The organism is Anabaena catenula FACHB-362 (assembly GCF_014698735.1).
In the GTDB taxonomy this organism is placed as follows: domain Bacteria; phylum Cyanobacteriota; class Cyanobacteriia; order Cyanobacteriales; family Nostocaceae; genus Anabaena; species Anabaena variabilis_A.
The window spans coordinates 1-57671 of record NZ_JACJTQ010000007.1; the positions used below are offsets into that span (position 1 = coordinate 1).

General features: G+C 39.1%; 51 protein-coding genes and 1 tRNA gene (1 of these 52 running past the window's edge). 27 read left to right on the forward strand and 25 right to left on the reverse strand.

Annotated elements, in window-relative coordinates:
• Window positions 1-63: 63 nt before the first annotated feature.
• A complete protein-coding gene (locus H6G68_RS07010; RefSeq protein ID WP_190905986.1) occupies window positions 64-1056 on the reverse strand; it encodes a glycosyltransferase family 4 protein in 993 nt (330 codons plus the stop codon).
• A gap of 131 nt (window positions 1057-1187) precedes the next feature.
• Between H6G68_RS07010 and H6G68_RS07015 the strand changes: the two genes are divergently transcribed.
• Together H6G68_RS07015 and H6G68_RS07020 are read left to right on the forward strand one after the other, a co-directional pair.
• On the forward strand, window positions 1188-2267 hold the full coding sequence (locus H6G68_RS07015) for a glycosyltransferase family 1 protein (RefSeq protein ID WP_190905987.1): 1080 nt from the start codon (window positions 1188-1190) through the stop codon (window positions 2265-2267).
• 32 nt (window positions 2268-2299) lie between these two features.
• Window positions 2300-2968, forward strand: coding sequence for an ATP-dependent Zn protease (locus tag H6G68_RS07020; protein ID WP_190905988.1), 669 nt, complete (start codon window positions 2300-2302; stop codon window positions 2966-2968).
• 47 nt (window positions 2969-3015) lie between these two features.
• On the opposite strand, the gene H6G68_RS07025 is transcribed toward H6G68_RS07020, so the two are convergent.
• Entirely contained in the window at window positions 3016-3231 is a 216-nt protein-coding gene (locus tag H6G68_RS07025) for a heavy-metal-associated domain-containing protein (protein WP_190905989.1), read from the reverse strand.
• A 427-nt stretch (window positions 3232-3658) separates the two neighbouring features.
• On the opposite strand from H6G68_RS07025, the gene H6G68_RS07030 reads away from it, so the two are divergent.
• The 5 genes from H6G68_RS07030 to H6G68_RS07050 all read left to right on the forward strand — a co-directional run bounded on the left by H6G68_RS07030 (window position 3659) and on the right by H6G68_RS07050 (window position 10149).
• The gene (locus H6G68_RS07030) at window positions 3659-4012 is read left to right on the forward strand and encodes a hypothetical protein (RefSeq protein WP_190905990.1); all 354 of its coding nucleotides are present in this window, start codon (window positions 3659-3661) and stop codon (window positions 4010-4012) included.
• The gene (locus tag H6G68_RS07035) at window positions 4009-5676 is read left to right on the forward strand and encodes a DUF7226 domain-containing protein (protein WP_190905991.1); all 1668 of its coding nucleotides are present in this window, start codon (window positions 4009-4011) and stop codon (window positions 5674-5676) included. The genes H6G68_RS07030 and H6G68_RS07035 overlap by 4 nt, the downstream gene beginning before the upstream one ends.
• A gap of 161 nt (window positions 5677-5837) precedes the next feature.
• Window positions 5838-8480, forward strand: coding sequence for an alanine--tRNA ligase (alaS, locus tag H6G68_RS07040; RefSeq protein WP_190905992.1), 2643 nt, complete (start codon window positions 5838-5840; stop codon window positions 8478-8480).
• 197 nt (window positions 8481-8677) lie between these two features.
• Window positions 8678-9160, forward strand: a complete 483-nt coding sequence (locus tag H6G68_RS07045) for a tellurite resistance TerB family protein (protein WP_016951900.1) — start codon at window positions 8678-8680, stop codon at window positions 9158-9160.
• 728 nt (window positions 9161-9888) lie between these two features.
• On the forward strand, window positions 9889-10149 hold the full coding sequence (locus tag H6G68_RS07050) for a hypothetical protein (protein WP_190905993.1): 261 nt from the start codon (window positions 9889-9891) through the stop codon (window positions 10147-10149).
• Between the two features lie 119 nt (window positions 10150-10268).
• On the opposite strand, the gene H6G68_RS07055 is transcribed toward H6G68_RS07050, so the two are convergent.
• The 3 genes from H6G68_RS07055 to H6G68_RS07065 form a co-directional block, all read right to left on the reverse strand.
• Window positions 10269-10445 (reverse strand): serine dehydratase, encoded by a 177-nt coding sequence (locus tag H6G68_RS07055; protein ID WP_190905994.1) that lies wholly within the window; start codon window positions 10443-10445, stop codon window positions 10269-10271.
• 712 nt (window positions 10446-11157) lie between these two features.
• Window positions 11158-12516 (reverse strand): cytochrome P450, encoded by a 1359-nt coding sequence (locus tag H6G68_RS07060; protein ID WP_190905995.1) that lies wholly within the window; start codon window positions 12514-12516, stop codon window positions 11158-11160.
• Window positions 12517-12581: 65 nt separating this feature from the next.
• Entirely contained in the window at window positions 12582-13517 is a 936-nt protein-coding gene (locus H6G68_RS07065; protein WP_190905996.1) for a 1-aminocyclopropane-1-carboxylate deaminase/D-cysteine desulfhydrase, read from the reverse strand.
• A gap of 69 nt (window positions 13518-13586) precedes the next feature.
• Between H6G68_RS07065 and H6G68_RS07070 the strand changes: the two genes are divergently transcribed.
• The gene (locus tag H6G68_RS07070) at window positions 13587-14153 is read left to right on the forward strand and encodes a pyridoxamine 5'-phosphate oxidase family protein (RefSeq protein WP_190905997.1); all 567 of its coding nucleotides are present in this window, start codon (window positions 13587-13589) and stop codon (window positions 14151-14153) included.
• A 225-nt stretch (window positions 14154-14378) separates the two neighbouring features.
• On the opposite strand, the gene H6G68_RS07075 is transcribed toward H6G68_RS07070, so the two are convergent.
• Complete coding sequence (locus tag H6G68_RS07075) at window positions 14379-15032, reverse strand: glutathione S-transferase family protein (RefSeq protein WP_190906099.1); 654 nt, start codon at window positions 15030-15032, stop codon at window positions 14379-14381.
• A 126-nt stretch (window positions 15033-15158) separates the two neighbouring features.
• On the opposite strand from H6G68_RS07075, the gene H6G68_RS07080 reads away from it, so the two are divergent.
• From H6G68_RS07080 to rnhA, 4 genes are all read left to right on the forward strand, one after another.
• Complete coding sequence (locus tag H6G68_RS07080; RefSeq protein ID WP_190905998.1) at window positions 15159-15587, forward strand: GNAT family N-acetyltransferase; 429 nt, start codon at window positions 15159-15161, stop codon at window positions 15585-15587.
• 1 nt (window position 15588) lies between these two features.
• Complete coding sequence (locus H6G68_RS07085; protein ID WP_190905999.1) at window positions 15589-16053, forward strand: cupin domain-containing protein; 465 nt, start codon at window positions 15589-15591, stop codon at window positions 16051-16053.
• A 21-nt stretch (window positions 16054-16074) separates the two neighbouring features.
• Window positions 16075-16548, forward strand: a complete 474-nt coding sequence (locus H6G68_RS07090; RefSeq protein WP_242045168.1) for a protein tyrosine phosphatase family protein — start codon at window positions 16075-16077, stop codon at window positions 16546-16548.
• 168 nt (window positions 16549-16716) lie between these two features.
• Complete coding sequence (gene rnhA, locus H6G68_RS07095) at window positions 16717-17625, forward strand: ribonuclease HI (RefSeq protein WP_190906000.1); 909 nt, start codon at window positions 16717-16719, stop codon at window positions 17623-17625.
• A gap of 10 nt (window positions 17626-17635) precedes the next feature.
• Here rnhA and H6G68_RS07100 read toward each other — a convergent pair whose 3' ends face one another.
• The 3 genes from H6G68_RS07100 to cruF all read right to left on the reverse strand — a co-directional run bounded on the left by H6G68_RS07100 (window position 17636) and on the right by cruF (window position 22484).
• Window positions 17636-19471, reverse strand: a complete 1836-nt coding sequence (locus tag H6G68_RS07100) for a two-component system response regulator (protein WP_190906001.1) — start codon at window positions 19469-19471, stop codon at window positions 17636-17638.
• 732 nt (window positions 19472-20203) lie between these two features.
• A complete protein-coding gene (gene cruG, locus H6G68_RS07105) occupies window positions 20204-21388 on the reverse strand; it encodes a 2'-O-glycosyltransferase CruG (protein WP_190906002.1) in 1185 nt (394 codons plus the stop codon).
• A gap of 193 nt (window positions 21389-21581) precedes the next feature.
• Window positions 21582-22484, reverse strand: a complete 903-nt coding sequence (gene cruF / locus H6G68_RS07110) for a gamma-carotene 1'-hydroxylase CruF (protein ID WP_190906003.1) — start codon at window positions 22482-22484, stop codon at window positions 21582-21584.
• Between the two features lie 446 nt (window positions 22485-22930).
• On the opposite strand from cruF, the gene H6G68_RS07115 reads away from it, so the two are divergent.
• Window positions 22931-23356, forward strand: coding sequence for a hypothetical protein (locus H6G68_RS07115; protein ID WP_190906004.1), 426 nt, complete (start codon window positions 22931-22933; stop codon window positions 23354-23356).
• Window positions 23357-23504: 148 nt separating this feature from the next.
• On the opposite strand, the gene rpmA is transcribed toward H6G68_RS07115, so the two are convergent.
• The 5 genes from rpmA to pdhA form a co-directional block, all read right to left on the reverse strand.
• Complete coding sequence (rpmA, locus tag H6G68_RS07120; RefSeq protein ID WP_127054995.1) at window positions 23505-23783, reverse strand: 50S ribosomal protein L27; 279 nt, start codon at window positions 23781-23783, stop codon at window positions 23505-23507.
• A gap of 31 nt (window positions 23784-23814) precedes the next feature.
• Window positions 23815-24222, reverse strand: coding sequence for a 50S ribosomal protein L21 (rplU, locus tag H6G68_RS07125; RefSeq protein WP_127054994.1), 408 nt, complete (start codon window positions 24220-24222; stop codon window positions 23815-23817).
• Between the two features lie 779 nt (window positions 24223-25001).
• Window positions 25002-25073 (reverse strand) — tRNA-Lys (locus H6G68_RS07130).
• 62 nt (window positions 25074-25135) lie between these two features.
• A complete protein-coding gene (locus H6G68_RS07135) occupies window positions 25136-26005 on the reverse strand; it encodes an aldose epimerase family protein (protein WP_190906005.1) in 870 nt (289 codons plus the stop codon).
• A 116-nt stretch (window positions 26006-26121) separates the two neighbouring features.
• Window positions 26122-27159: a pyruvate dehydrogenase (acetyl-transferring) E1 component subunit alpha gene (gene pdhA, locus H6G68_RS07140; RefSeq protein ID WP_190906101.1), complete on the reverse strand. Its 1038-nt coding sequence runs from the start codon at window positions 27157-27159 to the stop codon at window positions 26122-26124.
• A gap of 802 nt (window positions 27160-27961) precedes the next feature.
• Between pdhA and H6G68_RS07145 the strand changes: the two genes are divergently transcribed.
• The 4 genes from H6G68_RS07145 to H6G68_RS07160 all read left to right on the forward strand — a co-directional run bounded on the left by H6G68_RS07145 (window position 27962) and on the right by H6G68_RS07160 (window position 33387).
• Window positions 27962-30259, forward strand: a complete 2298-nt coding sequence (locus tag H6G68_RS07145; protein WP_190906006.1) for an IMS domain-containing protein — start codon at window positions 27962-27964, stop codon at window positions 30257-30259.
• Window positions 30260-30385: 126 nt separating this feature from the next.
• On the forward strand, window positions 30386-32143 hold the full coding sequence (gene argS / locus H6G68_RS07150) for an arginine--tRNA ligase (protein ID WP_190906007.1): 1758 nt from the start codon (window positions 30386-30388) through the stop codon (window positions 32141-32143).
• A 143-nt stretch (window positions 32144-32286) separates the two neighbouring features.
• Window positions 32287-32676, forward strand: coding sequence for a hypothetical protein (locus H6G68_RS07155; protein WP_190906008.1), 390 nt, complete (start codon window positions 32287-32289; stop codon window positions 32674-32676).
• A 63-nt stretch (window positions 32677-32739) separates the two neighbouring features.
• The gene (locus H6G68_RS07160) at window positions 32740-33387 is read left to right on the forward strand and encodes a Vat family streptogramin A O-acetyltransferase (protein ID WP_190906009.1); all 648 of its coding nucleotides are present in this window, start codon (window positions 32740-32742) and stop codon (window positions 33385-33387) included.
• 278 nt (window positions 33388-33665) lie between these two features.
• Here the strand turns inward: H6G68_RS07160 and ptsP are convergent, their stop codons facing one another.
• The 5 genes from ptsP to H6G68_RS07185 all read right to left on the reverse strand — a co-directional run bounded on the left by ptsP (window position 33666) and on the right by H6G68_RS07185 (window position 40197).
• Entirely contained in the window at window positions 33666-36203 is a 2538-nt protein-coding gene (gene ptsP, locus H6G68_RS07165; RefSeq protein WP_190906010.1) for a phosphoenolpyruvate--protein phosphotransferase, read from the reverse strand.
• A 180-nt stretch (window positions 36204-36383) separates the two neighbouring features.
• Window positions 36384-37022: a dihydroxyacetone kinase subunit DhaL gene (gene dhaL, locus H6G68_RS07170; protein WP_190906011.1), complete on the reverse strand. Its 639-nt coding sequence runs from the start codon at window positions 37020-37022 to the stop codon at window positions 36384-36386.
• 1 nt (window position 37023) lies between these two features.
• Entirely contained in the window at window positions 37024-38097 is a 1074-nt protein-coding gene (dhaK, locus tag H6G68_RS07175) for a dihydroxyacetone kinase subunit DhaK (RefSeq protein ID WP_190906012.1), read from the reverse strand.
• A 264-nt stretch (window positions 38098-38361) separates the two neighbouring features.
• Window positions 38362-38904, reverse strand: coding sequence for a peptide deformylase (def, locus tag H6G68_RS07180; RefSeq protein ID WP_190906013.1), 543 nt, complete (start codon window positions 38902-38904; stop codon window positions 38362-38364).
• Between the two features lie 48 nt (window positions 38905-38952).
• Window positions 38953-40197 (reverse strand): HhoA/HhoB/HtrA family serine endopeptidase, encoded by a 1245-nt coding sequence (locus H6G68_RS07185; protein ID WP_190906014.1) that lies wholly within the window; start codon window positions 40195-40197, stop codon window positions 38953-38955.
• 415 nt (window positions 40198-40612) lie between these two features.
• Here H6G68_RS07185 and H6G68_RS07190 point away from each other — a divergent pair, with 415 nt between their 5' ends.
• From H6G68_RS07190 to dnaN, 4 genes are all read left to right on the forward strand, one after another.
• Window positions 40613-41803, forward strand: a complete 1191-nt coding sequence (locus H6G68_RS07190) for a ComEA family DNA-binding protein (protein WP_190906015.1) — start codon at window positions 40613-40615, stop codon at window positions 41801-41803.
• Window positions 41804-41931: 128 nt separating this feature from the next.
• The gene (locus H6G68_RS07195; RefSeq protein WP_190906016.1) at window positions 41932-42213 is read left to right on the forward strand and encodes a hypothetical protein; all 282 of its coding nucleotides are present in this window, start codon (window positions 41932-41934) and stop codon (window positions 42211-42213) included.
• A complete protein-coding gene (locus tag H6G68_RS07200; protein ID WP_071191206.1) occupies window positions 42210-42626 on the forward strand; it encodes a type II toxin-antitoxin system VapC family toxin in 417 nt (138 codons plus the stop codon). The genes H6G68_RS07195 and H6G68_RS07200 overlap by 4 nt, the downstream gene beginning before the upstream one ends.
• Window positions 42627-42716: 90 nt before the next feature.
• Window positions 42717-43865: a DNA polymerase III subunit beta gene (gene dnaN / locus H6G68_RS07205; RefSeq protein ID WP_071191207.1), complete on the forward strand. Its 1149-nt coding sequence runs from the start codon at window positions 42717-42719 to the stop codon at window positions 43863-43865.
• Window positions 43866-44117: 252 nt separating this feature from the next.
• On the opposite strand, the gene H6G68_RS07210 is transcribed toward dnaN, so the two are convergent.
• The 4 genes from H6G68_RS07210 to H6G68_RS07225 form a co-directional block, all read right to left on the reverse strand.
• Complete coding sequence (locus tag H6G68_RS07210) at window positions 44118-46841, reverse strand: GAF domain-containing protein (RefSeq protein WP_190906017.1); 2724 nt, start codon at window positions 46839-46841, stop codon at window positions 44118-44120.
• A gap of 281 nt (window positions 46842-47122) precedes the next feature.
• On the reverse strand, window positions 47123-48310 hold the full coding sequence (locus H6G68_RS07215; RefSeq protein WP_127054975.1) for a TRC40/GET3/ArsA family transport-energizing ATPase: 1188 nt from the start codon (window positions 48308-48310) through the stop codon (window positions 47123-47125).
• A 43-nt stretch (window positions 48311-48353) separates the two neighbouring features.
• On the reverse strand, window positions 48354-48743 hold the full coding sequence (locus H6G68_RS07220; protein ID WP_190906018.1) for a C6orf136 family protein: 390 nt from the start codon (window positions 48741-48743) through the stop codon (window positions 48354-48356).
• Window positions 48744-48805: 62 nt separating this feature from the next.
• Window positions 48806-49705, reverse strand: coding sequence for an ABC transporter ATP-binding protein (locus H6G68_RS07225; protein ID WP_190906019.1), 900 nt, complete (start codon window positions 49703-49705; stop codon window positions 48806-48808).
• Window positions 49706-49964: 259 nt separating this feature from the next.
• Here H6G68_RS07225 and H6G68_RS07230 point away from each other — a divergent pair, with 259 nt between their 5' ends.
• The 4 genes from H6G68_RS07230 (at window position 49965) to H6G68_RS07240 (ending at window position 53055) form a co-directional block, all read left to right on the forward strand.
• Complete coding sequence (locus H6G68_RS07230; RefSeq protein ID WP_190906020.1) at window positions 49965-51992, forward strand: FAD-dependent oxidoreductase; 2028 nt, start codon at window positions 49965-49967, stop codon at window positions 51990-51992.
• A 93-nt stretch (window positions 51993-52085) separates the two neighbouring features.
• Window positions 52086-52211 carry a hypothetical protein gene (locus H6G68_RS27570; RefSeq protein WP_277925414.1) on the forward strand — a complete coding sequence of 42 codons (126 nt, stop codon included), beginning with the start codon at window positions 52086-52088 and terminating at the stop codon, window positions 52209-52211.
• 221 nt (window positions 52212-52432) lie between these two features.
• Window positions 52433-52756: an ATP-dependent Clp protease adapter ClpS gene (gene clpS, locus H6G68_RS07235; RefSeq protein ID WP_026104235.1), complete on the forward strand. Its 324-nt coding sequence runs from the start codon at window positions 52433-52435 to the stop codon at window positions 52754-52756.
• A 2-nt stretch (window positions 52757-52758) separates the two neighbouring features.
• Window positions 52759-53055 (forward strand): DUF2103 domain-containing protein, encoded by a 297-nt coding sequence (locus H6G68_RS07240; protein ID WP_190906022.1) that lies wholly within the window; start codon window positions 52759-52761, stop codon window positions 53053-53055.
• Window positions 53056-53108: 53 nt separating this feature from the next.
• Here H6G68_RS07240 and H6G68_RS07245 read toward each other — a convergent pair whose 3' ends face one another.
• Together H6G68_RS07245 and H6G68_RS07250 are read right to left on the reverse strand one after the other, a co-directional pair.
• A complete protein-coding gene (locus tag H6G68_RS07245) occupies window positions 53109-53432 on the reverse strand; it encodes a hypothetical protein (protein WP_071191218.1) in 324 nt (107 codons plus the stop codon).
• Window positions 53433-53768: 336 nt separating this feature from the next.
• Complete coding sequence (locus tag H6G68_RS07250; RefSeq protein ID WP_190906023.1) at window positions 53769-54254, reverse strand: molybdenum cofactor biosynthesis protein MoaE; 486 nt, start codon at window positions 54252-54254, stop codon at window positions 53769-53771.
• Window positions 54255-54812: 558 nt separating this feature from the next.
• Here H6G68_RS07250 and H6G68_RS07255 point away from each other — a divergent pair.
• Window positions 54813-57320, forward strand: a complete 2508-nt coding sequence (locus H6G68_RS07255) for a PAS domain S-box protein (protein ID WP_190906024.1) — start codon at window positions 54813-54815, stop codon at window positions 57318-57320.
• 68 nt (window positions 57321-57388) lie between these two features.
• Window positions 57389-57671 carry the 5' portion of an ATP-binding protein gene (locus tag H6G68_RS07260; RefSeq protein WP_190906025.1) on the forward strand. It continues 1424 nt past the right edge of the window, so 283 of the gene's 1707 nt are visible here — the first part of the coding sequence; its start codon is at window positions 57389-57391; its stop codon lies off the right edge, out of view.

Consider the following 57671-nt stretch of genomic DNA (forward strand, 5'->3'; position numbering starts at 1 on the left):
GTGAGGATTGCTCTGAATATATTCAAATATACTGCCCATAACGTCTTACCAAAAAATACACTTTTATATTCTTATACCATAATTTAATTCTTTTTCGGAGATGTCTATTACATAAGGAATTTCGCCACTGTCGCTACCAATCACAGGAACACCGCAAGCAAAGGCTTCAATTAGCATCCTTCCAAACTGTTCTTTCCAGTTAGGCATAGTTTGGCTGGGAGCGACAAGCATATCCATAGCATTGAGGTATTGGGGAACTTGGTTATGTTTAACATCTGTGCAAATCCGCACCTGTGAAGGATAACGCTTTGCCCAAGTTCGTAATGATGATTCCAGGACACCAGTACCAACGAATAAAGCCCGCCAAGGAGTTTCTAATCTATCCAAAACCTTCATGAGCAAATCTAATCCTTTTGCCGCAGTAAATCTTCCTAAATAGCCGATAACAGGCGTTTCTTGTGCTTCCCAGCCTAGAAAACGATGAATTTGGTATTTGGCATCAATAGAGGGGTAGAAATGGTTAATATCGACACCCAGGGGAATTAGTCGCATCGGCAGTGAATAACCCAGGCGAGGCTTTAAAGCTTCTGCAACCGTCTGTCCGCTACATATCCAGCCGGCTGCATGGTTCATGGCATAGTTTTCGAGCCAATTGAAGGGTAGTGGATATCGCTTAAAGTGGCTTTGAGCGGTTCTGTAAACTAATGGAGTACCTTCAGGTAGCCACCAAGCAACTTGTGCGCCTGCAAATATATATGGCTCCTCCCAACAATGCACTAAATCCCATCCTTGCTGCATAATTTCCCGCAGTCGCCAACCATAGGTCATGATGTGAATGCGTTGGCTATTATACACGGGGACTGGTTCGAGATGACAAATTTCACTAGGGTCGGTTTCTAGGTGCATAGGTCGCAAATCGCCGTGCATAAATGACGGAGCAACGGCTGTTATTTCCCATTGGTCCTGTCCCAAACGGGCTATTTCATTGACTAATCGGCGGTTCAGGTTGACCACATAGGAGTGACCAATAGAGAGAATTTTGCGAGTATTTGGCATAGGTTAGCGAAGGGATTAATGGTATTGTTTATTCAATATCATCATCAGTACTTAAACCGAAAGTATGATATTTTGAGTTTTGTTGCCTAAAAAAAATTTAATATTGTGGTAAAAATTAGTATAGCTGGAGTATGGTAATTACTGTAATTGTTCCCCGTCTACCCCCGGCGGTAGATGGAGTGGGAGACTATGGACTGAATTTAGCCAAACAAATGCGTCAAGATTTTGGAGTAGTAACAAAATTTATCATTGGAGATGCAAATTGGTCTGGTGAAGCGGTTGTAGAAGGATTTGCCGTTAAGCAGGTGGCTGATTGCTCCTATCCTGCTTTGTTAGAATTATTACCTCATCAACAGAACTCAGCACAAACTGTGCTGTTGCATTATGTGGGCTATGGTTACGCCAGGAGAGGCTGTCCAGTTTGGTTGGTGGAAGGTTTAGAAAAGTGGCGAAAACAGGGTAATAATCGCCGTTTGGTGACGATGTTTCACGAACTCTATGCTTTTGGTGCAATTTGGACTAGTCAGTTTTGGACATCACCACTGCAAAGAAATTTAGCAGCGCGTTTGGTTTGTTTGAGCGATCGCACTCTGACTAGTAAGCAAGGTTATGCTGATATAATCAGTAAATTCAGTCAGGGTAAGCATTTTGATATTCCGACTTTACCTGTTTTTTCTAATGTGGGTGAACCTGAATATCTCACATCTTTATCATCACGTTCCCGACGTTTGGTAGTCTTTGGTGGTATGGGACAACGTTCTCGTGTTTATCAACAATCATTATTAGCATTACAACGGACTTGTCAAGAGTTGGAAATTGAGGAAATATTAGATATTGGCCCGGCGCTAAAATTTGAAATTGAGCCAGTGAATAATATTCCGGTTACTTGCTTGGGAGTTAAGTCTGCTCAAGAAATCAGCAGTTTATTATCAACTTCCTTGGTAGGTTTTTTTAATTACTCAATTGAATACTTGACAAAATCAGGAATTTTTGCTGCTTACTGCGCTCACAAATTGTTGCCGATAGGTATATGGTATGAAGGTAAAGATGTAGATGGTCTGGAAGCAGGTAAACATTACTGGCTGGCGGATAAGTATCAAAATAGTATGAACTTATCAGTAGGACAGATAGTTGCAGATAATGCTTATGCTTGGTATCAAAACCACAGGCTATCAGCCCAAGCTCAGACTTTTGTAAAGTATCTAAAATGAAGGAAGATTAATCTGTATTCATAAACCTGAAAATGAGCCAAACTGCGATCAATCTAATTGCTATTTCTGTCTTTCTCATGACTCTCTCAACTCTGTTGGGACCATTAGTACATCTGTCACCAACAATACCCGCTTTAGTGACTGTGGCGTTTTTGGGTATTGCTACTTTGGATAACTTCAGTTTACAAGGGAAGGGAGGGACGATAGTTTTAGATTGGTTAGCGCGATTTTCTCCAGGATATCGAGAACGGATTATACATCATGAAGCTGGTCATTTTCTCGTTGCTCACCTGTTGGGAATTCCTGTCACCGGCTACACTCTCAGTGCGTGGGAAGCTTGGAAAATAGGACAACCAGGACAAGGTGGGGTGATTTTGGAAGATAGCGAAATTGCCAAACAATTGGAAAAAGGGAAAATTACAGTCTCGATGTGCGATCGCTATTGTAATATTTGGATGGCGGGAATTGCGGCGGAAACTCTGGTTTTTAACTCGGCTGAGGGTGGTGGTGATGATAAAGCTAAGTTAAATCAATTTTTAACAGCTTTGGGTTTTGAGGAGAAGGTTTTTGAACAAAAACAACGGTTTTATTTGCTGCAAGCTAAAAATCTAATTCAGGAACATTGGGAAGGTTATCAAGCTTTGGTGGAAGCAATGAGACAAGGGGTTTCGGTTGAAGATTGTCAAAAAGCTATCCGCTAGTCAGGTAGTCTGCCATTTAGCTAACTTTTTAAAAGTTATAAAAACTTTCAATAACCTTCAATGTGATATCCAGCCGCAACGATTACCTGTTTGATTGAGTCCTCAGAAGCGATAGATTCAGAAGCTGTGGGTTCAACAGTAACAGTCTTAGCCTGAACATCAACATCAACTTTGGCATCAGGCATCATAGTGTGGATAGACTCAGTAATAGTTTTTGCACATTTTTCACCAGCAAGATTCGATACTTTTATTTTCAGCGCCATACATACATGACCTTATTTTTAATAAAATCCTTCACTGATTCAGTATCATTGATTTAAGCAAGTTTAATCATCCTACTAGAGTCATAAGAATTCCATGAAACATATCAGCTATTGGAGATAGGTAGTTTTTGTACACAAAGACTGTCCTAAACACTGAAGCAGTTGCTTTTGAGATACTTTCCCGAATATTTTTGCCAAACTGAGATGCTTTCATTGGCAAGGAATTGAAACAAAATGCAAAAATAGAATGATGCTGCAAGGAGGTTCGGTAGCTCTCAGAATAATGGCTTATAACTCCAATAATAGCCTAGGATTTTCCCATAAAATACTTAATAGCCATCTGATCCCCAAATCATAGATAAAATTTTCCTATGTATATTTGTGGTAAGATTTGGGACAGTCAATTAGCTAGATTTCAGGCTTTAATATGTCCAGTTCCCAAGCACCCTACCGTGGAGCAGTACAAGCTCAAGGAGATGATATTACAAAGAAAGGAGGCTACACGCGTGCTTGGGCAGAAGACAAACCTGTTACTGATGAAGAGGGATTATCATTTCTTGCTAAGATTGAAGGAGAATGTACTAACTCTGAAAAAGCAGAACGAAAACAGGCTTTTGCTAAAGCTAAACGTTTCGTTAAGAATGCTAGTCAACAAGGTGGTGTGGGACCAGAATCCCAACCTCACTCATTTCAAGATCCTAAGCGTACAGTTAGCAATGCTCGTGTTGACATTGAAATTCGGAGCGGTATCACTTTTATTCCTAAAAAATCAGCAGAATGACAACTACTCTCACTAAAGTACAACAATTTTTAGACTCCGGCGATAGCGACGGAGCGAGAGAAGAAGTTGCAAAAATATCTGTTAATCTAAAAAAAGTAGATGAGACTGTTCGAGATTTTGCAACCTTGCTTGCACTAGGATCACAGCAAGTTGTAGAAATAGGTTTGGGAATGTTGGGACGTGAACTTCTTAAAAAAGCTCCAGAAGAAGTCAACAATAATGTAATTTGGTTATTTCTCGCATCAATATTATCTCGACATAACATAACTTCTGATAGTCCATTAAGGATTAGTATTATTGGGCTTATATCTTGTATTAAAGATTGGGAATTACCTATTTTTGCCTTATTAAGTCCTTCACTAGACTCTTTTTTAAAGGTGAGTCTTGTTGAAGAAAATCCTCTTATTTCTGAACAGACGCTAGATTTTATTTCCACTTGGGGAGAAAATTATGCAAAAGCTCCTCGTACAAGAAAGCAACTTAAAGAGTTTAAATCTTTGACTCAATTAGTGCTAGATAGAGTAGATGATTTAGATATACAAGAGGAATGGAAGGAAGGACTAGAGACGTTTTTTCAAATAGCAGGAAAAAAGCAAGACCATAAATACTCAGATCAACGTATTTGGTCAGATGCCAGTAATTTACTCAAAAAAATCTATAATCCTGCAATCTTAAATTCGGATACAGGTGCAAGTTATTATAAAGTACAAGACAATATATGGCGATTAATTACCTCATGTCTTGCTGCGATGGGAACAATCCTTGGTGAAGATGGTTTATCAGTTGCAGTTCGGATTGATGGACCAGAAGAGAATCCACCTTGGTCAGTTGTCGCTAGTGTAATTGATCAGCTAGAGAAATTAGTTCAAGAAATTGCAGATGCAATTTTTCATAAAATAACTAAACTTCCCACTTTTGCTCCACCACAGGCAATTCCAGGCTCGTGGACAACTGTACTTCACATTGATCTAAATTCCAATCAATCAAATTTACTTGCAACTGCAATCAAATCTCTTCTCTCAAAAGAAGATCAAGAAAATGAAAGTAACCCATTTGTAGTTAATAGTTGGCAAGATTGTGTAGCAAAACTAAAAGAGAACGAACTTCGAGTCAATTTGGCTGTTTCTACCAATAGTACAGAACTACACTTTGTTAAATCTATTTCTACAGAAGATATTCCTAAAATTGAAGAGTCTCTTCAGCATAATATTAGAGTTCTATCTCATGACGTTCCCCAAGCTGATAATCTTGAAAGAGTTTTAGATCTTGCATCTCTATTAATTCAATATCCATTATCTCCATCAATAGTCAGACAAAAGTTTTTAGAAATAAATGGAATTACCGAAAGACAGTTTCTGTACTATCGGAGAGCGGTAGAAATTCTTGGTCTTGTAGATGACCGTGAGCGACCAACCACAACTTGTTATATGCTTAATCGTTTCCAAAATGAAGCAAAAATAAAATTTCTGGCTTACCAATTTATATCATCAAACGTTGGATCAGCATGGTTTAATTGGCAAAATGTAAATAACCTTTCAGATATTCAACCCGAAAGTGCGACTCAATTCTTGTTAGAAGTATGTCCATCACTTTCAGAAGAAACAGCTAAACGACGCGCTAAGACACTAAAATCTTGGTTGAATATATTTCTTCAGCACTGGTAACAGGAGGCGGAGAATTATAAGAAACATCTATTTTGTAAAATTTATTCAATCTTTGTTAGTTTAATAAACCATATTTCATATTTCCTGGCATAAGTTATAAATAGTAATGATGCTTTTTGCCGATTTTCCCACATTAATTAAATTTGATTTCTTAAAAACTCATGTCTTCAACTCCCCAGTATCTTAGCGGTAACGATATTCGCGCTTTATTTCTCGACTTCTACACCCAACGGGGACACCAACCGCTTCCGAGTGCTTCCCTGGTTCCAGAAGATCCTACTGTACTGCTGACTATTGCGGGGATGTTACCATTTAAACCGATATTCCTGGGACAGCGGACACCGGAATTTAAACGCGCTACCACTTCTCAGAAATGTATCCGTACCAATGATATCGAAAATGTGGGACGGACGAAACGCCACCATACATTTTTTGAGATGTTGGGTAATTTTAGCTTTGGTGATTATTTTAAAGCACAAGCGATCGCTTGGGGTTGGGAATTATCCACTCAAGTTTTTGGGATTTCTCCTCAAAATCTGGTTGTTAGCGTATTTGAGGAAGATGACGAAGCATTTGCAATTTGGCGCGATAATATTGGTGTAACCGAAAAACGCATCAAGCGCATGGGTGCAGATGATAACTTTTGGGTATCTGGCCCTACAGGCCCTTGTGGCCCTTGTTCAGAAATTTATTATGACTTCCACCCAGAATTAGGAGATGATCATATTGATTTAGAAGATGATTCCCGATTTATCGAGTTTTATAACTTGGTATTTATGCAATATAATCGGGATGCTGCCGGTAATTTAACCCCGTTGCAAAATCAGAATATTGACACGGGAATGGGTTTGGAAAGAATGGCACAAATCCTGCAAAAGAAGCCGAATAATTATGAAACAGATTTGATTTTCCCGATTATTGAAACAGCGGCGAAAATTGCCAAAATTGATTATCATCAAAGTGATGAAAATACCAAGATTTCATTAAAGGTAATTGGTGATCATGTCCGTTCTGTTGTTCACATGATAGCCGATGAAATTCGCGCTTCTAATGTTGGTAGAGGTTACGTTTTACGTCGTCTCATTCGTCGTGTCGTTAGACATGGCAGATTAATTGGTATTTCTGGGGAATTTATCAACCAAGTTGCAGAAACAGCAATTTCTCTTTCTGAATCAGTTTACCCAAATTTGCGAAAAAGGGAAGCTGCTATTAAAGCAGAATTGCAACGGGAAGAAGTGAATTTCCTCAAAACTTTAGATAGAGGAGAAAAGCTGTTAACTGAAATTATCGAAACCGTAAAACAGCAAGGACAAAAATCTATTACTGGTGAAAGTGCTTTTACTCTCTATGACACCTACGGTTTCCCATTGGAATTAACCCAAGAAGTCGCAGAGGAAAATAATCTGACTGTTGATGTTGAAGGTTTCAATGCAGAAATGCAAAAACAAGTAGAACGCGCAAAAGCTGCACATGAAACCATTGATTTAACTGTTCAAGGTTCTTTGGATAAACTTGCAGAACATATTCACTCTACAGAATTTATCGGTTATACCGCAACAGCAACAACAGCAAAAATCGAAGTTTTGTTAGTTTCTGGTGTTTCTGAGGAAGCAGCAGAAGCAGGAACAGAAGTACAAATTGTTTTAGACAAAACTCCTTTTTACGCTGAATCGGGTGGACAAATCGGCGATAAAGGATATATTTCTGGTGATGGGATTTTAATCAGAATAGAAGACGTGAAAAAGGAATCCGATTTCTTTATTCATTTCGGACGCATTGAAAGAGGTACAATTAGAATTGGTGACAATGTAACCGCACAAATTGACACCGCTTGTCGTCGTCGCGCTCAAGCTAATCATACAGCAACTCATTTATTACAAGCTGCATTAAAGAAAGTTGTTGATGAAGGAATTTCTCAAGCGGGTTCTTTGGTTTCTTTTGATAGATTGCGGTTTGATTTTAACTGTCCCCGTGCTTTAACTGCGGATGAAGTTCAGCAAATTGAAGAATTAGTAAATAGTTGGATTTCTGAAGCGCATTCTGCAAAAATCGAAGTATTACCCTTAGCAGAAGCAAAAGCTAAAGGTGCAGTTGCGATGTTTGGGGAAAAGTACGGTGATGATGTGCGCGTGATTGATTTCCCTGGTGTGTCAATGGAACTGTGCGGGGGAACTCACGTTAGTAATACTGCGGAAATTGGCGTTTTCAAGATTATTTCAGAAGCGGGAGTTGCTTCTGGGGTAAGAAGAATAGAAGCGGTTTCTGGTGCGGCGATATTGGATTATTTGAATGTGCGTGATAAAGTGGTCAAAGATTTGAGCGATCGCTTTAAAGTCAAACCGGAAGAAATACCCGACAGAATCACAACTCTACAAACTGAACTTCGCAACAACGAAAAAGAAATTCAAAGCCTAAAATCACAAATAGCAATAGTTAAATCTGACAGTTTATTACAAACTGCGGAAATTATCGGAGAACACAAAATCATTATCGCCCAAATGGATGATGTTGACGCAGAATCATTAAAAGCTGCTGCGGAAAGATTGCTGCAAAAAATCGGTAACGGTGCGGTGGTTTTAGGTTCAGTTCCCGAAGCCGGGAAAGTGAGTATTGTTGCAGCTTTCAGTTCTGAAGTGAATAAGAAAGGTGTACAAGCTGGAAAATTTGTGGGAACTATAGCGAAAATATGTGGAGGTGGAGGTGGTGGAAAACCCAACTTAGCCCAAGCTGGGGGAAGAGATCCAAGTAAACTACCAGAAGCTTTAGAAACTGCGAAAAATGATTTATTAGCAGGGTTGAAATAGGAGTTTGTGGGGTAGGTATCTTGCCTACCCAAATTTTTGCATTGATTAATATATTTTTAATATTAGGCTTTTTGCTAGTAAATATTTGCAGTTTAAGATATTTTCTGTTAACAGTCTAAACTGTCCTTGTGTTTTTTCCTTAGTAATGATAACATCCCAGAGTGAAATCATGTTTTAATAGACAAGAAGGAAAATTTATGTCTGACATCAAAAAACTTGGTCAATCTTGGATATTTAATTGGTTTTTTGGCTTTAGTGAGATCCCTACAGATGAAGATTGTTGCATTTATATGAAATCAGTTTTATGTTGCGCGAAGGGAGATGGAGTTCTCTCAAGGGAAGAAAAAGATTGGGCTATTGGATTCTGTGCATCCTGGGGAGTAGCAGACTGGGTAATTGAAGAGCTAAAAGCATACGAAGCCGATGAAGACATAGAAGAGGTAATTGCTCGCTCTCCTCAAGTATCTATCGCACAAAGAGATTTACTTCTCACAGCAATTAGAGCTTCTGCTGCTGATGGAGAAATTCATGAACAGGAAAAGAAAAAAATTCTACAAATGGCTTCTATTATAGGGGTAAAAGGAGAGATAGTAGAGCAGTTAGAGCAACTGCACAAAGAAGAATTAGCATTACGGCAAAAGCGTATTAACCTCCTATATCCGGAGAAAAGCCCTTATTAATAACCTACAGGTAAGTAACTATATTCAACTCCAACGCTAAACAATTCAAAATTTACTTATCTGCTTCTTAAAAATTTAAGAAAATTTAGAAGTAATAACTTTGAATTAAAGCAAAGTGTATGGGGTGGCAATTTTGGGTGTTGTATAAATATGGCATCTGTCAATTCAAAGGTAGCGTCTTTAGCTCTACATAGATGTTTGTAGGCGGCTTGACGGAATTCTTCTAATCTGGCACGTTTCTCTGGCACGTTTCATATTGGCGAGTCAGAGTTAGCCCGGATTTCTCTCAGTTTCTGTCAAAAGGGAGACTGTATTCAATCAGACTCCTTTTTTTTCTTGAATATAACCAATTTAGTCTAAACTCCAGTCAATTATTCTTTCATAAATCTACCGCCAATTCATGCAAATTTTTATTAATTAACAAATTTTTAAAATATATCCCCAGCTTTTTTAATAAGTCAGGGATATAAAAATACATATTGAAAAGTAAGTAAAAATCAAGATTTCTGCTCAGGAGGACGATTTTGCAAAATATCAAGAATGCGCCGATTTTCAGTTTGTAAACCCCGCACATCCATAGCTTAAATCTAGCATCTATTTCCTGCCAAATATTATTAGCAGATATTTATGATAAAGTAGATTTTAACGCAGAAGAATAATCAAAAATTAAACTCATCTTTCTCTCTGCGCCTCTGCGTGAGATAATCATAATCAAAGGAGTCAAAAAAATGGGACGCATCAACCCTTACACCCTACAAATGCAAATTACCCAAATGTTTGCCCAAGGACAATCATTTTTTGCTTTAACAAAAGTCCAAGATTGGTTAAGAGAACATAATCAAAACCCCCTAGAGTATGAGATAGTTTTTCATCAAAAACCCGCACCTCCAGGTTCTAAAGAAGTGATGGTAATAGAAATAGAACTCAAACGCAAAGATGGACAACCTGTAGATTCTTGGTTACAAGAACAAGCCAACCTTCATGCTTAAGATTACCAAAAATAAATATATACTAACTTTAGTATAGTGAAAAAATAGCAATTCATTGCCCCTTTGCCAACAAAGAAGGAAAGAAAATTTCTTTCCTTGTCGCTGTTGCAGAAGCTTTGCTAATTTGCTGCTAGGTGATTAGCCACTTCTTCTAATGTTTTAACCAAGTGTTCTAAAGTATAGATATGTTGAACTTGTTGGCTAGAATTATTGGTATTGGTAGAAACTTGAGTTGATTCTTTAGTCAAATTACGATTGCTTTGCATTTCTTTTAATCCCTGAGTAGCTAACATCATTTATTCCTGGTTACTAATATATAGCTTATCCTGATAAAAATACTTAAGTACTGAGATTTTTCATGTACTCTTTAAAATGTAAACAAAGTTCTTCATTCTTGCTTGACATCAGGTTGATATTAATTCATTAGTACTAAAGTTTCTAGAATTTATGATTGAGAGTCTAAAAAAATAAAAGATATATACCTAGACAATAGCGTATATATACTTATAATAGTTAGTTTTGGATAAATAAAAGTACTACTAATATTAGGTTTGCTTAATTACTTATAGCCATTTTCAATTCAGTAAAGTATGGGTATTAAGACATACTTAGTATCGTGTCCGGTTGACTACTTATCATTAGGGAACCGCGTGGGGACGCGTCAGCCCTAATTAGGGCTTGCTGAATAAATGTAAAACCTAGATAAATCAAGGGATTCAGGGGTAAAAAAGGTTAAGTTGGTGCAAGGAATAGACATTTTACCCATCAAAAACTTATCACTTTTCCGCCAAAGCAACTATTCAAAAGCTGCTTCTAATTCTTCCTCCTGACTCCTGACTCCTGACTCCTGACTCCTAACCCCTAACGGAAAGACTTTTTCAGCAAACCCTAATTACAAGTCTTTAAGCGAACACGACATAAAGCACCTGAAAAAGGAGGAGATTTTCAGTAACTGCCACTAGTATATGCACTTAGTTAACTTTGGCTATTGTTAACTTACATAAGCCATTACCGCTGATTTAGTAACATCTTTACCCCATATTTAGGACGCAGTGTAAAAGCTGTCCAAGGTACAATTTCTTGATTTGGGACTAGTGTTAATTTAAATTGCTGGGCGATAGTTGCTAACAATAATACAGCTTCCATTTTCGCAAAAGATTGACCAATACAAACCCTAGGACCACCACTAAAGGGAAAATACGCAAAAGTTGGTATTTTTTTGACAAAATCATTTGCCCATCTATCAGGATTGAAAACTTCTGGTTGTTCAAAATACCTTGAATCACGGTGCATTACCCATGGACTGATAACAACTCCATCACCAGTACGTATAGGATACCCAGCAATTTCACAGTCTTGCAAAGCTTGGCGACTCATAGCCCAAACAGGTGGGTATAATCGCATTACTTCCATAATTACCCTTTCTGTGTAAATTAACTTGGGTAAATCAGCAAACGTTGGTGTTCTTCCAGCTAAAACAGTCTGTAATTCTGTTAATAACTTTTGCTCAACTTCGGGATGTTGAGATAATAAATACCAAGTCCAAGACAATGCTAAAGCAGTAGTTTCATGACCTGCAATTAATAAGGTTATCAATTCATCTCGGATTTGTTTATCACTCATGCGAGTTCCATCTTCATCTTGAATATGTAACAGCATGGATAGCAAATCATGGGCAGTTTCACCACTTTCTCTTTTTTCTTGAATGATGCGATAAATCAATTGATCAAACTGTTGTACTGCCTTTTTAAATCGCAAGTTTAGAGGAATAGGAAGCCACTCAGGAGTTAAATATAACAACATATTACTGTTGCGGGCTTCAAAATATTCTATGCTGATCTGCATAGCCTTTTCTACCTGTGTTACATCCTCTAACAATTCAGTTCCAAATAAAGTTTTGGCAACAATTTCTAAAGTGAGGTGCATCATGTCTTCATGAACATCTCGAATTTCGTCCTCATGCCAATTTTTTAACAACCGCTTGGTGTAATCAACCATGACTTCACCATAGGCAAAAATCTGTTCTCGGTGGAAAGCTGGTTGCATTAATCGTCTTTGACGTTGCCAAAATTCTCCGTCACTTACTAATAGTCCATTCCCCCAAATTTTCCGCAAAATGTGAAAAGTTTGATGTTTGGTAAATAGACTATTCTTTTTAACCAGCAATTCTTCAATATAATCGGGGTGATTAAGTTGATAAAATGACAATGTCGGACCTTTCCAATGGACAATATCACCATATTCTTGAGCCGAACGACTCATAAACCCAATGGGGTCTGCTGCATATTCTGGTAAGATACCCAATAAAGGATGAGTTTTTGGTCCTGGTGGATAATTTGCTTTCTTCTTTGGAGATACTGTAACCATGAATATTTCTCCCTACTAATTTTAAAAAAATCGATATTTATAGTTATCAGACAGGATATTTCTAATTACGGAAAATTAGTGAGATCTAAATATTTTCTTAATCCGAAATTACCCTGTAACCCGCCGGTATGTACTAAAAGCAAAGATTCCGATTCAAAAAAACCTTGTTTGATTAAATCTATGATTCCATAAAACATTTTTCCCGTGTATATATAATCTAGCGGTATGTTGTGTTCTTGCTGGAAATTATGACAAAATAGCTTTAATTCATCTTTTACTTTAGCATAACCACTAAAATGGTAATTACACACCAGTTCCCAAGGTGCAGGAGAATTTACTGGTGCAGGTAATCCAGAATTAATATAATTTGTTAATAGGTTATTGATATCTTCTTTGAGAAACTCACCACCTTTTAATACAGGAAAACCAATCACTTTTTGTTGTTGATTTAATGATAGTGTCATACCTGCCAGTGTTGTTCCTGTACCGCAAGCTAAACAGATAGTGTTAAATTCTTTAACCGTTTGTAATATCTCTATACAACCATGTACACCATTCAAGTTACAACCACCTTCAGGAATAATAAATACTTCCCCAAACCTTCGTTGTAAATTCTCCTGAAATTCCGCTGTATTCTTTTGTTTGTAGGTTTGACGATCAATATATACTAATTGCATTCCCTGTGCTAATGCAAATTGTAAAGTATGATTTAGAGGTCTATTTTCTTGTCCACGAATTACCCCAATAGTGCGGAAACCAAATATTTTACCTGCGGCTGCGGTAGCATAAATATGGTTAGAATAAGCACCACCAAAGGTAAGGATGGTTGAGATATTTTTCTCTTTAGCTTCCGCCAAGTTATACTTCAACTTAAACCATTTATTACCGTTAACTTCGGGATGCATGAGATCAAGACGTAAAATAGATAACTTAACACCTACATTAGCCGCTATTTCACTATTAATTTTTTGAATAGGTGGAGGCAAAAAAATTGACGACATATCAAGTTAAAGTTAAAATTTAATGGAATTGAATAAAATCAAAAAATTGCCAAAACTATCATATCGGTTATGTCTAAAGTTTTTAACTGTATTACAGAAGAACTGCAAAACTTTATTGCAGCCCAACACCTGTTTTTTGTAGGTTCTGCACCTTTGAGTTCTACTGGTCATGTTAACCTTTCTCCCAAAGGTTTAGAAAGCTTTCGCATCCTTTCACCTAACCGAGTTGGTTATTTGGATGTAACAGGTAGTGGTAATGAAACATCCGCTCATTTGCAGGAAAATGGACGCATAACCTTTATGTTTTGCGCTTTTCAAGAACCTGCTTCTATTCTCCGTCTTTATGGTCATGGAAAAACAATTTTACCAGATTCTTCTGACTGGAATACTCTCTATGCTTTGTTTCCTCCTATACCCGGAAATCGACAAATTATTGTTGCAGATATTGAACGTGTACAAACTTCCTGTGGTTTTGGTGTGCCGCTGTATGAATATCAAGGACAAAGGTCAACTTTAGTCAATTGGGCTAGTAAAAAAGGGGAAGAGGGAATTAGAGAATATCAACAGCAGAAAAATATTATGAGTATCGATGGTTTATCAACGCCATTGAGTAAAATGCAGAAGTTGGTTGATTAATCAAATATGATTTTGCTTCAAAAACTGCATTTTAAAACTGTGCAAATGGTAAATCAGTCGGAAACATCTCATAAAATTATAGGAATAATATTTGATTTTTGAAATATACACCATTGCAGCGGTGGGCAATGCCCACCCTACGAGACTTAAAATTTTATGGCTACGCCACGCAAGCTATCAGATATCATTTATGATTCCTATAGATTTTAGTGAATTGTGAAATAGCTAAAACTCGAACTTGGAGATTACTTCTGTCTCACTTTTGGCTGCTGTGATCCATTCTTGTATTGCAGGTAATGATAAAATAGCTTCTACATAATCCCTGGAAACTGGATCTATCTGTACATCATAGGTGACAAATCTCAATGCAATAGGAGCAAACATGGCATCAGCAATAGTAAAATTACCAAACAAAAAATCACCACCCACGCTAAATTTTTGCCGACATTCTTGCCAAATATCGGTGATGCGATCAATGTCTTGTTGAACACCTGAAACTAAACCTTTACCAGGGTATTTAGTACGGCAGTTCATCGACATATTTTGACGCAAAGTTTGAAAACCAGAGTGCATTTCTGCACTGATAGAACGAGCTAATGTTCTGGTGGATTTATCCTCTGGCCAGCAGTGTAAATGGGGAAATGTTTCCGCTAGATATTCACAAATAGCTAAAGAATCCCATACCGTTTCATTATCGTGTAACAACACTGGTACTTTTCCAGATGGAGAATATTGCTGAAGTTGTGATAATGAGTCTGGAGTATAGAGAGGAATACGAATTTCTTGAAATGGCAAATTAAAGTGCTTCATCACCAGCCAAGGACGAAGTGACCAAGATGAATAATTTTTATTACCAATTACTAAAGTTAGTTGCGTCATATCACTAGATTCCATAGAATGATTTGATTGATATAAATTGTATATTATATTGATACAAGTTGCACATTTAACAATTTGATTAATATTAAAATTCTTGCTGTAAATTAAATTCATTCAGAATAAGCCATGAATTATAAAGTCGTTAACCAGTTAACTGAAACCCAAGTTTATGAACTTGTAGAATTATACAAAAATGAATTCTGGAGCAAAAATCGTAAATACCAGGGTGTTGTCAAGATGCTAAAGGCATCAGATATAATAATTGCTTTGGTAGGTGATAACGAAGAATTAATTGGTTTTTGTCGCGTCCTAACAGATTTTGTTTATCGAGGAACTCTTTATGACGTAATTATTAAACCTAACTATAGAGAAATGGGTTTTGGTGCTAAATTGTTAGATGAAGTTATTAATCATCCTCAGTTGCAAGAAGTGGAAAATATGGCTCTTTACTGTTTAGCAGAAATGATTCCCTTTTATGAGCGTTGGGGTTTTACATATGATGTAAATGGCATTAAATTAATGCACCGTCATTATCAGTTATCGGAGGAATACTAAAATGATTATTAATCCAGATAATGTACCTCGTCGAACAACTTCTGTTTATCCAGTTGTATTTAAATCTCGAATTGCAGGACGAGTCAAACAAGCTTTAGGAAACGCGGCGGGACTGAAAAATTTTGGTGTTAACTTAGTCACTCTGACTCCAGGAAGCTGTTCAGCATTGAGACATTGGCATACTCAGCAAGATGAGTTTATTTATATTATTCAAGGGGAAATAACTTTAATTACTAATGCAGGTGAGCAAATTCTCACACCGGGAATGATGGCAGGTTTCCCAGCAGGAGAAGCAAATGGACATCAACTTTTGAATAAATCTCAAGCAATGGCAATTTATTTGGAAGTTGGAGATAGAAGCCCTGGAGAAGAAGTGTACTATCCAGATGATGATTTAATTGCTAAATCCAGTGATGATGGGGGATGGATTTTCACACATAAAAATGGTGATTTGTATGAAATTTAAACCTAAACCTAAACCTAAGTCATGAAAATTTGCATTATGTCTATCAATGGTATTAAAGATATATACAACTTTCTGCAAATATCCAATTTAATTGCTACTTCTGGACAACCGACAATAGAACAATTTACAGCAATTAAACAAGCCGGATATCAATTAATTATCAATTTAGCACTGCCAACATCACCTAATGCTTTACCTGATGAAGAAGAAATTGTGGAAGATCAAGGTATGAAATATATAAACATTCCTGTAGTTTGGGAAAATCCCACTATTGAGAATGTGACAGAGTTTTTTAGCATTATGGAAGCGAATGCTAATCAAAAAATATTTGTCCACTGTATTGCTAATAAAAGAGTTTCTGCTTTTATGTATCTTTATCATCGGTTATGTAAAGGTAGTAGCGATGCAGAAGCAAAAATAGCTTTACATCAAGTTTGGCTTCCAAATCAAATTTGGCATGATTTCATAAAACAAGTTATGGAAAATTATAAATAATCAATTTGTGTGGATAGATCAATAAGAAGTAATTTTGGCAGCCGTTATAAAAATTTTAAACAAAGTTGAAAAAGCTGATTATTAACTATAATAACCTGAATATTATTGACCAAAACTTGTCACTAATTACTTTTTTGTTCGTGTCCTTTGCAGTTTAATACTTCTAGTATGTTTACCCAACCTATAATTCAAAGCATATATACAGATGGTGCTTGCACCGGCAATCCTGGTCCTGGCGGTTGGGCTGTTGTTGTCTACTTCAATGATGGCTCAATTCACGAAATGGGCGATGCCTCACGTCATACCACCAATAATAAAATGGAAATGCAAGCAGCGATCGCAGCCCTGCAATTCCTGAAAACATCTGGACAAACCGAACCTATTACTCTCTACACCGATAGCGAATATCTGATCAACTCCGTTACCAAATGGATGCAAGGCTGGAAAAAGAAAGGCTGGAAAAAGTCAGATGGGAACCCAGTCCAAAACCAAGACCTTTTAGAAACTCTTGATGAACTCAACAGCCGACTCGTAAAATGGCAACACGTGCGCGGACATTCTGGTAACATAGGTAACGAACGTTGTGATGTGATTGCTCGCTCCTTTGCCAGCGGCAAAATCCCATCTCTTCAACAATTATCGTCTGGAAATGCTTACCAAACCTTACCCAATACAAATGCAATAAATGTAGCAAAAGTATCTGATTCTCCACTAAACTCTACAAAAATTAACGAAAACATCCCGGAAAGCAGTACTTTTCCATTAGAGATAACCACTATGGAACCATCTACAGCGTCCGCTGCGACGACAAACGACGACAAACCACCTGAGATGAGGGTTTTACAACTCCGTAACTTGGTTGAAACTCTGCGGGTTGCTGACGAAATTGCTGAAAAAGGCTACTTAATTACTAGTTCAGAACTAGCAGACCTTATGGATGTCCACGCTAGTGCTGTCACCAGTCGGGGAGACCAGTGGCGTTGGCGAAACTGGATAGTTTCACGGGTACGAAGAGAAGGTAATCAAATTCTCTGGGAATTAGAACGAGGTGATCAAGTAGGAACTGAAACTGACTGAAAATAAATCATTACCATTGCGGTGCAGACGCAAGCAGATCCAAAACTGATTTGGCTGCTAACGGTTGAGAAAACAAATAACCCTGACCGAAATCACAGCCTAAATTTCGCAGTTTCTCTAGCTGAAATGGGGTTTCTATCCCTTCAGCTACTGCTTTCATCTCACTTGTGTGAGCAAGATTAATCATAGTAGAAATTAAACCTATATTCTTGGGCTTTTTCTCTAAGTCATGTACAAAAGATTGATCAATCTTGAGAATATTTACTGGAAATCTATGCAAATAGCTTAGAGAAGAATATCCCGTCCCAAAATCATCAATAGATAAGTCAATTTTACATTTTCGCAGTTGTTGCATAATTGCTGCTGTTGCTTTAATGTTTTCCATAATGGCACTTTCAGTAATTTCCAGTTTTAAGTTTTGCGGATTTAATTTAATTTCTCGCCAAGCCCGATCAATTATTTCTAGTAAGTTGGGATGAGAAAATAATTTGACTGAAAGATTAACGCTAATTGAAATATCTTCACTAATGATTTTTTGTTCCTGCCAATTACGTAGCTGACGGCAAGCTGTTTGTAATACCCACGTATCTATAGCTGCAATTAAACCTGTTTCTTCCGCCACGGGAATAAATTCCCCCGGAGAAACCAGACCCTGAGTCGGATGCTGCCAGCGTACAAGTGCTTCAAATCCGCTAATTTTTCCGGTGGATAGAGAAACTATTGGCTGATAATAAATAATAAATTCTTGTCGTTCAATTGCCCTTTTTAAATCATTTTCTAACTGTAAAATTTTCAGAGCTTGTTGATACATATCATGAGTAAAGACACAATATCTAGACTTGCCTTGTGATTTAGCTTTATACATTGCAGTGTCAGCATCTCGCAGCAATTCTTGAGGTTTATTATAGTCACTATTACTTAAAACAATTCCAATACTAGCACTAATAAAAACTTCGCCTCTCGATAATTGAAAAGGTGCTGAAAGCTCTTGTAAAATTTTATCTGCTACTAGTTTTACATAGCTAATATCTGCAACATTATCTAATAAAATAGCAAATTCATCACCACCTAACCTAGCTAAAATATCTTTATTTCTCATCAGGGTTTGTAGTCTATTAGCAATTGCAATTAATAATTCATCTCCTATTAAATGTCCCAGAGAATCATTAATAACTTTAAAGCGATCACAGTCTAAAAATAAAATTGCAAATTGATAATCAAATTTCACCTTACTTAGTTTCAGTGCTATCTCTAACTGTTCCATTAACAAAGTTCGATTAGATAAATTAGTGAGCGGATCATGTAAAGCTCTATACAGTAGTTTATTTTCTAATTGCTGTCGCTCCCATAATTCTCGCTTGAGGTCTTGATTAGCTATTTGTAACTGTAAAGTTCGCTCTTGAACTTTTTGTTCCAATTCAATATTTAAATTCAAAATTTTTTGTTCTGCTGCTCTTAATGCCAATTGATTTTTCACCCTAATTACAACTTCTTCAGCTTGAAATGGCTTAGTAATATAGTCAACACCACCAACTTGAAAAGCTTTGACTTTATCTAAAACATCATCGATAGCGCTTAAAAAAATAACTGGAATCTTACTAGTTTTTTCATCAGATTTTAGTAGCAGACAAACTGTATATCCATCCATATCCGGCATCATAATATCCAGTAAAACTAAATCTGGCAAACGATTTTTACACGCAGTTATAGCCATTTTTCCATCCAATGCTTTGCGAACAGAATAGCCATTTTTCGTGAGGATAGTATCTAATAAACGTAAATTATTTAGGGTATCGTCAACTATCAGAATATCTTTTTGATAGGATTGAATTGGGGAGGTATTCATTGTTCGTTATCTTGTGTCAATTGCATGAGTTTTTTGAACTGAAAATTGACCGTAAATTCTCTACTAAGTTGGTAAGTTTTAATCAAAAATTGATCTGCTGCTATAAATCAGAAGCCTACCAAGATAAGTTTGTAACTGCCTGCAATCGTTGAAAATAATGCACTAGCTAAGGAAATGCAAATTTTCCAGCATTTTGTTGGTGCAAAAATCAAACATTCCTAATAATTAGGAGTGATTATTCTGCAACCAGGAGATTATGGCTAACTACTAACCGAAGTTGTTAGTGAGTAAACTCTTAATAGGGAACTCTTAATAGGGAACTTTTAATAGGGAACTTTTAATAGGGAACTTTTAATAACCCAAGTTGCTAGTATGGCGTTCTGGGAATTAATTAAAAATTAAAAATTAAAAAAGCACATTAAAAAAGCTTTTCAGGAATTTTTAATGGTTTGTTGACTTACGCCGTTGTGTACTAGTTATCTAGTTTAGGGTGGTAATGGGTAATTGGTAATTAGTAATATTCCTGATTAAACTCCGTTTTTTTTCTATCACCCTCCGGGTGATGCCGGAGGCACACTTTTGGTGTTAGCGTATAGCTCCTTTGTATCACCAAAGCGTAGCGTCTCCTAAGGAGATAAGAGGCACACCATCGTACCCTACAGCAAGGCGAAGCGACTACATGGGGAAAACCCCCTGTTCTGCGCCCTGGTTCACCTGTCAACTTTTACCTAACTAGCAACTTGGAGTATCATACTTTCTTCCGCGCCACTCTCGCGGAGTACGAAACGCAGATAAGAAGATTCGTAGCACAGCCAAGGGATCAGCCAAGGGGGAAAGCCAGAATAACCAGCCACCTTTAGCACTGTTGCGATCATAGGATGGAGCGATCGCTAATAATAAAGCAAAGCGAATTATCAATAAAAATATATTTAGTCCCCATAACAGGTGTAGGGGGAGCAGGGGCGGCAGTGGGAGCAAGGGGAGAAAAGCAAGTAAGATCAATATGGGCAAACCTTGAACGGCTGACAACAGCCATAAATCTCCCCAAATTTGAGCGCGGGAAGAAGCATCCTTCAAATCCAGACTGCGCCCCCACTCTTTCCAAGTTTCCATTGCGCCCTCATACATCCGCACCTTCAGTACTTTTGCGCCATCCAAAAAGCCCACCTTAAAGCCTTGAGTCGCAATATGCCGCGCCAAAGTCACATCATCACAAAAAGAACCCTTAGCACTGCTATAACCACTCACAGCCCCTAAAACCGAGCGCCGACATAAAAAACACTGACCATTAGCCATCACCCGTTCTGGTTGTTCTGTGTAAATGCCAGTGGGATCAAATCTATATAGCAGCGTCATCAACAAAGCTGGTTGTAGCCAGCACTCCCCTGGATACTTGAGAATAAATTGAGGCGAAAGAGAAACCAAATCATAACCTTCAGCTTGGGCTGTTTTCACCAAACTCGCTACCAAGCCAGGATGGGGCTGGATATCCGCATCCATTCCCAAAAACCACTCACTCCCCTCAGAACTAAATAAAAAGCCGTTATGTAACGCCCAAGGACGACCAACCCATCCAGAGGGTAAAGGATCATCCGTCATCAGACGAAAACGGGGATCTTTTTGCTGTGCAGCTTTTACCAAGTCGGGAGTGCCATCTTGGGACTTACTATCAACCACAATAATTTCTCGGACTTCGTAGCTTTGCCGACTTAAACCAGCCAACAGAGGACTAATTCGCAGTGCTTCATTGAGTGTGGGAACAACAACACTTACACTACCCAAAATATCCAGCGTTGGTTGTTCAGGTTCAATCGGGGGATGTCGTCTTGGCCCTTTCAGCAGACGTGAAAGTAGAATCGCTGTTGCTGGAACTTGGATAAGTAGTAATAGGAGGGAAATAGCGCTTTGTATAATCAAAATTTTTAGTAGTTGCTCTGCATAACTATAAATTACTGAATTTTCCCACAGTTTATGTAAACTAGTACCGCCGTGAATTAAAAATTAAAATAATTCGTAATTCCTAATTCTTAATTCCCATTTAAATTTTAAATTTTAAATTTTGAATCTTTCAATCCAAAATTCAAAATTTAAAATCTCAAATTCGGTCAGCTTACTTGAAAGCGACTTTAACGCTGGCAACGGAAACTTCCTTGGTGGTTGGTTCAACAGCAGCAGATGCACTTGGACCTCTTAACCAAAGTGCCACAGCAGGAGCAACACCCAGTGCCAAGCCTAGCAATACAGGAATGGAGAAACCAGCAGCCAAGCTCATAACTGTGGCAAAACCAAAGTTAGCCAAATAAACAACCAAAGGAATATTGAGTTGTGATCGCTCTAACTTCAGTGGGTTGTTTCTCCATAACAGCGCCGCTACTGTCATAAACAAGGAACCTGTACCCATCCAACCAGCAAAGTTTTGGTAAGGCATCCCAAAGAAAGCCCCTGGTTGTTGCCAATACCAGAAGGGAAGAGAGGTTTGACTCATGGCTGGGTCAAGCACAAAATCCCAAGAAGTCAGCAATAAAGCACCGAGTGCGATCGCACTAAGATGACGTAACAAGCTCGGTTTTTTGTCTACTTCTAAACCGACACGCGCCAACAGGTAAGACACACATCCCACATAAAACCAGGACAAGGGAATTGTGAATGGTACTAAACCCGCAATTTTATAACCTAAACCACTCAGGTAGCTGTAGTGACCAAAAGGAAAGCCCGTGCTAGTTCCCAGTAATTCGCTGGTCAAAGAAATTCCGAGTGATGGGATCAGAAACCCCAAGGTGCGACCTAAACCCAAAGTCCGGTAAGCATACAGGAAAACACCTACCGCACCCAAAATCATATAAGCTACGCCGCCACCAGCCATACTCCATTGCATGACTGTCTGTCCAACCTCAGATAAATTCAAAATTACTTCGGCATTAGGAACAACTAGTAATATCCCTACCAGTCCAAATACCATAGACACGATATGTCCAATCAGGCATACGCGCTCAACGATAGCAAGTTTTCTCATGATTCAGTCCTTAACCTTAATAAAATGTGACACGCGGCTACTCGACTGCTAACAGTTTACAAATGTTTAAGATCATAATTTAACTAATTTTTACAAAAAAAGTCCGGGAAGGTTGATACTTTACTAATTGACTTTGTTGGTGACAGCATAAGCGCCTATGGATTGGGGCTGCAAAAAACAGGATTATAGACTTAGAGTCTAAAGGAAGATATTCAAAAAATAAATACAACCTCAACTTTTTTTGAACATCCCTGGGATTTTCAGCCTGCTATTCTATAAAATAAAGCCTTTGGTTTTTCTACATACAGCAGATTTCAGGTTGCAGGAGGTACAAATTTTAAGAACAAAGCTATATAAAAAGAGAGTTTCAACTCTGTTAAGAGTTAAGAGTTCCCTGCTGTAATCTTGGTAATAATATCTGCACCCAGTACTGGGGATACCAATCCATGTTAAATTTGAAACAAGTTCCTTGGTTTTCCCTGGCACTAGTACTACTGAGTTACAGTACTTTGGGCTGGGTAATATCCCAAACAAAAGCACCTTGGTTTGTGTGGTTAATTATTGTAGTTGCTATCTTACTCTTACTAGTTAGCTTGACTACTCCTTGGTCAAAACTAACAGAGTATTACAATATCTTGTTTCAATCAAATGCGAGGTCTTTTGGTGTAGCTGTTTTAGCAGCTTTGCTATTCTTCATTATGATCGCTTGGTTTCGGATATTTCTTGATACGTTACTTATTCTTTCCGCAACTATATTAGTCAAGATAGACTTTCAAGCCTCTGGTTTCCAGGAAAGTCGAGCTTTTTGGTTCACCTCGATTTTTTCACTGGCAGGTTTAGCAATAGGTGTCCTATTTGACAGGTTAATTTAAATTAGTAGCCAGTAGTAAATTTAAAAACAAATCACTAATAGACATCGACCTTTCTTTCAAGAAGCATTATCCAGAAACATTGTAGAAACGTTCCATGGAACGTCTCTACATTTTTTTACTGCTATGTCTAATGACAACTGACCAATATTTAACTTGCCACTGCTTCAGCAGCAACCGCTGGATAAACGCTGACTTTTTTCCGGGTTTTGCCCTTTCTTTCAAAAGTAACTACGCCATCAACTAAAGCAAACAAGGTGTCATCGTTGCCAATCCCAACATTGTTACCAGGATGAAACTTTGTACCACGTTGACGCACTAAAATGTTTCCTGCACGTACAGCTTGACCACCAAAGCGTTTTACGCCCAGGCGTTGAGCATTAGAATCGCGTCCGTTACGCGTACTACCCGTACCTTTCTTATGAGCCATGATTTCCCCTTATGTATTTACTTGTTGTTTATTATTCAGCAGCGATTTCTTCAACGGCAGAGCTATCAACCACATTAGGAGTTTCAATAGTAGTTGGGGCTTCTTCATAAGCCAAAACTTCACCATTGAGGTTGATAGAGTTAATCAAAAGTCTGGTTATTTCCTGGCGATGTCCCCGTTTTTTGCGGGTTTTCTTTTTCGGCTTCATTTTGTACACCAGGACTTTACGACCTCTAAAGTGTCGCATCACCGTCCCTTCTACAGTCGCACCAGCCACTAGTGGCTGTCCAATAGAGACTCCACCCTCGTGCTGTACCAGTAATACTTCGTCTATTGTAACTTTTTCGTCTGGTTCGGCAGTCAGCAGTTCAATGTCATAGAATCGACCTGCCTCGACTTTTATTTGTTTGCCACCAGTTTCAATAATTGCGTAAGTCATGAAATTGTCCTTGAAGTTGCCGTACAGGTAGCTGGCTTTTATCTCCTGTAGAGACACGGTTTATGGCTTTTGCCAGCTTTTGCAGTATGTCTACCTGATCCGAGCAGGAATTAGACAGACAATCCAAAATTATAATTTATTCACTGCCTTTAAGTCAACAAAATGACGCGGGGACGGGGAGGGAATGTGTCCCAAAAGGGTCTGAGTCCCCACGTGTCTTTGTGACCTTCTGAGCCGATTGAAAATTTTGTCTGAGAAAATTGACTTGATTACCGGAATGATGATGCTTGTTCGTGTAGTTAGTTCAGACACAGACAGAACTAAACTAGATATATCTGGGCAGCAGTTAGAGTTGCTCAGATTTTTTACTTATTACGCTGTTGCGCCTATAAGCTATGTCATCCCTCTTTTTTGCCTTAAAACAAGATCCCCCTAGCTGCTTTTTACTCCAAGCTAGGGGGATCACATATTTGGTAGTCTATAAATCTTTCGGTATAAGGCGTTGAATAAAATATATAACATTTATTTCCTTTTGCCTAGTCTTACGATTATAATTTACAGAATTTTTATATTTTCTTCATTAATTGCCAACAGAACGGGGTGATACCGTTTCACTTTAAGGTGAATACAAATGAACAGACGCTCTTATGCGAGGACGGTTCGAGTCTTTTTGATTAGCAATTAGCCGGACTTGATATCATTCACAAATGGATTAATAACAAAAAGGCTTGCTGAAACTTTTATCTTCAACGTTTCAGCAAGCGTCTTTTACTTAAAAATGGGTCGCCCGGGATTTGAACCCGGAACAAATCGGTTAAAAGCCGAGTGCTCTACCGTTGAGCTAGCGACCCTTTTGATGCAATTTGCAACTTTCCCAATATACCATCAACAACTATGGTTTTGTCAAGGGATTTTAGAAAAAATTTCCCGTTAACCCGAAAGAAGCAGTGCAACTAGCTCCAGGTGCTAACACAGTCAAGTTTTCACCAGTATTGAGAGCGTTACGGGTGGCGCTCCAAGGCTCTAGACAATAGAAGTCTTTGCCCTTCACCGTCCAGAAAACCAGCCAGGTAGAGAAATCATCATAATCTAAGGTCAGCTTTAACCTGCGGCTGTTATCTGTCACAGAGGACGATTGACTAGTTAGCCCTCCAAAGGCAAAATCAATTTCATCCTGGTTAAAGTCAAATTTGCCGTTAAAGGCGTGGAACTCCTTGGTTTTATTGTCTTGATACTGTCCAGAGGGAATTTCCACCTCTAGCTGATTTTTATCACCACAGAGAAAATAGGGATGGAAACCAGCCGAAAATGGCATTGGTATCGATGACAAATTTTTATATTCCTGACGCACTACCAAGGTATTACCCTGTAATTCGTAGGTGAAAGCTAGTTCAAAGTCAAAAGGATAAACTGCCTTGGTTTCCTCATTACTCTTGAGAACAACAGTCAGACTAGCTTTACCATCAGTTTTTTGCTCAGTTGCTTCCCAAGGTAAGTCACGAGCAAAACCGTGTTGTTTGATAGTGTATTGTTTACCGCTAACGGTATAAGTATTATCCGGTAAATTACCGCAAAGAGGAAACAAAATCGGATTTCCACCCCTAACGCTCAAATCAGGATGGGTAAAGCGTTCAGTATCTAAATAAAAGACTTCTTGACCTTGAATCCGCCAACGGGTAATTATACCGCCACGTTCTGGTACTACTTCTATTTGTGTACCAGCACTATCATCAGAAAGAATGTAGGTTTTGTATTGTTGTTCTTGAATGTCAATGGTAAACATGATTTTTGGTGATTGGGAATTGGTGATTGGTGATTGGGAATTGGTGATTGGTGATTGGTGATTGGTGATTGGTAAAATTTACCTCTGTCACCTGTCACCTGTCACCTGTTCCCTAGTTACACGTCTTCAGCAAAAATGAAGCGATATAACTCGCTTGGGTCTGGTTCGGGGCTGCTTTCGGCAAATTTTACGGCTTCGTCGATGAGATCCTGAATTTTCTTCTCTATGGCTTTTAATTCTGATTCATCTGCTAGATTTTTCTCCAGCAAATAAGCAGCTAACTTTTTAATGGGGTCACGGGCAAACCAGAATTCTTTTTCGGCTTTGCTGCGGAGTTCGTCTGGGTCGGCGAGGGAATGACCACGGAAGCGATAGGTCATAGCTTCGATTAAGGTGGGGCCTTCTCCGGCACGGGCGCGGGCTACGGCTTCTTGAGCTACTTGTCGCACTGCTAAAACATCCATTCCGTCTACTTCCACGCCAACCATGTTAAACACACTGGCTTTTTTGTAAATCTCTGGCTGGGAAGTGGCGCGGTCGTGAGCCATACCAATCGCCCATTTATTATTTTCTACCACAAACAGGATGGGCAGTTTCCATAAAGCTGCCATATTCAAGGTTTCAAAAAATTGACCGTTGTTGGAAGCACCGTCACCAAAAAAGCAAGCGGTTACTTGGTCGGCATTTTTGTCTCCTAAGACTTCCCGACGATATTTAGTTTGGAAAGCTGCCCCAGACGCAACGGGAATACCTTCAGCGACGAAAGCATAGCCACCTAATAAACGGTGTTCAGCAGAAAACATATGCATGGAACCACCGCGCCCTTTGCTGCAACCTGTGGCTTTACCAAATAATTCTGCCATTACCTCTTTTGCTGGCACTCCGGCGCTTAAAGCATGAACGTGGTCGCGGTAGGTGCTGGAAACGTAGTCTTCACCCGGTCGCATTGCTCCTCTGATAATACCGCTAGAAACAGCTTCTTGACCGTTGTACAAGTGGACAAAACCAAACATTTTGCCTCTGTAATACATTTCGGCACATTTATCTTCAAAGAAGCGACCTAATGTCATGTCTTCGTATAAAGCCAAGCCTTCTTCTTTGGTAATCTGGACTGTGGCTGCATCAAATGGGGGTAACGTGCGTTCTTGAAGCATTATTGTCAAATATTCCTGTCGTACAAATTAAAGCTACGGTTTTTAATCTAAGTTGGTCTTATATTACGTCAGCTATTAACCAGCCAACGTTGACAAGAATCAACATCTCACAATCAAATCTTAATTTATGCACTAAAACAATCCTGTAGGGAATGGGTAAGTTGTAATTTTTCCATTTTTAATCTTTCTGGCTTATTCTTGCTCCTCAAGGCAAATAGCTGTTTTTGATTTTCCCTACTCATTTTCTTAATTATTAAGGTAGCAATCCGGATAGCTGGCTTTCTGCATAGCTATTAACAGTTTTAGAGAATTTAGATGAAATTACGCAAAAATACTTAAATTTAGCTAAAGGCTTGTCATTAAAGTCTAACTATGGTATTGTTTATTTCCTAGTTATCAGGATCAACTAATGCTAGGGCGTGTTAATATCACACCTTAACTGGGAATAGCCCAATTTGATATTAAGGAAGAGACACGGAAACAGGGGGAAAAGGTGAAGGTTGCAGCAAATATACTAAGGATAAAAATAGAAAGATAAGGCTCCCTAGGCAATTGCATACAGCACTGCGCTGAGAGATATCTTCGGTGGGCGACACCAAAGCTCACAACAAATTCTTAGGATATGAATTAATTCTCCGAAAGGAAGAAAAATGGCTGTGGCAATATACACTTTAAGTGTATATTTGACACGGTATTACTAAAGCTATTATTATGGCACGGTTTTACATACCTGGAATCATCTAGGTGAACTATGTCGATCTCTACTAGAGACTACGCGAACACGGTGCAGGGGAAGTAGGCTGTGCGAATTCCGCTCGATTACTACCGGATTTTAGGATTACCGTTAGCGGCAAGTGAGGAACAATTGCGGCAAGCGTATAGCGATCGCATTGTTCAATTGCCACGACGGGAGTATTCGATTACAGCCATATCTTCTCGTAAACAACTCATAGAAGAAGCTTACGTGGTTTTATCAGATTCCAAAGAACGCAGCGCCTACAATCATCAGTATCTTGCCCACGCCTATGATCCTGATAGGTCATCTGTGACATTGGCATCGGACAACCGGACTCAAAGCAACAACACCGAACCAGATACCCAAAGTCTCAGTATCGAAATTGTTCCAGAGGAATTAGTTGGGGCTTTATTAATCCTCCAAGAGTTAGGAGAATACGAACTTGTACTCAAACTAGGTCGCCCGTACCTAGTCAATAAAAATCGTAGCGTCGGTGTAAAAGTAGGCAATCGTCTGACCAGTGAGGAATTTTCTACAAGTCCTGAACTACCAGATATTATTCTCACTGTAGCCTTAGCCTGCCTAGAACTAGGACGGGAACAATGGCAGCAAGGTCATTACGAAAATGCCGCCATATCTCTAGAAACTGGCGAAGAATTACTATTACGCGAAGGGATATTCCCCAGCGTGCAAGGGGAAATTGCCGCTGATTTGTGTAAGCTGCGACCATATCGAATCTTAGAATTACTGGCACTACCTCCAGAAAAAACCAAAGAACGCCGTCAGGGATTGGAATTATTGCAGGGGATTTTAGATGATCGGGGCGGCATGGATGGAAATGGCAATGATCAATCTGGTTTAAACATAGATGACTTTCTCAGATTTATCCAGCAGTTACGCAACCACTTAACCGTTGCAGAACAGCACAAACTATTTGAAGCCGAAAGCAAGCGACCCTCTGCCGTGGCCACATATTTAGCAGTTTATGCCTTGATAGCCAGGGGTTTTACCCAACGCCAACCTGCTTTAATTCGTCAAGCCAAGCAAATGTTGATCCGTCTGGGTAAGCGCCAAGATGTGCATTTAGAACAGTCTTTATGTGCTTTGTTATTAGGACAAACTGAAGAAGCAACCCGCGTTTTGGAACTGAGTCAGGAATATGAAGCTTTAGCTATTATTCGAGAAAAATCTCAAGACTCACCAGACTTGCTGCCAGGATTGTGTTTATATGGTGAATTGTGGTTACAACAAGAGGTATTTCCCCACTTTCGTGATTTGTCCAGACAAAAAGCTTCTTTGAAAGATTACTTTGCTGATGCACAGGTACAAGCTTATTTAGAAGCTTTACCGACAGATGCCCAAAGCACTAATGAATGGGACACAATTAACCGCCAGCCTTTTCCTGCGCCCCCAATCAATAGTCTCCATCATCGCAGCCATGAGACTGGTAATGGTCGCCAGGTCAATCACAACCGTACATCTGATGTAGAGTTCCCAGCAACATCAGCTAGAGAAATATCTGAATCTCCTCAGTTCTCCTCACCCCAAGTACCTATTTCCGAAGGTCACACACCAGAGATACCTATACAGTCGCCACTAGAAGCAATAGGGACAGGAGTAAATCACCAGCAAATGAATGGTGCTGCTCATTCTACTGCACCCAGTCACACCAAAAAGCGTCGCCGACGCAAGCCAACTTCCCCTAACAGTCGAGATCGTGTTTGGGAATATCGCCCGTCTCATGCTCGACAACGGCGCACTTTTGGTCATACCTTAGATGCCAAAACCCGTGTAGTGTGGATGGTTTTCTTATCTTTGGGGGGTTTATTAGTTTTTTGGTTATTAGCTTCTACAGCCTGGGGATGGTTAAACAATATGTTTTTCCCGAAAGCAACTTTACAGGGAGAACCTTTGGCTATAGAACTGAATCAACCAGCAATCATGATACCTGACCCCCAAAGCAAACCAGAAGTAGGGTTTGGTCAACTAACAACGGCGACAGCAGAGGACGTGATTGAAACTTGGTTATCTACTAAGGCCGCAGCTTTAGGCCCAAATCATGAAATTAATCGTTTAAATGAGATTTTGACTGGTTCCGCCCTATCACAATGGCGGTTAATTGTCAAGCAAGATATAGGAGATAGCCGCTATCGCAAGTATGAGCATGATGTGAAGGTGGAATTTGTCAATCAGAAGGAGACGGTTGCTGATAACGCTGTGGTAGAAGCTACAGTTAAGGAAGTTACCCACTTTTATGAACAGGGTGAAAGTAAAAAGTCTTCTGAAGATCGGTTACGAGTTCGTTATGATTTGATTCGTAAACAAGGTGTGTGGCGAATTCAAAGTATGACAGTTGTTAAATAATTCGTAATTCGTAATTCGTAATTCGTAATTCGTAATTAACTGTTATGAGGCTAGAATGATCAAGCGTTTGGGAATATCCTAATTTTCAGCAGCCCATAGCATCTTCGACATAGATAAGATTTGAATATGAACGCTACACAAGAACAACTTAAACTGAAATTAGCACAGGCTTTGGTGGCTGCGTTTGGCGCTGACTACACCGAGGTAGATCCGATTTTGGTGACTGCGAGTAATCCTAAGTTTGGGGATTTTCAAGCGAATGTGGCTTTATCCCTGAGTAAGAAGTTGGGAATGCAACCGAGAGCGATCGCATCTGCTATTGTAGAAAAACTAGATATATCTGATATTTGCGAACCACCAGAAATCGCTGGGCCTGGTTTTATTAATTTAAAATTGCAAACATCCTACCTGGAAGCACAACTAAACGCCATTAAAGCAGATTCTCGGTTAGGAGTTCCCACAGCGAAAAATCCCCAAAAGGAAATTGTCGATTTTTCCAGTCCGAATATTGCTAAAGAAATGCACGTCGGACATTTGCGTTCTACAATTATTGGTGATTGTATTGCCCGCATTTTAGAATTTCGTGGACATGATGTATTGCGGTTAAATCATGTCGGTGATTGGGGTACGCAATTTGGGATGTTAATCACCTATTTGCGGGAAGTTTACCCAGAAGCACTTACTACTGCTAACGCTTTAGATATTGGTGATTTGGTTACTTTTTATCGTCAAGCTAAACAACGGTTTGATGCAGATGAAGCTTTTCAAGAAACAGCACGTCAAGAAGTTGTGAGATTACAAGCAGGTGCAGAAGATACTCTTCATGCTTGGAACCTTTTGTGTGAACAGTCACGGAAAGAATTTCAGATAATTTATGATTTGCTGGATATCAAATTAAATGAAAGGGGAGAATCTTTTTACAATTCATTTCTTCCAGGAGTAGTAGAAGATTTAGAAACAGCAGGATTAGTAGAAGAAAACCAAGGTGCAAAATGTGTTTTCTTAGATGGTTTTACAAATAGGGAGGGTGAACCTTTACCTTTAATTGTCCAAAAATCTGATGGTGGTTATAACTACGCTACTACAGATTTAGCAGCACTGCGTTACCGGATTCAAGAAGATCAAGCCAAGCGAATAATTTATGTTACAGATGAAGGACAAGCTAACCACTTTTCTCAATTTCTCCAAGTAGCAAAAAAAGCTAATTGGATACCTGATGATGTGAAAATTGTTCACGTTCCTTTTGGTTTGGTTTTAGGTGAAGATGGGAAGAAATTCAAAACTCGTTCTGGGGATACTGTCCGGTTAAGAGATTTGTTAGATGAAGCAGTTTCTCGCACTCGTGCAGATTTGGAAGCGAGATTAAAAGAAGAAGGTAGAGAAGAAACTGAAGAATTTATTAATAACGTTGCTAATGTAGTTGGTATTAGTGCGGTAAAATATGCCGATTTAAGCCAAAATCGCACTAGTAATTATGTTTTTAGTTATGATAAGATGCTTTCCCTCAAAGGGAATACAGCACCTTATATGATATATGCTTATGTGAGGACTCAAGGCATTAGTCGAGAAGGTAATATTGACTTTGCTAATTTGGGAGATAATGCCAAAATTGTTCTGAGAGAAGATACAGAATTTACTTTAGCAAAGCATTTGTTACAACTCGATGAAGTGATTGGTGAAGTTGAACAGGATTTACTTCCAAATCGTTTGTGTGATTATTTATATAATCTCAGCGATAAGTTTAATAAGTTTTATGAAAATTGTCCGGTGCTGAAATCTGAGGAACCTGTAAGAACTTCGCGGTTGATGTTATGTGATTTAACTGCGAGAACGTTGAAGTTAGGATTAGATTTGTTGGGAATTAAGGTGTTGGAGAGGATGTAGAAGAGTTTTAAACGCAGAGGTACGCAAAGGTAACGCAGAGGGACGCAGAGAAGTTTCTGGCTTTGCGTCTTTTCTGGTTTCAGGCACTTATTTAGGTGAAATGCGTCATGATTGTTTATTGTGGCAAATAGTGAGGTAAAAAAATGAAATCAGTATTTATTCTCAAAACTATTATCACTTCTCTGGGTTTATTAGTTTTATTTACCCCTAGTCAAGCATCTGCACAAATTGTACCCCAACCTTGGATTTCTGTGGGTGAAAAAGATGGTGAAGTTACCTATGCTATCGGTGCTAGGGCGTTGAGTTTAGGGGTTGAAATCGGCACTGGTGCTGATAGTTCTACAGGTGTAGATGTTTTAAAATTTGTGAATTTACCTGTGATTTCTCCTTATGTAGGTGTTGGTTTATATTCAAAAGATCAGGGTGTGGCATTTTCTGGTGGTGTGCAAGCAAACGCTACTAAAAACGTTTTTCTTGGTGCTGGATATCATTCTATACGTGGTTTCAATGGACAGTTAGGGGTAAAATTCTGATTGGGGATTTGTGATAATAATCAAGAGGAAAAATAGCAGCTAAAATCAGGGTGTTTAAATTTAATGGAACAATACGGTCCAAGTCCTTACCATCCTTATCCCATACCTGAACATCGTCGGGTTTGCTTTATTAAAAGTTGTATTAAATCCCCAAATATCATTGTTGGGGATTACACTTATTATGATGATCCGGTGAACCCGGAGGAGTTTGAGAAGAATGTCCTTTACAACTATGGTAGTGATTCTTTAATTATCGGTAAGTTTTGTGCCATTGCTACTCATGTTAAGTTCATCATGAATGGTGCAAATCATAAAATTGATGGCATCTCTACTTACCCATTTCCAATTTTTGGTCATGGTTGGGAATCAGGAATGTCAAATTTGATGAATTTACCTAGCAAAGGTGACATCATCATTGGTAATGATGTTTGGATTGGTTATGATTCTCTCATTATGCCGGGGGTAAAAATTGGTGATGGTGCTATAATTGCAGCGCGTTCTGTGGTGGTAAAAGATATTCCTCCCTATACAATTGCTGGTGGTAATCCCGCAGTTCCCATTAAGCAGCGTTTTAGTGATGAAGAAATAGAAATTCTGCTTTCTATTCGTTGGTGGGATTGGGATATTGAGAAAATTACTCGCAATATTGATGTGATTATGAATAGTGATATTCAGAAATTAAGGAGGGTTTGCGGAAAAAGTTTTTCGTGAGGGATAGGAGTCAGGAGTCAGGAGTCAGGAGTCAGAAGGAAGAGGGAAGAAGAGGAGTTTGAATAATACAGAACCTGATCAGATGCATTAGTTTTGATATGATCAAGGCTTATTCCTTGCACTATTATCACTTTTAATAGCTTTTAAAGCCTTAACTGGTAAAGGTTTTAGTTTTATATGCCTAACGGCTCCCGTAAGGGATACAGCAAACCCTAAGGAGTTGTTTGTAACTCAATATGTTTGGTGTTAAAGCACACTTTCACCTGTCATCTACTATATTAGCCAATTGGATAAACCAACTCTCTGACGCTGGTTGCTGAATCTTGCTGTAATGCTACAGATGCGATCGCTTGGGCTTCAGTTATAGTTAAATGTGAGATTGCCTGTTTGAGTGGGGCTATAGCTTGGGGATTGACACTCAATTCATCCAAACCTAAACCTAATAAAATGGGTGCAACGAAAACGTCAGCTGCTACTTCTCCACATAATCCTACCCAAATACTCTCCCCATGAGCAGCTTGTACTGTTTGCTGAATCATTCGCAAAACAGCGGGGTGCATGGCATCGGCTAAAGTTGCTACTCTAGGATTAGTGCGATCGCCTGCCATGACATACTGACTTAAATCATTTGTGCCTATACTGAAGAAATCAACTTCCCTAGCTAATTGATCAGCGATAGCGACTGCTGCGGGTGTTTCAATCATCATTCCCACTTCCATCTTCTCATCAAAAGGTATACCCGCTTCCCGCAGTTCCCTTTGTACCTCAGTCAAAATTGCCTTTGCGGCTCTGACTTCTGTTAAAGTAACAATCATCGGCCACATAACTTTGATCATATTGCCGGCACTGGCTCGTAAAATGGCTCGTAATTGAGTTTTTAATAACTGCGGATTTGCTAAACAAAAACGAATTCCCCGCACCCCTAAAAAGGGGTTAGCTTCTGCAACTCCTGTATTTAGATAAGGGAGTGGTTTATCTCCACCTACATCTAAAGTGCGAATAATTAAAGGTCGATTTTCGAGAACTTGAGCGATCGCTTGATAAACTGCTAATTGTTCCTCTTCTCCAGGCGCACTTGTCCGATCAAGATACAAAAATTCAGTGCGTAGTAATCCCACTCCCTCTGCACCATTAGCGACAGCGATTTGAACATCTGCAAGACTACCAATATTCGCCAAAACCTGAATTTGTCGCCCATCACGGGTAATTGCTGGCTGGTGTGCCTTTTTTCGTGCTTCTTCTTGGGCTGTTCGCCATACTCGCTGCTTGGTTTCTAATCTAGCTAAGGTAGCCGCTTTTGGTGCTATCCAAGCCCTGCCAGTTTCCCCATCTAGTGCGAGCAAAGTGCCGCTTTCCAAGTTTAACACCTGAGTATCGACACCCAAAACCGCAGGAATCCCCAATGTCCGGGCGATAATTGCAGTATGGGAAGTAGCACTACCCGAAGTCATACAAATACCCAAAACCTTGGTGGGATCAAGCTTGGCGGTATCTGAAGGAGTTAAATCACTGGCAATGATAATTGATGGTTCTGTCAATTCTAAGTCAGAGGGTGAGTTTCCCAGTAATATTCTTAATACCCTACGTCCCACATCGACAACATCATCCACTCGTTCTTGCAAATAAGCATCTTCAAGTCTGCGATAGGAATTTGCTACCTCATCTACTACAGCTTGCCAAGCTGCTTCTGCATTGAGACGTTGTTTAAAAATACCCTGGTGAACGGCTTCTAGTAATACAGGATCTGCTAAAAATAACAAATGGGCATCAAAAATAGCTGCGTCTGCGTCCCCAATTTGAATAGAGGCGTGGGAGAGCAAAGTTTGAATTTCCTGTTTAGCTATTTGCATAGCTGATTGTAATCTTTGCCACTCTATTTCTACATTTTCTATATGATATTCGGTAATCGCAATCGCGGCAGATTGATAATGAACTATTGGTGCGATCGCTATTCCTGGAGAAGCAGCAATACCGATAATTTCCCCCTGCTGAGGCGGTGTCACTTCTTGCGGTACAGCGGGTGGTAATTCTACAATAGTATTATCTTCGCCAAAGTTGTTGATAATTAAAGCTTGCAACGCTGTCAGCACCTCTTGGGCATCAACACCAGTAGCAGTAATCAGCAATTCATGTCCTTGACGCACTCCCAAAGTTGCCACCTGATTTATACTGTCACCCCGAACTGCTTCCGTATTTCTAGTTAAATTTTGGACTCTAATTTGGGATTTAAATCGGGATGCAGTGCCTACAAACTGAGCCGCAGGACGGGCGTGTAAACCTAAGCGATTATTAACTGTGAGTCTAATTTCTCTGGTGGGAATTTCTTCATTGAGGATAGGTTGGCTACTTACTGATAAGGGAATTGCTGGTTTTCCGTCTATTGATTGGTTAAATCCAGCCCTACTAATAAAACCTAACTGCGTGGCTTTTGATACTAATGCGCCCTGTGCTTCGGCGATAACTTGGTGTATGTCTTTTCCCGCAGCCGCAGCTACAGCAGCCACTACAGCCCCTTCTACCAGAGGTGCGGCACATAAATATACTTTTTCTCGCTGTTCTGGGGATAGAAACTCTAGCGCCATTTCCGCGCTCATCAAAGCACTACCCAAATCCATCAGCACTAGAACACCATCATCACACAATACAGATGCGATCGCTTCATAAACCTGTATGGCATCTGTACCTAGTGGATTTACCGGATCATCGATTCCCGCTGCAACAGCAAGCGGAACTTGTCCTTGAACCATCTGTGCGGCCAGTTCCCGCACTCCCAGCGCTAATTGTTTACTGTGAGAAACGATAACAATGCCAACCACTGTAATACCTTAGCCAGTTAGTTACCCATTCTATTATTCCTTGTCAACATCCTAAAACCGTCATTTATTTAGCTTGTATTTAGGTTGTCAGAGGACTGTACAGAAAAAAATGCCCTAAGCCCCTGCTAAGTTCTCCCTCTTTCCCCGCGTCCCCTTTCTCCCTGCCCCCTGCCCCCTGCCTTACCCCCTCGAACCTTCTACCACCTCCAATAAACTCCGCAACATCCAATAAGCAGAAGTACCTCCAGGATCTTGATGTCCCAAACTTCGCTCACCTAAATAACTTGCCCTGCCTTTTTTAGCTAACATGGGGATAGTTGCCTTTAACCCTTGTTCTGCCGCAATAACCGCCCTCTGCAAAGCTTCTACAGTCTCCAAACCTTCGCTGACAGCTTGCTCAAAAGCACCTACAGCCGGAGACATCACATCTATCATAGTTTTATCTCCCAACTGCGCCTTACCACGCTCTAGTAAACCATCTAAGCCAGCCTGAAGGACTTTTAGGGTATCTTCTGTTGTTAATTCCTGCTTGCCATCTGTTGCGGAACTAGCCCTTAAAAACCAAGTTCCATAAAGGGGTCCACTGGCACCACCAATACTGGAAATTAAGGTCATGCTGACAGCTTTGAAAATGCTGCTGATGTCTTTACCTGTAAAACTCCCTAACTGACTGCTGACTTTTTTAAAGCCGCGATCCATATTGATACCATGATCACCATCACCTATGGCCGCATCTAATTCTGTCAAGTCTTCTTTATGATGCTCAATGACAGAAGCGAAAACCTGTAACCATTCGACAATTTGCACCTGAGTAATCATCTCACATTCCCCAGCGTAAACTTGGCGTTTTTACTGGTGCATCCCATAACCGCAGCATCTCATCATCCAACTTCAGCAGAGTAATTGAGCAGCCTTGCATTTCCAAAGATGTCATGTAGGGGCCAATTAAGTTTCGCACAATTTGTAGTCCTTCCTGCTCACAGATTTCTGCTAGTTTGCGATAGACAAGATAAAGTTCAGAAATGGGAGTCCCACCCATACTGTTAACAAATGCTAGAATGCGATCGCCTTTTTGCAGGGGTTTATTTAACAGTTCCACATCTACCCATCCCTCTGTGGCTTCGTTCCATTCCCGCACTGTGCGACTATAGGCGGTATCATCAGTAAGCGATCGCACTAAAATCTCTGTAATCTCATCGGCTGATTTCATGGCAACTCTTTCTCTACCAGGTTCCCCATGAATCCCAATCCCTAATTCTATTTCATTATCTCCCAAGGCAAAAGTCGGTGTACCCTTCATTGGCACTGTACAAGAACTGAGGGCAACTCCCACACTCCGTCCATGCAAATTTACTTTTCTACACAAAGAAGCTACTTGCTGCAAATCATAACCTTGTTTTGCGGCTGCACCACAAATTTTTTCCGCCAGCACCGTTGTTCCTACACCTCTTCTGCCTTGGGTATATAAACTATCTTTCACTGCCACATCATCATCAATGATAATATTTAGGGTACGGATGCCTTCACTTCTAGCTAATTCCGTCGCCATTTCAAAATTCATCAAATCGCCACTATAATTTTTGACAATATAAAGAATACCAGCACCACCATCTACCTGTTGCGCTGCGGCTAACATTTGGTCAGGTGTGGGTGAGGTGAAAACTTCCCCAGGACAAGCAGCATCAAGCATTCCATCACCAACAAAGCCAGCGTGCATCGGTTCGTGACCACTTCCACCTCCAGAAATAATTGCTACCTTTCCCCCAATAGGTGCATCGGCACGATAGACAAAAGTTGGCTCATAATTTACCTTAATTAAATCACCATGAGCCACAGCCATTCCTTCTAGACTTTCCCTAACAAAGTCTTTCGGTTGATTAATCAGCTTTTTCATAATTCATATTCAAAGGGGCTAAAAATCAGAATAACCGTTCATAGCACCACTATTCAGTATTTTTGCTGATGATTACCCTTGAGATTAGTAAACTATAGGAATCCTAAATGATTTCTGTTAGCTTGCGTGGCGTAGCCATTAGCTTGCGTGGCGTAGCCATAAAATATCCAAGTGTTGTAGGGTAGGCAATGCCCACCAAAACCCGCATATTGTGGGAAATGCCCACCCTACGTATATGTTCAAAAATCAAATATTAGTCCTGTTTCACCTCTCACCTGCTATACCAATTATCTGCTTTTGATATTCTGCTTCAGTCATCAATTCATCAGTAGATTCTACCCTATCTAAAAATACTTTTCCTTCCAGATGATCATATTCATGTTGAAAAATTCTGGCTACGAAATCAGTTAATTCTTGCTTTTGCAAATTCCCATTTCTATCTGTATATTCAATCTCAATTTTTTGATATCTAGGAACTAAACCCCTAATTCCAGGAACACTTAAGCAACCTTCCCAACCTTTGACGACTTCAGTTGAGTGAGAAATGATTTGGGGATTAATCATTGCTGTTGGTTCCATTTCCGGCGCAGAGGGATACCGAGCATTAGGACGGGAAGCGACAATAAATAAACGATAAGATTCTGCTACTTGGGGAGATGCAATTCCTACACCGTTAGCTTGGGCAACAGTGGCGATTAAATCGTCGATTAATTGCTGGATACTCTGATCTTGAATATTTTCAACCTCAACTGCTTTTTGGCGTAATATCGGATTACCTAATTGAATAATTGGTGCTAATTCAGTCATGAAATCAACTCCTGTAAATTGGGATTTAATCTTGATAAATATCTGAAATCAACTTTCATTCCTAATGGGTAAAGGTGCAGGTTTAACTATGATTTGAGTTGGTTGCCCATTTCGCTCTACTTGAATTGGTAATGGACTACCAATTTTGCTATTTTCCACTAGCTTTTGTACTTCCTCTACTTTATTAACAGGTTGGTTATTAATGCTTTTGATTACATCACCAAAGCGAAGTCCACCAATTGCTGCTGGTGAGTTAGGGGCAATTTTCAATAATAAAACTCCTTGATCTGTGACTAAATTCACGCGATCGCCAAATGTACTAATAAATTTTTCCTTAACTTCAGGTGTCAGTGTCACCATTTGAATACCCAAATATGGATGATCTGCCCTACCTTTAGTAATTAATTCCTGAGATATTTTCTGTACTGTATTAATAGGAATTGCAAATCCTAAACCTTGAGCGCCTTGGATAATTGCTGTATTCATTCCTATCACTTCACCACGAGCATTCAACAATGGTCCACCAGAATTACCAGGGTTAATTGCTGCATCTGTTTGTAAATAGTCCACACGTTTATCATTAGCGCCAATCTCACTACCAGAGCGACCCATAGCACTGATAATTCCAGAGGTGACAGTATTATTTAAACCTAAAGGATTACCAATGGCAATCACAGGTTCTCCAGGTTGTAAAATATCGGAATTACCTAGAGCTAAGGTTGGTAGGTTATTAGCGTCAATTTGAATCATCGCTACATCCGTTACTGGATCTTCACCCAAGACTTTACCGTTAAAAGTGCGTCCATCTTTGAGTGTAACTGTTACTCTATCAGCGCCGTCTACTACGTGGGAATTAGTCAAAATTTGCCCAGAGGAATTAATTATAAATCCTGATCCGCTACCTCTTTCTACTCTTTCTCTTGATTGTGGGACTCTATCGCTGAAAAACCGCTGGAAAAATGGATCGCCAAATTCTTCCGCTGGTTGAGATGTGATTGTTCGGGTAGAATCAATGCGAACCACAGCACCGCCTACATTTTGTACTACTTTAACTATAAAGTTAGGATCTCCAGAGGAGGAGATCATGGCAGGAGGAGCCACTACTGGAGTATTCTGACCTTGAGAAATATTTTGTTCGGCTTCTAAAGTCTTGCTATTCATACGGGAACAGCCACCAACAAGCACAACTGTTAAACCAGTTAACATCCACCCTCTTGTTTTGGTTCCCAATTTGTGGAACAAAAACTTGGTATCCATATTTTTGGGTGTTAAGTGATGATTATTTGTCTTCATGTGTAGTTTAGTCTCCGTGTTAGTCCCTGAGTGGTAGGATATTGGCTACTTGGTGTAGACCAGATTAATTAAGTTTAAAGTTAAATGATTGCTTGCTCTTTCTTCTATTGTGGCAATTAGCAGCTATCTCGTCCCACCTGTGAAACTTGGATTAAAATAATTCGTAATTCTTAATACTCCAAGCCTTGTTAAATAAAGGTTTCAGATTTTCCTCTGCTGAGTGTGATGAATTTCTGATTACAGCGATTTTCGGATAAATGAACCACATTTTTTTGTCTCACGCAGAGGCGCAGAGGCGCAAAGTGTTTTTTATGTTATTGCATTTTTTTACTGCAAAGTAACTCAGAGTTAATGAGTGTTAAGATATACTATATAATAGTAAGTTACTTAATAGACCCCAACTAAATTTATTTTTATGGTTAATGCAAAACAGGAAGCAATAACAATATTAAACGATGCTTTAAAGGAATTAGAATCACCAAAGGGTAGTGTTGCATCAGGTGTTCAAAAACTTTTGCGTGCTGCTTCGATTCTTAATGAAGAACAAATTATATCTTGGTGTAACTTTCATCTGGGGAAACCTGATTACATTGAACCTGTTGAAAATTATCTAAAAGCTTTAATAGAGCAACAAACAAATAAGAATAAACTAACTGAAGAAGCATTTTCTAAAGCAGAACTTAATTTTAAAAAATCAGGAGTAAAACTAGATTATCATTTTGATAATGATGATTTAAATTTCCTGCATGACGAAGCTGGAGGGGGAGTCTCAAGCATAAGCTTTATAGAAGAAAAATATGCAGATTTAGTAAAAAATAAGAGAGGTAATGATGGAACATACTATAAATCACATTTGTTTAAAAGAATAGCTCATATAAAAAGAAAATCTCAGGAAAAAGCTATTTATCTTCTTAATAAATATGTATACACAAATACAACAAAAACAACTTTTGATTTTCTTAAAGAAGAAGTTGATGATAAACTATTAGATTTAAATCCTGAACTAGCAGAAAAGCTCATGATTGCTTTTAAGTCTGTCTCTAGTGATAATCCAGAAGAATGGTCACACGCTTTAACTTCTTGTAGACGACTTATTGAAGGACTTGCAGATGAGCTTTTTCCATCAATTGATAATGATATAAATGGCAGAAAATTAGGTCAACAGCAATATATAAACAGACTTTGGGCGTTTATGGATAAAGCCATAGAAAGCGAATCTAATAGAGAATTAGCTAAAACTCATATTGATTTTTTAGGTAGCTATTTACAAAAAACGCACAAACTTACTAATAAAGGTGTTCATACTTCAATTACCAAAATTGAAGCAGTTAAAACAGTGTTTCATACTTATTTATTAATTGCTGATATTTTAGGATATTTAGATAAAAGTGTAGTTAAAAGAGAAACTAAACTTAATATCCATACAGCAACACTTGATGAATTAGAAAGTATACTAAGTATCAAACGAACAACAGCCAAAGAAATTATTAAGTTGCGAGCATTACAGGGTACATTAACACCTGAGTTATTAGAAAATGTTCAAGGTATTGGACAGAAAACAGTCGCTAAAGCGCAAGAGTTATTTTCATTTGATTTGATTGAATAACTGTGAACAACAAAGAATCTTGGTTTTTTATCTAAAAGCTGAAAATTTTACGGTTATCTATTTGCTTTAGGTTATAGAATTACTGTAGTATCTCAAGATGATCAGAATGAAATAAACGAGGTGAAGTCATGACAGTAAAAGAAGAACTAATCAAAGAAATTTCTCAAACCCCTGACTTTTTAATCCAAGAAGTATTAAATTTCTTACTGTTCATTAAAAACAGGTTTAAGCAAAGAATTTCCGAAAATAAAACTGGAGATTTTACCGATACCTTAGCATCACAATCTTTTTTAAATTTCATTGATGATGTGAGTAGTCAAATTCCTCAATCAGAATGGGAAAAGCTACCATCTGATATGTCAAAAAATTTAGATCACTATCTATATGGTTCACCCAAGAGTGAAGAATGAAAAAAGTATTTGCTGACACAGGTTACTGGATTGCTCTACTAAATCCTAACGATGAATTGCATCTTAAAGCTAGAAGTGTGACTGCATCTTTATTGCCTAATGTCCGCATAGTTACCAGTGAAATGGTATTCACTGAATTGTTGAATGCTTTTTCTAAACAAGGAAGTAATTTTAAGAGAGCAGCAATTAGTCTAATTAATCAATCTTTTAGCAATTCTAATATTGAGATTGTTCCTCAAACGAGTGAACTGTTTATCAGCGCACTCGAATTATATAACCAACGTCTAGATCAAGGTTGGAGTCATACAGATTGTGCGTCATTTAAAATTATGGAGATGCAAAATATTTTAGAGGCTCTTGCTTATGATAAACACTTTGAACAAGCAGGTTTCATAGCTTTGCTGCGGCATTGAATTTTTATATGCTTTCGGATATCGAATTGTATTTCAATCCCCAGTCCAAAATTTGTTACCATTATCCTTCACCAGCTGTATCTCAGATTTATGAAATTAGTTTGCGCTCAAAGCGATCTCAGTACCAACCTATCACTCGTCAGTCGTGCAGTACCATCAAGGCCAACTCATCCCGTACTTGCTAACGTACTGCTGCAAGCGGACGCTCAAACTAACCAAGTCAGCTTAACAGCCTTTGATCTCAGCTTGGGTATCCGAACCAGTTTTAGTGCTGAAGTCTTAGAAGGGGGAGCGATCGCACTTCCTGCTAAACTACTTGTAGACATCACCTCCCGTCTACCAGAAGGCGAAATCACCCTAGATGACGAATCAGGGGACAACACCGGAGAAGGTATCATTGTGACTCTCAAACCCAAAAGCGGCAAGTATCAAGTCCGCGCTATGGGAGCAGAAGAATTTCCCGAATTACCCATAATTGAAAATTCAGAAGCAATTCACCTCACCACGGCTGCTTTAATTGAAGGACTAAGAGGTTCATTATTTGCTACTAGTGCTGATGAAACCAAACAAGTTCTCACCGGTGTGCATTTAACAGTTAAACAAGACACCTTAGAATTTGCAGCGACTGACGGACACCGTCTAGCTGTTCTCGAAACAACTAATGAGCGTCCGCTGGAGGGTAGCAGTCAACTTGAGGTAACAGTACCAGCGAGAGCATTACGGGAACTACAACGGATGTTAGCTCATAGTTCCTCAGAGGAAACTGTAGCCTTATATTTTGATCAAGGTCAAATAGTGTTTGCTTGGCAAAATCAACGCCTAACCAGCCGAACTTTAGAAGGACAATATCCCGCGTATCGGCAATTAATTCCCCGCCAATTTGAGCGACAAGTTACTATTGAAAGGCGGCAATTTATTAGCACTTTAGAGCGGATTGCTGTGTTAGCAGATCAGAAAAATAATATTGTCAAAGTTAGCATTGATAACGCCAATCAAGAAATTACTTTATCTTGTGAAGCCCAAGATGTGGGTAGTGGTACAGAATCTATGCCGGCACAAATATCTGGAGAAGATATAGACATTGCTTTTAATGTCAAATATTTAATGGAAGGCTTGAAAGAGTTACCATCTTCAGAAATTCAAATGCATTTAAATCAAAGTCTCACACCAGTAATTTTTACACCTTTGGGTGGTTTAAAAATGACTTATTTAGCTATGCCTGTGCAACTTAGGAATTAGAAATTTAGAGAAAATCTTACCTATGTAGAGTAGAACAATGAATCCAGTCAGCAAACTCTGTTTTCTCATTGAAGCAGATTCTAAATTTGCTTTTTAACTCGTTCCCAGTTTCCAACTGGGAATGCTATCACAGAGGCTCTGCCTCTGCTATCATTAAAGGCAGAGCCTTCTAAAATTCATTCCCATCCAGAGTATGGGAACGAGAATACAGTTTTTTTTAATATAAAATCCCAAATCTAAAATCTAAAATTGTTAGGTGATATGGAAAATGGGAATTTCAATCCAGAATTCTGTACCTGCATTTGGTTGTGAATCACATTTGAATATACCGCCGTGTTTTTCCACAACAATTTGGTAACTAATTGACAACCCCAAGCCAGTACCTTTACCCACTGGCTTAGTAGTGAAAAATGGATCAAAAATTCTTGCCTTTTGAGCGTCTGGCATTCCTGGCCCATTGTCACTAATACGAATTACTGCACTTTGCACATTTTCATTTATTTCGCCTATGGAAGTACAAATAGTAATTTTCCCTGACAGGGGATTTTCTGATTTAAATGTTCTATAACTTTCCAGGGCATCAATTGCATTACTTAAAACATTCATAAATACTTGATTTAGTTGTCCGGCATAACACTCTACCAAAGGTAAATTGCCATATTGTTTGATTATTTGAATGCTCGGACTTTCAGGTTTCGCTTTTAAGCGATGCTGCAAAATCAGCAAAGTGCTATCAATGCCATCATGGATATTCACCTCTTTCATTTCTGACTCATCAAGACGTGAAAAGTTTCGCAAAGATAAGACAATTTGCCGAATTCTGTCAACTCCAATTTGCATAGAAGATAAACTTTTTGGTAAATCTTCAATCAGAAATTCTAAATCCACTTCTTCTGCCCGTTCCACAATCTCTGCACTGGGTTCTGGACATTCCTGCTGATAGAGATGGAGCATACTGAGTAAATCTTCAGCATATTCATTGATATGGACAAGGTTGCCAGAAATAAAGTTAACTGGATTATTAATTTCATGGGCAACACCCGCTACAAGTTGCCCCAAAGAAGACATTTTTTCCGTTTGAATAAGTTGGGTTTGAGTTGATTGTAATTCATGCAGAGTTTGTGTTAGTTGTTCCGCTTGTTGCTGAGTTTTTACCAGTAATTCAGCTTGTTGAATCGCTACCCCTAATTGGGATGCAATCTGACTAATGAAGCTAACTTCTGTGTCCTGCCATTGTCTGGGACTGGAGTGTTGATAAGTGCAAAGTAAACCCCAAAGTTTTTTGCCAATAAAAATAGGAGCTAACACAAAAGCATGAATTTGAAACTGCTCTAAATTATCAACATGACAGGGAGCAAAACCCATTTCATAGATATCATTTACAGCAAAAGTTTCATTATTTCGGTAGCGTCCTCCCTTTGTCTCTTGTAAATAAGTATCATTCCAAATTGTATTGATTCCCAGTTTCGGATCATTTAACCATTTGGGACTAGCAGCTTCAAAATCACCGACAAATTGCCCACCCCAATCTGCACTAAACTTATAAACTGAAACACGATCAGCTTTGATTAATTGACAAACTTCCTTAGTGGTGGTTTGGAAAATAGTTTCAATTTCTAGAGAGTCACGAATCTTGTTAATAACTCCAAATACTGCTTGTTGTTGTTCAGCAGTTCTTTGCATTTCTAATGTCCGCTTCTGGACTTTTTTTTCTAAGTTTTCATTAAATGCTTGTACCTGTTGGTAAAGTTCATATTGCTGAATTGCGGAAGCAAAGTTTTTACTGATTTCTTTCGCTAAATTAATTTCCTCGTTTGTCCATTTTTGAGGTTGTGCTTTTTTAGATTCCCGCCAGATTTCAAAAGATAGCCGGGGGTAAATTTGCCTACTATCTGGATCAAATTGTCCAGCCCAAAGGGTTTCTGTATCTAGTTCATTACGAAAAATACTTAAATAGCCCACCAATTCCTGACGATAGTGGAGGGGAATCATCAAGATGCTGCGAATTTTTGTTGGTTTAAAAGCAACTTGTACATTTCGTAAATTCGCATTTTCATAGATGTCGGAAATTGCCCAAACTTCATATTCACCAGTTTTATAATGTTCCTGCCAGACACTATACTGCTCTAGTAAGGGATATTTACTTTGTGCCGGAATTACAGGTTGCTCTCCACAGGTATAAAGTTGAAAACAATCCCTACCAGGGATTAAACATTCTAATAAGCTTTTAAAGCTGCCATTTTGAAAGTTAAAGGCATTGTGTCTGATACATAACCTGCCTCCTACTCCCTGAAAAGCGGCCACTGCGGCTTCTAAAGGTGGTTGTAAAACTATAGTCGGTAGTGAATGGAGTAAGGTAGCAATGCTGTTAATGATAGCTTCTTGTTCGGCTTTAGCGCGGGCTTGGGTGAGAAGGTTATTTTGAGCGATCGCTACGGGTAACTGCTCTACCAGCATCTGCATCGCTTCTAGTTCAGATTCTGCCACATCACGGGCTTGAGAATGATGAGATGCTAACAATCCCCAAAGTTCATCTTGATAAATAATCGGTGCAACTACAGAAGATTTAACACCCAAAGCCGTCAAATATTCTACATGACATGGATCTAATGTCCGATAAATAATTTCCTCAGAGATAATTTCTCCGGTTTCCAGATCACGCTGAGGGCTTTGACCAATCTCCCTAGAATCAACATTCACGATAAAACGCACCCGCGATTTAATAAGTATTTCACGAGTCTGGGGGGGAATGTCATCCGCTGGGAAATTCAAACCCAATAAAGACGGTAAGCGATTTTCATAAATTGATTCAGCAATAACCTGACCACTACCATCTGCATGGAATTTGTAAATCATTACTCGGTCAGTTCCCAGTAAAGACCTAACTTCCGCTGTGGCTACTATGAAAATGTCTTCTAACTCTAAGGACGGTCTGATGCGATTTGTAATCCGACGTAATAAATTTTCTTTTTCCATACCTGTCCTCAGGTCTAATGGAGGGATGGAGGCCATTGCTTTGATCAAATATTTTAGTATCTTACTATAGTAAGCGATTCAGCTTAATCGTATTTTTAGATTTTACTCAGGTCTTTGTCTTCAGTAAGATTACGGTCAAACGATTTTGGATTTTGGATTCATGAGGTTAAAATAACCCTACTAATCCTTTGATCTTGATCTTAACAGGCAACAGAATTTGCTCATATATAATGTAGTAGGATTGCTACATAAAAATTTTCTGTCACCTGTTAATTAGTCATCTAAACCTTCACAATGTCAGCAAAGCGAATTTTTAGATAATCATTTTCCATTTTTGCACCTGATGGTTGAAGTGCTGCTAAAGCCTGGGGTAAAACCAAATTACGGCGATGATTACCAATAGTAATATTTAATTCATCGCCACTTTTACTGAGTTGAACTTGATTTTTAGGAATACCCGGTAAATAAAGTTCTAAGCTGTACTGGTTATTTTCCTGCACAACTCTGATAGTTGTTTCTTTGTAATAAATCTGAGTTGGATCTTCATCCGGGTAGAGCGTTTCCTTGAGTCTCTCTAATGCTGCTAAACCGCACATTTCCTCCGAATAAAGAGGTACTTCCTTCACAGGTAAGGGGTGGAAGTTTTCATGAATTTCTTGGCGATATTGTTCTTGATTTTCTTTCCAACGTTGGAAGAAGGGATCTTCAACTTCTTTTGGAATAATGCGATTAGCGACAATTAAATCCGTAGCTACATTATACAAACTCAGATAAGCATGAGCGCGGAGAGATTCTTTAATCACCATCTTTTCTGGGTTGGTGACAAGACGGACTGAGGTTTGAGTATTGTCAGTCAATACTTTTTCTAAAGCTTCTATTTGTTCATAAAACTCATAAGGAGCATCCATTACTTCTCTATCTGGTAACGAAAAACCAGCAATTGGTCTAAAAATAGGTTCCACTAGAGGTCTAAGTGCTACCGAGATGTTTTGAAAAGGTTTATAGAAACGCCGCATATACCAGCCGCCGACCTCTGGTAAACTCAACAAACGTAGAGCCGTACCAGTAGGGGCAGAGTCAATAATTAAAACGTCAAATTCCCCTTCATCATAGTGACGTTTCATTCTGACCAAGCCAAAAATCTCATCCATTCCCGGTAAAATGGCTAATTCTTCGGCTTGTATCCCGTCTAAACCCCGTGCTTGTAACACTTGAGTAATGTAACGCTTCACCGCACCCCAGTTACCTTCTAATTCTTGGAGCGCGTCGAGTTCTGCTCCCCACAAATTTGGGCGGACTTGTCGGGCATCATGTCCCAATTCTAGATCAAAGCTGTCTGCTAGGGAGTGAGCAGGGTCTGTACTTAAAACTAATGTGCGGTAGCCGAGTTCTGCACAACGCAATCCCGTTGCAGCCGCGACTGAGGTTTTACCTACCCCACCCTTGCCGGTCATTAAAATTACTCGCATGGATGATTCTGTCCTGCCTGAATTTTATTTACATTTATTTACATTATCCGTTGTTTAAGGAAAAGAAGTGCTGCTTTAGTACATCTAAACGTGAACAATGCCAATAATCAATGTGGGAAACTATCAAATCATCAGCGTTGAGACGTAATTCACTCCAACCAGAGATAGATATGCGTGGTTTCCAGGGAAGAGGAGAATTCCAACTCAGTGTCCATTCACTTTTGATAGTGTCTTCTTGGCGTTGGATGTTATGTAAATCCATTTTCAGATTTAAGAAAAAAGTCTGAATGAATTTAATCATCCATTTGTAAAGTTCTAAACCACGAAATTTAAAAACCGTATCTTGAAAATAAACATCAGGCGCGTAAATACTGTAAGTTTGATTAACGGGAAATTTTTGATAGTCGGCTTTGAGAATTTCTATAATATCCATAATAGGGAATAGGGAAAAAATTGGAATTTTTTACTCGTTACTCGTTACTCAGCACTCAGGACTCAGCACTCCTTACCTTGGGTTACTTCCACATAAATATGCTCTAACCGTACAGGTTGACGAGAAATAGAATCAATGGGTATACCGTCAAATCTGGCGATGATTTCCCTTAATTCTAGCGTTTCTGGTAGCCAAAAAGCCAAATCGCTACCATAACGCCGGGGTGTAAAACCATATTCTTGAGCTAATGCGATCGCTTGTTCTTCTTGTGTAGTTTGTAACACCACTATTTCCTGAGCCGGAATTAGGGTTTTTAACTCAGATAAACTACCCTCAGCTAAAATTTTACCATTTTTCAAAATCCCAATTTTGTTACAAAGTCTTTCAGCTTCATCTAATAAATGTGTTGTTAATAAAATCGTCATTCCTTGAGTTTTAAGTTGGCGAATTAACTCCCAAATTTCATATCTGGCTTCAATATCTAAACCTGTAGTTGGTTCATCAAGAATTACTAATTTTGGCTGATGTACCAAAGCAACAGCAATATTTAAACGTCTTTGCATTCCCCCACTCAGAGTTTCTACCGGACTTTTAGCTCTATCTAATAGATTTACAGCTTTAAGAGTTGCTGCGACTTGTTTTTGGCGGGTTTGGCGATCTAAACCATAAATATCTGCAAAAAACTGCAAATTTTCTTCACAAGAAAGAGTTTTATATAACAGATTTTCTTGAGGAGCAATACCAATTAATTTCTTGGTTGCTTCCGAAACAGGTTTATTATTGAGGCTAATATAACCACTGTCAGCATTAAGCAAATTACAAATAATATTTATTGTCGTTGTTTTGCCGGCTCCATTTGCACCGAGTAAGCCATAAATTTCTCCTGTGTCAATATATAGTCTCAAATCCTGAAGAACTTTTCTAGTTCCGTAGGACTTATTTAAATTTTTAATTCTCAGCATATTTATAATTTAAGATATTTTGAATTTTGTAGATATAAACTTGCTTGACCAAAATCAACTGTAAAAGTACAGTTAATTATAGTATAAGGCAATTCATGAATTGCCCCTATAGCCGTGTAGTAGGTTAGTTTGTACGTAACCATTACCCAACACAGTTTTAAGGATGTGGGATTTTGTTCCTCAACCCAACCTTGTAAAGAACATTTCCCAGATGCTACCGTCTACAAGTTGACGCAATAGTACACGGAGTGCATGAACCATGAAGCGCAGATACAAAAAAAGCTTCCAGAAATCAATCATCAGTCTCAGTTTACTTACCACCTTTCTCACCCCCTATTCCGTTACCGCTACCCCACCCCGAAACCCAGATAAAACCGTCAATTGTGAAATTCTCGTTGTTGGTGGTGGACTATCCGGTGCAGCGACAGCTTATGAGGGGTTACTTGCAGGACGGACAGTTTGCTTAACGGAAATTACTGACTGGTTGGGTGGACAAATCTCCTCTCAAGGTACATCTGCATTAGATGAAAGACCAACTCAACGGGCTAAACAATTCTATTCTCGCGGATATTTGGAATTACGAAACCGCATTCAACGCAAATATGGCAAACTTAACCCCGGTGACTGCTGGGTAAGTGACTCCTGCTTTCTTCCTCGTGATGCTCACAATATTCTTACCCAAATGCTCAAAGATGCAGAAAAGCAGGGTAAAGGAAAGTTGCAATGGTTTCCCAACACCGTAATTAAAGAATTAGGAATTAGTGCTGATGGTAAAATTATTAACAACGCCACAGCTATTCAACATCAACCCACAAAAGGCGCACCACCTCTCAACACTTTTCCTTTATCTCAAACCATTGAAGATGCTTATCGCTATGAAAACTCATCTCGGTTGAGTAAAGCTATTATTCGCTTTGTCCCCAAACAATCTCAAAAAAATGCCTCTAAATGGTACGTTGTCGATACCAGTGAAACTGGGGAAATTATCGCTTTAGCAGATGTTCCTTATCGCCTGGGTATTGATGCACTCTCTTACCTGGAACCTTCCTCTTCTAGCACCACTAATGATCCTTATTGTACTCAAGGTTTTACCTACACCTTTGCAATGGAGGCGACTAAGGAACCGCAACAGCAAGCAATGCCCCCATTTTACTCACAATATGCACCATATTTCAGTTATGAATTAGCACGACTGGCGAATTTTGATTTAGTGTTTACCTATCGTCGCATTTGGAGTCCTGAAAAGGGGCAAACCACAAAATTTGGTGGTATTAATTTTACTGTTCCTACTCCAGGAGACATCTCTATGCAAAACTGGACTTGGGGTAATGACTACCGTCCAGGAACTGCTAATGATAATCTCATCTATACTCGTCAACAGTTGCAAGCCAGTGGCCAGTTACAGCCCGGTGGTTGGATGGGGGGATTGAGAACTGAAACTTTCCGCAAAGGTGAAGAAAATGCTCTTTCCTATTTCTATTGGTTATATGCGGGAACTACGGATTCTCAATTAGGTGAAGGGGTTAAAAAACCGTACCCAAATAATCGGTTGTTAACGGGTTTAAATTCCCCAATGGGAACAGTACATGGTTTATCGAAATATCCCTATATGCGGGAAGGAAGACGCATTATTGGCCGTCCCAGTTGGGGACAACCGGAAGGTTTTGGGATTTGGGAAGTTGATATTTCTCGCCGCAATTATAATGACGAATATTACCGTCAAACTTTGCCAGCAGATATGTATCGCCAGTTAAAAGCAACACTGGCTGGTTTAGAGGCTACTTCTGTAATTAGAGGTGAAGTTTCTCCTGATAAAGCTATGCGGCGAAGTCGTTCGACAATTTTCCCAGATGCTGTAGGTATCGGTCACTACGCTATTGATTTTCATCCTTGCATGACAAAAAGTCCCGCAGAAGCACCTGGTAATACGGAACGTGCAGGAGAAAGACGCGGTGCGGGACAAGCTTATCCTTTCCAAATTGCTCTGCGGGCGATGATTCCCCAAAAGATTGATAATTTATTAGTAGGTGGTAAAAGTATTGCTACTAGTCACATAGCTGCTGCTGCCTATCGGGTACATTCTTTTGAGTGGTCTTCTGGTGCAGCTGCGGGAACTGTGGCTGCTTTTGCTCTCAAACAAGGAATAGCACCTTACGAATTAGTTGATGAGTTACCTAAACAGGAACCGCAACTACAAGTTCTCAAACGTCTGTTGGAGCAAAATGGTAATCCCACAGCTTTTCCTGATACTTCCATTTTTAACCAAAATTGGGATGATTGGCGGTAATATCGTGTCTGGTTGAATACTTATTATTGGGGTGATGGGGAGACGCGGTGATGGGGAGACGCGGGGACACGGGGACGCGGGGACGCGGAGAAAATGAAGAATAACTTAATTACCTATTCCCAATCACCAATCACCAATCACCAATCACCAATCACCAATCACCAATCACCAATCCCCAATCCCCAATCACCAATCACCGCTGACAATGGATTAAACTAGTTTTTGTAGTCTGGGTTTGTCAAACCTCTTTTTTGACTAAAAAGAAGCAAAGACGCGGAGAGCAACCCTGCTGAAGATAGAAGCACTTGCTTGCAAGCCCCCGACTTCAGTCGTGGAGACAAAAAAATCTGTTCCTTGTTTGAATCTTCTAGCTGTCTTCTATGGGATTTCCCCTGTCTTCGCGTCCCTGTGTCCCCCTGTCCTTTTCAATTATTGTTCTTATGCTTAAAAGACTAACAGCTGTTTATGGCATGGCAACAGCGCCAACTGTAACACCTGATCGAGTTAATCAAGTTACTCGCAAAACTTATCCAAATTACAAAGTGATTGTATTGAATGACGATTTCAATACATTTCCCCATGTGGCTGAGTGTTTGCTCAAGTATATTCCGGGAATGTCGAGCGATCGCGCTTGGGATCTCACAAATCAGATACATTACGAAGGACAAGCGATCGTTTGGGTAGGTCCCCAGGAACAAGCGGAACTATACCACCAACAGCTGCGACGGGCTGGTTTGACTATGGCTCCTCTGGAAGCAGCATAATCATGGGCAAACCCACGGATGGTAGACTAGTCTGGAATCACTCCACCCACATTTCTGGTCTAATCGCAATTTTAGAACGTCTATGTCAACAAGACGGCATTCACACTGTAACGCCGGCAGTCATTGGGCGAGCGAGAGGTCATTGTCCAAAAATGCAGTTGCGTGTGTCTGTACCCATTCGCGGGGGTTATAAAGTCATCGCACGGCAGGGTAAGACGGTGCAAGAGGTATTTGTGATCACGACTTTGGAACTGGAGCAACTGGAAATAGCAATTGCGATCGCTATGAAAATTACATGAATACGACCATTAACAAAGGGAAGAGCCAAAACTTCTCCTCCCTTTATTTTTGATTATTCCTCAACTTCATGCACCGCAAATTTATGTAATGGCAAACTCAAGATACAAGAAAAAGTTAAAAAATATGATAAAGCTGTAGTAATTTTCACTGCCATTGCTAAACTTTCCCAGTTTGGTAAAACTGTTTTTTCAATCCCAAAAGCGACGCAGTAAACCAGCCAGTAAGCAAAGCTCATTCTCAAAAGAATTTCTTCTGTTTCTTGGGCATCGTCTTTTTGTTGCTTCTTGTCATCCCACAGTAAAAACAGCCCCATAATACAAGCTACAGAGGAAACAGCAACTACAAATTCATGACAAAATAAATTTACAGAGTCCATTGCCTTGATCCAACTATTTTGGTTTTTCCATCGTCAATTAGTCTAAAGGACTATTCCGAATGAATATGCAAAATAGTTACAAACTGCAATAGTTAACTGACATTTATGTAAATAATTGCAAATAAGATCATCTATCAATTTACAATTATTTAGTTAAATTTAATTACAAAATCAAACAAACCTCACTCACTAAATGCTTACGAAATTATTCTGAACAGTAGTTGCTTCACTTCTATAGCCGTTGCCGAGCCAGTTAATGATCATACACTGTCAGGGTTTAGCAATGCGCTTATCCCTAGCGGCTGATCACTCACAGATGCTGTAACAATTCTTCTTCTAACAATTAGCTTCCGTCACTTCACAAGCACCAATACTTACCCAACGACTAGAACCATCTTGCCAATGCTCTTTCTTCCAAATAGGTGCTTGGTGTTTAATGGTGTCAATTGCATATTGACAAGCAGCAAAAGCCTCACCTCGATGCGGACACCCCACAGCCACTAAAACACTGATTTCCCCAATTTGTAACCGCCCAATACGATGATATATGACAACCCGCTTCACATCAGGCCATTGGTAGCGAATATCAGCTGCAATTTGATAAAATACTTGTAATGCCATAGGATCGTAAGCTTGATACTCTAAAGCAACCACAGGTTGACCATCGGTTTGATTACGAACCATGCCACTCATTACCACCACAGCACCATTAGCTGGGTCATCAGCTTTAGTATAGATTTCCTCAAGAGACAATGGAGCAAAGGTAATACCAAAGCTATCTTCGGTTCTAGTTTTAATGGGAAAAGCAAGTGGGGTTTTCATAATTAACTTTTGATAATTGTCTAGTGTAATTAATAAAAAATGAGTATTGTAAAACGTAAGTATTCAGGATAGAGAATATAGAAGACGCTACGCAGACCTGCGGTTCAGGAGAATAAAGGCTTTTTTAGTCAACTTTGATGATTTTGATAAAATCTCACCTCTCTCGATTCTTCATTTCATCAGCATTCTGAACCAAAGGTCTGCGAAGTGTCTCCTGACTCCTGAATTCTTATTGTAAAACTTCTAACAAACGGCATAAGATCAATGTCTATGCTTTTTGGAACTATAAATCAAGGGCTACTATAGGAATTATCAGGAATCATATTTGATTCTGCTGTATCCCTTATGGGAGAGTATGGTTAACGCCACACCAGCTAGAGCCAAAGCGGCCTGCACTTAAAAAACGACCTACAGATCATCTATCTCCATTCTTTCGCTGTGCCTGTTAACAGTTAAAAGTTCCCTACTGCAAGCCTTAACCTTCCCTGCTTGATTAACTTAGAACACCGAGAGTAACGCGATCGCACGTTGTCATTCAGTAATACTAGGAAAATTTTCATGAGATTACCAGTGTCTAATAATGAAGCAGCTCGGCTTGAGGCTCTACGACAGTACGACATTCTTGACACAGAACCCGAACAAACTTTTGACGATTTAGCATTTTTAGCCGCCCAGATTTGTGACGCACCAATTGCTCTGATTAATTTCATTGATACCAACCGTCAGTGGTTCAAAGCCAAGGTAGGATTAGATGTCCAGGAAATGCCAAGAGATGCTGGCTTTTGTCCGATTTGCCTCCAGCAAGGCGATGTTTTGATTATTCCTGACACCTTGCTAGATGAACGCTTTGCCACAGCAGATATAGTTACTTCAGAACTCCATGTGAGATTTTATGTTGGTGTGCCTTTAATTGTATCAGGAGGAGAGGTAATAGGCACTTTGTGTGTGGTGGATCAAGTACCACGTCAAATCAGTCCTAAACAATTGCAAGCACTGCAATCTATTAGTCGTCTTATAGTTAGACAATTAGAAATCAGGCGGAATTTAGTCGAACTGGCCAGAATCAATATAGAGTATAAACAAGCACAAAAAGCATTATATCAAAGTGAATCTACCTTACACAGTTTCTTCGAGAGTGCGCCAATGATGATGGGAATTGTGGAATTGGTAGATAATGACATTCTACATATTGCTGATAATCCTATCACTGCGAAATTTTTGGGACTCACACCAGAGGCAATGCAAAACCGTCTAGCGCGGGAGATGGGTGCAGAAAATAGCAATTTAAAGCATTGGATAAATTACTATCGTCAAGCAGAACTTACTCAAACACCTGTGAGATTTGAACATTCTCTGGAAACTCCCCAAGGAATAACTTGGTTATCAGCCACAGTTTCTGCGATCGCTAACAATCATGGCAATCGTCAGCAATTTGCCTACATAGTGGAGGATATTACCGAACGCAAGCTGGCAGAAGATGAGTTGCGTTGGCAAGAAGCACTTTTGCGCTCCATGAATAGTGTTTCACCACTGGGTTTTTATGTAGTTGATAATCGTACTGACGACATTCTTTATTTTAATGATCGCTTCTGTGAAATCTGGAAAATTGAACATCTTAAAGATGGCATGGAAATCCGGGAATTAAAAAACCAAGATATTATTCCAGATTGTTGCAAATTGATCCTGGATCTTCCGTCCTTTACAGCATCATGTCAACCTCTACAAGATGAAAGCAACCTCTGTGTTATTGAAGATGAAATTAGCTTTAACGATGGGCGGATTATTCGCCGATTTTCTACTCAAATTCGTAATAAATCTGCTCAATATTTTGGGCGTTTGTATATTTTTGAAGATATTACAGCCCGCAAACAAGTAGAGCAAAAACTGCGGGAACAAGCGGCATTACTTAATATTACGACAAATGCCATTATTGTCATAGATTTAAACAACAAAATTTTACTATGGAACAAAAGTGCAGAAAAATTGTATGGATGGAAAGCTGAAGAAGTTATAGATCAGAATGCTAGGGAACTCTGGGTTGAGGAGGAAACCGTAGCACAACAACTGGAAATTTATCAAACAGTATTGATGTCTGGTTTCTGGCAAGGTGAATTAAATAAAATTACAAAATTTGGCACAGAAATTATCGTGGAAAGTCGCTGGACTTTAGTACATGATGAGCATAATCAAGCTAAATCTATTCTGGTTGTTGACACTGATATTACTCAGAAAAAACAACTAGAACAGCAATTTTTACGCGCCCAACGTATGGACAGTATTGGTACTCTAGCTAGTGGCATTGCTCATGATTTAAATAATGTCTTGTCGCCTATTTTGATGTCTGCATATTTACTTAAAAATAAATACCATGAGCCGCAAGCTCAACAGATAATATCGATCATAGAAACTAATGCTAAACGAGGTGCTAACTTGGTTAAGCAAGTTTTATCCTTTGCTAGAGGAATTGAAGGCGAACACACAGTAATTCAAGTGAAATATTTGATTTCCGAAATGCAACAAATTATTGAACAAACATTTCCCAAATCGATTACAGTTCATACAGAAATTCAGCAAAACCTATTTCCAGTTTGTGGTGACATTACCCAATTAGATCAAGTACTGATTAATTTATGTTTAAACGCTCGTGATGCCATGCCCAATGGCGGTACTTTAACAATATCTGCTGAGAATATTTGGATTGATGAAACTTCTGCTAAAATGCATCTAGACGCACAAGTTGGTTCTTACATCGTCATCAAGGTGATTGACACAGGACTTGGCATTCCCAGTAAAATATTAAATAGAATATTTGAACCTTTTTTTACGACTAAAGAATTTGGCAAAGGGACAGGACTAGGATTATCCACAGTCATAGGTATTATTAAAGGTCATGATGGTTTTATCACAGTATCAAGTAGCCTCAATAAAGGTACAGAATTTCAGGTATATTTACCAGCAATATATACCCCTGAAAACCAGTCTGTGAAACAAGTAGAAATGCTTACTGGCAATGGAGAATGGGTTCTCCTAGTAGATGACGAAGCTTCTATTCAAGAGATTACCTAAACGTCATTAACATAATTCGTAATAGTGCTTACAGTCCCGCTAGGGATACATAATTCGTATTTTTACTAATGACTAAGGAATTACCAGCACAAACTGAGCAAGTACATCAGTGGGAAGCAAAACTCAGGATGGCATTAGATGCTGCTCACATGAGCATCTGGACTCTCGATATCCAAAACCATCAAATTACTAGTGCGATTAATCTCGAAGCTCTTTTTGGTTTAGAGAAAGACAGTTTTAACAACACCTATGAAGCTATTCTCAACTGTATTCATACACAAGATCGTGATTTTTTTAAGCGCGTCCATCAACAGGCTAATGAAAATGAAGGAGAATTTGAAATTGAATATC

What these genes read in the sequence shown, in the direction of transcription:
- H6G68_RS07010 (WP_190905986.1), bottom strand. Translation starts at nt 1,056, where the DNA reads ATGCCAAATACTCGCAAAATTCTCTCTATTGGTCACTCCTATGTGGTC.
- H6G68_RS07015 (WP_190905987.1), top strand. Translation starts at nt 1,188, where the DNA reads ATGGTAATTACTGTAATTGTTCCCCGTCTACCCCCGGCGGTAGATGGA.
- H6G68_RS07020 (WP_190905988.1), top strand. Translation starts at nt 2,300, where the DNA reads ATGAGCCAAACTGCGATCAATCTAATTGCTATTTCTGTCTTTCTCATG.
- H6G68_RS07025 (WP_190905989.1), bottom strand. Translation starts at nt 3,231, where the DNA reads ATGGCGCTGAAAATAAAAGTATCGAATCTTGCTGGTGAAAAATGTGCA.
- H6G68_RS07030 (WP_190905990.1), top strand. Translation starts at nt 3,659, where the DNA reads ATGTCCAGTTCCCAAGCACCCTACCGTGGAGCAGTACAAGCTCAAGGA.
- H6G68_RS07035 (WP_190905991.1), top strand. Translation starts at nt 4,009, where the DNA reads ATGACAACTACTCTCACTAAAGTACAACAATTTTTAGACTCCGGCGAT.
- alaS (WP_190905992.1), top strand. Translation starts at nt 5,838, where the DNA reads ATGTCTTCAACTCCCCAGTATCTTAGCGGTAACGATATTCGCGCTTTA.
- H6G68_RS07045 (WP_016951900.1), top strand. Translation starts at nt 8,678, where the DNA reads ATGTCTGACATCAAAAAACTTGGTCAATCTTGGATATTTAATTGGTTT.
- H6G68_RS07050 (WP_190905993.1), top strand. Translation starts at nt 9,889, where the DNA reads ATGGGACGCATCAACCCTTACACCCTACAAATGCAAATTACCCAAATG.
- H6G68_RS07055 (WP_190905994.1), bottom strand. Translation starts at nt 10,445, where the DNA reads ATGATGTTAGCTACTCAGGGATTAAAAGAAATGCAAAGCAATCGTAAT.
- H6G68_RS07060 (WP_190905995.1), bottom strand. Translation starts at nt 12,516, where the DNA reads ATGGTTACAGTATCTCCAAAGAAGAAAGCAAATTATCCACCAGGACCA.
- H6G68_RS07065 (WP_190905996.1), bottom strand. Translation starts at nt 13,517, where the DNA reads ATGTCGTCAATTTTTTTGCCTCCACCTATTCAAAAAATTAATAGTGAA.
- H6G68_RS07070 (WP_190905997.1), top strand. Translation starts at nt 13,587, where the DNA reads ATGTCTAAAGTTTTTAACTGTATTACAGAAGAACTGCAAAACTTTATT.
- H6G68_RS07075 (WP_190906099.1), bottom strand. Translation starts at nt 15,032, where the DNA reads ATGACGCAACTAACTTTAGTAATTGGTAATAAAAATTATTCATCTTGG.
- H6G68_RS07080 (WP_190905998.1), top strand. Translation starts at nt 15,159, where the DNA reads ATGAATTATAAAGTCGTTAACCAGTTAACTGAAACCCAAGTTTATGAA.
- H6G68_RS07085 (WP_190905999.1), top strand. Translation starts at nt 15,589, where the DNA reads ATGATTATTAATCCAGATAATGTACCTCGTCGAACAACTTCTGTTTAT.
- H6G68_RS07090 (WP_242045168.1), top strand. Translation starts at nt 16,075, where the DNA reads ATGAAAATTTGCATTATGTCTATCAATGGTATTAAAGATATATACAAC.
- rnhA (WP_190906000.1), top strand. Translation starts at nt 16,717, where the DNA reads ATGTTTACCCAACCTATAATTCAAAGCATATATACAGATGGTGCTTGC.
- H6G68_RS07100 (WP_190906001.1), bottom strand. Translation starts at nt 19,471, where the DNA reads ATGAATACCTCCCCAATTCAATCCTATCAAAAAGATATTCTGATAGTT.
- cruF (WP_190906003.1), bottom strand. Translation starts at nt 22,484, where the DNA reads ATGAGAAAACTTGCTATCGTTGAGCGCGTATGCCTGATTGGACATATC.
- H6G68_RS07115 (WP_190906004.1), top strand. Translation starts at nt 22,931, where the DNA reads ATGTTAAATTTGAAACAAGTTCCTTGGTTTTCCCTGGCACTAGTACTA.
- rpmA (WP_127054995.1), bottom strand. Translation starts at nt 23,783, where the DNA reads ATGGCTCATAAGAAAGGTACGGGTAGTACGCGTAACGGACGCGATTCT.
- rplU (WP_127054994.1), bottom strand. Translation starts at nt 24,222, where the DNA reads ATGACTTACGCAATTATTGAAACTGGTGGCAAACAAATAAAAGTCGAG.
- H6G68_RS07135 (WP_190906005.1), bottom strand. Translation starts at nt 26,005, where the DNA reads ATGTTTACCATTGACATTCAAGAACAACAATACAAAACCTACATTCTT.
- pdhA (WP_190906101.1), bottom strand. Translation starts at nt 27,159, where the DNA reads ATGCTTCAAGAACGCACGTTACCCCCATTTGATGCAGCCACAGTCCAG.
- argS (WP_190906007.1), top strand. Translation starts at nt 30,386, where the DNA reads ATGAACGCTACACAAGAACAACTTAAACTGAAATTAGCACAGGCTTTG.
- H6G68_RS07155 (WP_190906008.1), top strand. Translation starts at nt 32,287, where the DNA reads ATGAAATCAGTATTTATTCTCAAAACTATTATCACTTCTCTGGGTTTA.
- H6G68_RS07160 (WP_190906009.1), top strand. Translation starts at nt 32,740, where the DNA reads ATGGAACAATACGGTCCAAGTCCTTACCATCCTTATCCCATACCTGAA.
- dhaL (WP_190906011.1), bottom strand. Translation starts at nt 37,022, where the DNA reads ATGATTACTCAGGTGCAAATTGTCGAATGGTTACAGGTTTTCGCTTCT.
- dhaK (WP_190906012.1), bottom strand. Translation starts at nt 38,097, where the DNA reads ATGAAAAAGCTGATTAATCAACCGAAAGACTTTGTTAGGGAAAGTCTA.
- def (WP_190906013.1), bottom strand. Translation starts at nt 38,904, where the DNA reads ATGACTGAATTAGCACCAATTATTCAATTAGGTAATCCGATATTACGC.
- H6G68_RS07185 (WP_190906014.1), bottom strand. Translation starts at nt 40,197, where the DNA reads ATGAAGACAAATAATCATCACTTAACACCCAAAAATATGGATACCAAG.
- H6G68_RS07190 (WP_190906015.1), top strand. Translation starts at nt 40,613, where the DNA reads ATGGTTAATGCAAAACAGGAAGCAATAACAATATTAAACGATGCTTTA.
- H6G68_RS07195 (WP_190906016.1), top strand. Translation starts at nt 41,932, where the DNA reads ATGACAGTAAAAGAAGAACTAATCAAAGAAATTTCTCAAACCCCTGAC.
- H6G68_RS07200 (WP_071191206.1), top strand. Translation starts at nt 42,210, where the DNA reads ATGAAAAAAGTATTTGCTGACACAGGTTACTGGATTGCTCTACTAAAT.
- dnaN (WP_071191207.1), top strand. Translation starts at nt 42,717, where the DNA reads ATGAAATTAGTTTGCGCTCAAAGCGATCTCAGTACCAACCTATCACTC.
- H6G68_RS07210 (WP_190906017.1), bottom strand. Translation starts at nt 46,841, where the DNA reads ATGGAAAAAGAAAATTTATTACGTCGGATTACAAATCGCATCAGACCG.
- H6G68_RS07215 (WP_127054975.1), bottom strand. Translation starts at nt 48,310, where the DNA reads ATGCGAGTAATTTTAATGACCGGCAAGGGTGGGGTAGGTAAAACCTCA.
- H6G68_RS07220 (WP_190906018.1), bottom strand. Translation starts at nt 48,743, where the DNA reads ATGGATATTATAGAAATTCTCAAAGCCGACTATCAAAAATTTCCCGTT.
- H6G68_RS07225 (WP_190906019.1), bottom strand. Translation starts at nt 49,705, where the DNA reads ATGCTGAGAATTAAAAATTTAAATAAGTCCTACGGAACTAGAAAAGTT.
- H6G68_RS07230 (WP_190906020.1), top strand. Translation starts at nt 49,965, where the DNA reads ATGAAGCGCAGATACAAAAAAAGCTTCCAGAAATCAATCATCAGTCTC.
- H6G68_RS27570 (WP_277925414.1), top strand. Translation starts at nt 52,086, where the DNA reads ATGAAGAATAACTTAATTACCTATTCCCAATCACCAATCACCAATCAC.
- clpS (WP_026104235.1), top strand. Translation starts at nt 52,433, where the DNA reads ATGCTTAAAAGACTAACAGCTGTTTATGGCATGGCAACAGCGCCAACT.
- H6G68_RS07240 (WP_190906022.1), top strand. Translation starts at nt 52,759, where the DNA reads ATGGGCAAACCCACGGATGGTAGACTAGTCTGGAATCACTCCACCCAC.
- H6G68_RS07245 (WP_071191218.1), bottom strand. Translation starts at nt 53,432, where the DNA reads ATGGACTCTGTAAATTTATTTTGTCATGAATTTGTAGTTGCTGTTTCC.
- H6G68_RS07250 (WP_190906023.1), bottom strand. Translation starts at nt 54,254, where the DNA reads ATGAAAACCCCACTTGCTTTTCCCATTAAAACTAGAACCGAAGATAGC.
- H6G68_RS07255 (WP_190906024.1), top strand. Translation starts at nt 54,813, where the DNA reads ATGAGATTACCAGTGTCTAATAATGAAGCAGCTCGGCTTGAGGCTCTA.